This window comes from Streptomyces sp. NPDC051776, from assembly GCF_040681345.1.
Classification (GTDB): Bacteria; Actinomycetota; Actinomycetes; order Streptomycetales; family Streptomycetaceae; genus Streptomyces.
The window spans coordinates 45,954-91,304 of sequence record NZ_JBFAYQ010000032.1; the positions used below are offsets into that span (position 1 = coordinate 45,954).

37 protein-coding genes, 3 tRNA genes and 1 pseudogene are annotated in these 45,351 nt (G+C 71.3%); 22 read left to right on the forward strand and 19 right to left on the reverse strand.

What is annotated here, in order from left to right; all coding sequences use genetic code 11:
* The first annotated feature begins 210 nt into the window (after positions 1 to 210).
* From AB0M26_RS22765 to AB0M26_RS22785, 5 genes are all read left to right on the forward strand, one after another.
* A complete protein-coding gene (locus AB0M26_RS22765; protein WP_365263649.1) occupies positions 211 to 1,770 on the forward strand; it encodes a hypothetical protein in 1,560 nt (519 codons plus the stop codon).
* Positions 1,771 to 1,840: 70 nt separating this feature from the next.
* Positions 1,841 to 3,193: an AAA domain-containing protein gene (locus AB0M26_RS22770; RefSeq protein WP_365263650.1), complete on the forward strand. Its 1,353-nt coding sequence runs from the start codon at positions 1,841 to 1,843 to the stop codon at positions 3,191 to 3,193.
* A 494-nt stretch (positions 3,194 to 3,687) separates the two neighbouring features.
* Positions 3,688 to 4,053, forward strand: a complete 366-nt coding sequence (locus AB0M26_RS22775; RefSeq protein WP_365263651.1) for a hypothetical protein — start codon at positions 3,688 to 3,690, stop codon at positions 4,051 to 4,053.
* Positions 4,054 to 4,667: 614 nt separating this feature from the next.
* Complete coding sequence (locus tag AB0M26_RS22780) at positions 4,668 to 5,192, forward strand: bifunctional DNA primase/polymerase (protein ID WP_365263685.1); 525 nt, start codon at positions 4,668 to 4,670, stop codon at positions 5,190 to 5,192.
* A 149-nt stretch (positions 5,193 to 5,341) separates the two neighbouring features.
* A tRNA-Lys gene (locus AB0M26_RS22785) sits at positions 5,342 to 5,415 on the forward strand.
* 118 nt (positions 5,416 to 5,533) lie between these two features.
* On the opposite strand, the gene AB0M26_RS22790 is transcribed toward AB0M26_RS22785, so the two are convergent.
* Positions 5,534 to 6,778, reverse strand: coding sequence for a M6 family metalloprotease domain-containing protein (locus AB0M26_RS22790; RefSeq protein ID WP_365263652.1), 1,245 nt, complete (start codon positions 6,776 to 6,778; stop codon positions 5,534 to 5,536).
* A gap of 413 nt (positions 6,779 to 7,191) precedes the next feature.
* Complete coding sequence (locus tag AB0M26_RS22795; protein ID WP_365263653.1) at positions 7,192 to 7,446, reverse strand: hypothetical protein; 255 nt, start codon at positions 7,444 to 7,446, stop codon at positions 7,192 to 7,194.
* Between AB0M26_RS22795 and AB0M26_RS22800 the strand changes: the two genes are divergently transcribed.
* A complete protein-coding gene (locus AB0M26_RS22800; RefSeq protein ID WP_365263654.1) occupies positions 7,445 to 9,418 on the forward strand; it encodes an EAL domain-containing protein in 1,974 nt (657 codons plus the stop codon). The genes AB0M26_RS22795 and AB0M26_RS22800 overlap by 2 nt on opposite strands.
* Positions 9,419 to 9,442: 24 nt before the next feature.
* Here the strand turns inward: AB0M26_RS22800 and AB0M26_RS22805 are convergent, their stop codons facing one another.
* From AB0M26_RS22805 to AB0M26_RS22815, 3 genes are all read right to left on the reverse strand, one after another.
* Positions 9,443 to 10,570, reverse strand: a complete 1,128-nt coding sequence (locus AB0M26_RS22805) for an LLM class flavin-dependent oxidoreductase (protein WP_365263655.1) — start codon at positions 10,568 to 10,570, stop codon at positions 9,443 to 9,445.
* A gap of 484 nt (positions 10,571 to 11,054) precedes the next feature.
* Complete coding sequence (locus AB0M26_RS22810) at positions 11,055 to 11,789, reverse strand: decarboxylase (protein ID WP_365263656.1); 735 nt, start codon at positions 11,787 to 11,789, stop codon at positions 11,055 to 11,057.
* 644 nt (positions 11,790 to 12,433) lie between these two features.
* On the reverse strand, positions 12,434 to 13,375 hold the full coding sequence (locus AB0M26_RS22815; protein ID WP_365263657.1) for a decarboxylase: 942 nt from the start codon (positions 13,373 to 13,375) through the stop codon (positions 12,434 to 12,436).
* Between the two features lie 224 nt (positions 13,376 to 13,599).
* Between AB0M26_RS22815 and AB0M26_RS22820 the strand changes: the two genes are divergently transcribed.
* Both AB0M26_RS22820 and AB0M26_RS22825 read left to right on the forward strand, forming a co-directional pair.
* The gene (locus AB0M26_RS22820) at positions 13,600 to 14,565 is read left to right on the forward strand and encodes a D-2-hydroxyacid dehydrogenase (RefSeq protein ID WP_365263658.1); all 966 of its coding nucleotides are present in this window, start codon (positions 13,600 to 13,602) and stop codon (positions 14,563 to 14,565) included.
* A gap of 369 nt (positions 14,566 to 14,934) precedes the next feature.
* Positions 14,935 to 16,341 (forward strand): amidase, encoded by a 1,407-nt coding sequence (locus AB0M26_RS22825; protein ID WP_365263659.1) that lies wholly within the window; start codon positions 14,935 to 14,937, stop codon positions 16,339 to 16,341.
* Here the strand turns inward: AB0M26_RS22825 and AB0M26_RS22830 are convergent.
* Positions 16,319 to 16,822: a DUF3830 family protein gene (locus AB0M26_RS22830; protein ID WP_365263660.1), complete on the reverse strand. Its 504-nt coding sequence runs from the start codon at positions 16,820 to 16,822 to the stop codon at positions 16,319 to 16,321. The genes AB0M26_RS22825 and AB0M26_RS22830 overlap by 23 nt on opposite strands.
* A gap of 118 nt (positions 16,823 to 16,940) precedes the next feature.
* On the opposite strand from AB0M26_RS22830, the gene ehuB reads away from it, so the two are divergent.
* The 6 genes from ehuB (at position 16,941) to AB0M26_RS22860 (ending at position 21,231) form a co-directional block, all read left to right on the forward strand.
* On the forward strand, positions 16,941 to 17,852 hold the full coding sequence (gene ehuB, locus AB0M26_RS22835; RefSeq protein ID WP_365263661.1) for an ectoine/hydroxyectoine ABC transporter substrate-binding protein EhuB: 912 nt from the start codon (positions 16,941 to 16,943) through the stop codon (positions 17,850 to 17,852).
* Positions 17,849 to 18,589 carry an ectoine/hydroxyectoine ABC transporter permease subunit EhuC gene (ehuC, locus tag AB0M26_RS22840; RefSeq protein WP_365263662.1) on the forward strand — a complete coding sequence of 247 codons (741 nt, stop codon included), beginning with the start codon at positions 17,849 to 17,851 and terminating at the stop codon, positions 18,587 to 18,589. Before ehuB ends, ehuC begins: the two co-directional genes overlap by 4 nt.
* Entirely contained in the window at positions 18,586 to 19,236 is a 651-nt protein-coding gene (gene ehuD, locus AB0M26_RS22845) for an ectoine/hydroxyectoine ABC transporter permease subunit EhuD (RefSeq protein WP_365263663.1), read from the forward strand. The genes ehuC and ehuD overlap by 4 nt, the downstream gene beginning before the upstream one ends.
* Positions 19,226 to 20,038, forward strand: coding sequence for an ectoine/hydroxyectoine ABC transporter ATP-binding protein EhuA (gene ehuA / locus AB0M26_RS22850; protein ID WP_365263664.1), 813 nt, complete (start codon positions 19,226 to 19,228; stop codon positions 20,036 to 20,038). Before ehuD ends, ehuA begins: the two co-directional genes overlap by 11 nt.
* A gap of 232 nt (positions 20,039 to 20,270) precedes the next feature.
* Entirely contained in the window at positions 20,271 to 21,029 is a 759-nt protein-coding gene (locus tag AB0M26_RS22855) for an IclR family transcriptional regulator C-terminal domain-containing protein (protein WP_365263665.1), read from the forward strand.
* Positions 21,030 to 21,157: 128 nt separating this feature from the next.
* Positions 21,158 to 21,231: transfer RNA gene (locus AB0M26_RS22860), tRNA-Lys, on the forward strand.
* Positions 21,232 to 21,337: 106 nt separating this feature from the next.
* Here AB0M26_RS22860 and AB0M26_RS22865 read toward each other — a convergent pair.
* Complete coding sequence (locus tag AB0M26_RS22865) at positions 21,338 to 23,014, reverse strand: AMP-binding protein (protein WP_365263686.1); 1,677 nt, start codon at positions 23,012 to 23,014, stop codon at positions 21,338 to 21,340.
* Between the two features lie 120 nt (positions 23,015 to 23,134).
* Positions 23,135 to 23,349, reverse strand: a pseudogene (locus AB0M26_RS22870) (lytic polysaccharide monooxygenase); the annotation flags it as partial.
* 74 nt (positions 23,350 to 23,423) lie between these two features.
* Here AB0M26_RS22870 and AB0M26_RS22875 point away from each other — a divergent pair.
* From AB0M26_RS22875 to AB0M26_RS22890, 4 genes are all read left to right on the forward strand, one after another.
* Positions 23,424 to 23,497, forward strand: a tRNA-Lys gene (locus tag AB0M26_RS22875).
* Positions 23,498 to 23,645: 148 nt separating this feature from the next.
* Positions 23,646 to 24,326 carry a FadR/GntR family transcriptional regulator gene (locus AB0M26_RS22880; protein ID WP_365263666.1) on the forward strand — a complete coding sequence of 227 codons (681 nt, stop codon included), beginning with the start codon at positions 23,646 to 23,648 and terminating at the stop codon, positions 24,324 to 24,326.
* A gap of 348 nt (positions 24,327 to 24,674) precedes the next feature.
* Positions 24,675 to 26,594, forward strand: a complete 1,920-nt coding sequence (locus AB0M26_RS22885) for a cellulose synthase catalytic subunit (protein WP_365263667.1) — start codon at positions 24,675 to 24,677, stop codon at positions 26,592 to 26,594.
* Positions 26,591 to 28,522, forward strand: coding sequence for a galactose oxidase-like domain-containing protein (locus AB0M26_RS22890; protein WP_365263668.1), 1,932 nt, complete (start codon positions 26,591 to 26,593; stop codon positions 28,520 to 28,522). Before AB0M26_RS22885 ends, AB0M26_RS22890 begins: the two co-directional genes overlap by 4 nt.
* Positions 28,523 to 28,669: 147 nt before the next feature.
* Here the strand turns inward: AB0M26_RS22890 and AB0M26_RS22895 are convergent, their stop codons facing one another.
* From AB0M26_RS22895 to AB0M26_RS22935, 9 genes are all read right to left on the reverse strand, one after another.
* Entirely contained in the window at positions 28,670 to 29,707 is a 1,038-nt protein-coding gene (locus AB0M26_RS22895; protein ID WP_365263669.1) for a glycoside hydrolase family 6 protein, read from the reverse strand.
* A 346-nt stretch (positions 29,708 to 30,053) separates the two neighbouring features.
* Positions 30,054 to 30,740, reverse strand: coding sequence for a class F sortase (locus AB0M26_RS22900; RefSeq protein WP_365263670.1), 687 nt, complete (start codon positions 30,738 to 30,740; stop codon positions 30,054 to 30,056).
* 15 nt (positions 30,741 to 30,755) lie between these two features.
* Positions 30,756 to 31,511 carry a hypothetical protein gene (locus tag AB0M26_RS22905; RefSeq protein WP_365263671.1) on the reverse strand — a complete coding sequence of 252 codons (756 nt, stop codon included), beginning with the start codon at positions 31,509 to 31,511 and terminating at the stop codon, positions 30,756 to 30,758.
* Between the two features lie 288 nt (positions 31,512 to 31,799).
* On the reverse strand, positions 31,800 to 32,579 hold the full coding sequence (locus tag AB0M26_RS22910; protein WP_365263672.1) for an HAD-IIA family hydrolase: 780 nt from the start codon (positions 32,577 to 32,579) through the stop codon (positions 31,800 to 31,802).
* 206 nt (positions 32,580 to 32,785) lie between these two features.
* The gene (locus AB0M26_RS22915) at positions 32,786 to 33,553 is read right to left on the reverse strand and encodes a phosphonatase-like hydrolase (protein ID WP_365263673.1); all 768 of its coding nucleotides are present in this window, start codon (positions 33,551 to 33,553) and stop codon (positions 32,786 to 32,788) included.
* 5 nt (positions 33,554 to 33,558) lie between these two features.
* Positions 33,559 to 34,677, reverse strand: a complete 1,119-nt coding sequence (locus tag AB0M26_RS22920; RefSeq protein WP_365263674.1) for a TIGR03364 family FAD-dependent oxidoreductase — start codon at positions 34,675 to 34,677, stop codon at positions 33,559 to 33,561.
* A gap of 204 nt (positions 34,678 to 34,881) precedes the next feature.
* Complete coding sequence (locus AB0M26_RS22925; protein ID WP_365263675.1) at positions 34,882 to 35,670, reverse strand: GntR family transcriptional regulator; 789 nt, start codon at positions 35,668 to 35,670, stop codon at positions 34,882 to 34,884.
* A 381-nt stretch (positions 35,671 to 36,051) separates the two neighbouring features.
* Positions 36,052 to 36,894: a hypothetical protein gene (locus AB0M26_RS22930; protein ID WP_365263676.1), complete on the reverse strand. Its 843-nt coding sequence runs from the start codon at positions 36,892 to 36,894 to the stop codon at positions 36,052 to 36,054.
* 472 nt (positions 36,895 to 37,366) lie between these two features.
* On the reverse strand, positions 37,367 to 38,893 hold the full coding sequence (locus AB0M26_RS22935; RefSeq protein ID WP_365263677.1) for an ROK family transcriptional regulator: 1,527 nt from the start codon (positions 38,891 to 38,893) through the stop codon (positions 37,367 to 37,369).
* Positions 38,894 to 38,948: 55 nt separating this feature from the next.
* Here AB0M26_RS22935 and AB0M26_RS22940 point away from each other — a divergent pair, with 55 nt between their 5' ends.
* Together AB0M26_RS22940 and AB0M26_RS22945 are read left to right on the forward strand one after the other, a co-directional pair.
* Positions 38,949 to 40,130 carry a Gfo/Idh/MocA family oxidoreductase gene (locus AB0M26_RS22940; RefSeq protein ID WP_365263678.1) on the forward strand — a complete coding sequence of 394 codons (1,182 nt, stop codon included), beginning with the start codon at positions 38,949 to 38,951 and terminating at the stop codon, positions 40,128 to 40,130.
* Positions 40,131 to 40,393: 263 nt separating this feature from the next.
* Positions 40,394 to 40,915 (forward strand): heme-degrading domain-containing protein, encoded by a 522-nt coding sequence (locus AB0M26_RS22945; protein WP_365263687.1) that lies wholly within the window; start codon positions 40,394 to 40,396, stop codon positions 40,913 to 40,915.
* A 184-nt stretch (positions 40,916 to 41,099) separates the two neighbouring features.
* Here the strand turns inward: AB0M26_RS22945 and AB0M26_RS22950 are convergent, their stop codons facing one another.
* Together AB0M26_RS22950 and AB0M26_RS22955 are read right to left on the reverse strand one after the other, a co-directional pair.
* On the reverse strand, positions 41,100 to 41,957 hold the full coding sequence (locus AB0M26_RS22950; protein ID WP_365263679.1) for a fumarylacetoacetate hydrolase family protein: 858 nt from the start codon (positions 41,955 to 41,957) through the stop codon (positions 41,100 to 41,102).
* 721 nt (positions 41,958 to 42,678) lie between these two features.
* A complete protein-coding gene (locus tag AB0M26_RS22955; protein ID WP_365263680.1) occupies positions 42,679 to 43,398 on the reverse strand; it encodes a class E sortase in 720 nt (239 codons plus the stop codon).
* Positions 43,399 to 43,677: 279 nt separating this feature from the next.
* Between AB0M26_RS22955 and AB0M26_RS22960 the strand changes: the two genes are divergently transcribed.
* Positions 43,678 to 44,688 (forward strand): SEC-C domain-containing protein, encoded by a 1,011-nt coding sequence (locus AB0M26_RS22960; RefSeq protein WP_365263681.1) that lies wholly within the window; start codon positions 43,678 to 43,680, stop codon positions 44,686 to 44,688.
* A 156-nt stretch (positions 44,689 to 44,844) separates the two neighbouring features.
* Positions 44,845 to 45,225, forward strand: coding sequence for a very short patch repair endonuclease (locus tag AB0M26_RS22965; protein WP_365263688.1), 381 nt, complete (start codon positions 44,845 to 44,847; stop codon positions 45,223 to 45,225).
* Positions 45,226 to 45,351 lie beyond the last annotated feature (126 nt).

A 45,351-nucleotide genomic window follows, 5' to 3' on the forward strand; every position in this document is an offset into this window, starting at 1 on the left:
GCTGACGCCGGTCCGCCGCTGCCGGGCAGGGAGGCACACCATGCCGCTGACGCCGGTCCGCCGCTGCCGGGCAGGGAGGCACACCATGCCGCTGACGCCGGTCCGCCGCTGCCGGGCAGGGAGGCACACCATGCCGCTGACCCGACCGCTCGCACGGCGCCCGCACCCCGACCGGTCCGCCCATGTACGCCGTGGGGGACCGGAGTTCGCATGTCACTGATCACGACCCTGGCCCGGCTGGAGGCCGTTCGGGACGGTCGTGCCCGCCCCAAGGCGACCGTGCGGCACCGTCATCTGTCCGCCCGACCGCTGGCGTTCGTCCCCCTGACCACCGCGGGCGAGTCCGGCGCGCCGCTGGGCGCCCTGGTCGGCACGGACCGCGACGCTCCGCAGCTGCTGGTCGTGCCCCAGCCGCGCGACCGCGACCTGCGGTTCGCGTTCCTCTCCGACCTGGCGGACGCCGTGCTGCCCTACATCGAGGCGTACGCGGACGGCGTCGAGACCGAGGAGCGCAAGGAGACCGACCCGGAGACGGGCAAAAGGGTCCCGGTCGAGGTCGAGTTGTGCACGGACGCCCCGCAACTCCTCGTCCCCAGCGCCGCCACCGTGGAGTTCGTACGGCTCCTGGGCCGGTCGACGCGGTTCCGCCGCACCGCGGAGCAGGACCCGGACACCCCCTACCCGGCGCCGCCGCGCGTGCCACTGCTCGGCCGCTGGCTGACGCACTACGGCGAACGGTCGCGCGTTCCCGGGTCCTCGCTGCTGCTCTCGATGACCGGAGTGCTGTCGCGCCACTGGGCGACCGGCCAGAGCGACCTGGAGGACCAGCACCTGGGCGCGCTCCTGGCCTGGATCGAACCGGAGCAGGGCGAGTCGGGCGCGGAGGCGGCGTTGCGCGCGGAGCTGGAGCGCGGCCCCGACGGGCTGTTGCGGTGCCCGCCCGCAGGACCCGCCACCGACCCCGTGTTCGACAACAAGCTGCTCGCCCCAGCGACGGTCCGCTACGACGCGGCACGCGCCTCGGACGCACCGAAGGCGGTCGCCCGCGCCGAGGAGGAGATCCGCGAACTTCTCCTCTCCCAGCTACGGCCGACGTGGGATGCCTTGTGGCGCGGCGTCGACCTGCTGTGCGCCCTCCCCGAAGGCGGCCATGTCGCCGACCGGTGGAAGCGGGACCGCTGGTCCTACACCGGCCACCGCGACCGCGTACGGGCGGGTGAACCTCCGCAGCCCAAGCGGGACGACGCGGTCACCGCCGCGCAGAAGCTGGCGGCGCGCGAGACGGCCCAGGCGCTGCTCGACGCGCAGGAGGCTCTGGACGACCCGTTGGTGATGGCCGGACGGCGGATGGCGGGCGAGGCGTTCGCCGGTGAGGTGACCGATGTGGTGATGGCGTACAGCGAGACGAAGGTGCCACGGCCGCGCCCGCTCGTCACGATCCGCACCGGTGACCGGCCTCATCTGGCCGAGTCCGTGAAGGTCCATCGCGCGCTGGCGGACGGTAGGACCCAGACCGCCACGTTCGTGGGCCACGAGCCGGACGGCGGCCTGGTGGTGCGTCTGACGGGCGGAATGGGGCGCGGCAAGGCCCCCGAGCCGGGTTCGGTGCCGGAGCCGGGAGACCACGTGTGCTGGACGGTGTTCGAGCACGCGCCGCGCGGGGGCCCGGAGTTGCCCGATCCGGAGAGCACACCGTGGACGCACGGTGGCCCGCCTGCGGCCGCGACGGCCGACAGCCCCGACCCCGTCACCTCGGAGGACTACCTGTGACGAGCACGCCGCCCACGTCCGTGCCTTCCGCCCCGGACCGCGACCACGCCTCCGCCGGGGAGGCGCGGCGGTGACGAATGCCACAGACCGCTCGGTCGACCCGGCTGCCGCCGCTGCCCGCGCCACCGAGGAGATCCTGCACGACACGCTGCACGGCAGGCAGCGCGGCGTGGTCGTGGACTCGCCGCCCGGCGCGGGGAAGTCGACGCTCGTCGTGCGGGCGGCGAGGGAACTGGCCGCCGCCGGGCGCCCGTTGATGATCGTCGCGCAGACGAACGCCCAAGTGGACGACCTCGCCGACCGGCTGGCGACCGCCGAACCGGACCTCCCGGTGGGGAGGCTGCACAGCAGCGAGCCGCACCCGTACGACCCGGTTCTCGACGAACACCCCTCGGTCGTCACGTCCTCGAAGGCCGCCGAGCTGTCGGGGCTGGAGATCGTCATCTCCACCGCGGCCAAGTGGGCGCACACCAAGGGCATCGAGCCGTGGCCGCATGCGATCGTCGACGAGGCGTACCAGATGCGCTCCGACGCACTGCTCGCGGTGGCGAGTCTGTTCGAGCGGGCGCTGTTCGTGGGCGATCCGGGCCAGCTCGACCCGTTCAGCGTGGTGGGCGCCGAGCAGTGGGCGGGCCTGTCGTACGACCCGTCGGCCAGCGCCGTGACCACCCTGCTCGCCCACAACCCGGACCTGCCGCAGCACCGCCTGCCGGTCTCCTGGCGGCTGCCCGCCTCGGCAGCGCCGCTGGTCTCGGCCGCCTTCTATCCGTACACGCCGTTCCGCAGCGGCACGGACCACGGCGACCGGCGGCTGTCGTTCGGCGTCGCATCGGGCGGGTCGGCGGCGGACCTCGTGCTGGACGAGGCGGCCGAGTCGGGATGGGGCCTGCTGGAGCTCCCCGCCCGGCGCACCCCGCGCACGGACCCCGAGGCGGTACGGGCGGTGGCCACGGTGGTGCGGCGTCTGCTGGACCGCGGCGGGGCGGCGGTCAGCGAGCGCGCCGAGGAGCCCGTACCGCTGACCGCGGGCCGGATCGCGGTCGGCACCGCACACCGCGACCAGGCGACGGCCGTACGGGCCGCGCTCGGCGAACTGGGCGTCTCGGGCGTCGCGGTGGACACGGCGAACCGGCTCCAGGGACGGGAGTTCGATGTGACGGTCGTGCTGCATCCGCTCTCGGGACGGCCGGACGCCACGGCCTTCCATCTGGAGACCGGACGGCTGTGCGTGCTGGCCTCGCGCCACCGGCACGCGTGCATCGTGGTGTGCCGGGCCGGGGTGAGCGATCTGCTCGACGAGCACCCGTCCACGGACCCGGTGCAGCTCGGGGTGACGGTGAAGTTCCCGGACGGCTGGGAGGCGAACCACGCGGTGCTCTCGCACCTCGCCGAGCACCGGGTGCCGTGGCGGGGGCCGGGGTGACGGCATCGACGGGGGCAGGGACGGCCGTATCGAGGAACGGCCGTATCGAGGGATGGCCGTATCGAGGGCGAGCCGTATCGAGGGATGGCCGTACCGAGGAATGCCCGTATCGAGGGCGGGCCGTACCGAGGGGTGCCCGTATCGAGGGCGGGCCGTACCGAGGGGTGCCCGTATCGAGGGCGGGCCGTATCGAGGAATGCCGGCATCGAGGAATGCCCGCATCGAGGGATGCCGTATCGAGGGATGGCCGTCGGGGGGCCGCAGTGGCGGTCTCGACCATGCTGGCCAGCGGGCCGTGCGGGCCCGGGCCAGGGGCGTGGCCCGGGCCGCGGCACCCGACCGGACGCCCTCGTTCCGGTGGGGACTTGCCAGGCGCGGGACAATGAAGGCGGACCCGGGCCCGCAGGGCGAGGGCAGAGCAAGCGTGGCAGCGAACGAAGCGATCGGCGCCCCGGCCGGACCGGGCGGCGTCGGAGAACGTCGGAGGTAGGTCCATGTCGGAGCCGCGGCCGGCGCATCATCAGGCGGACGACCCGCAGCGGCGGCTGCGTCCTGCGGCGCTGATCTTCGAACCCCCGGAGTCCCTGGAGGACGAGGAGCACTTCTTCGACCTCGAGTCGATGGAGGATCCCGGGGAGCTGCTGGCCAGGGCCACGGAGCTGGCGGTGGCGTTCCAGGAGGCCGCGGACCGCGCGACGGAGTTCCAGGCCATTGCGGCAGCCCAGCTTGCCGACCCCAAGCGGTTCGACAGCATTTCCCCGGCGGTGATCGCGGAGCGCGCCGACTGGAGCGAGGACTACGCCCGGAAGATGATCGAGTTCGGCCGCGAACTGCTGGAGGGCGGCCCGGCGACCGAGTAGCCCGGCGGACAAGGCTCGTACGGGCCGGAAGCCGTCGCGTCCCGGGTGGCCGTCGCGTCCCGGGTGGGCATGCCCTGGGAGACGGGGTGAAGCGGCCGGGCCGCCTCCCGGATGGGACGCCTCCCTGGCAGGCCGGTCGGGGCCCGCCCCGTGAGGCCGCGCACAGTACGCCATCGGAGCCTGTCGTATCCGGGTTTCCGGTAAATCCGGAAACAGAGCGCGCCTTGCGCGTAGGTGTATATGCCATGAGCGATTGGCAGCGGAACCTCCGGCACGTCGGCACCGACCAGCGCCTCGATGTCTTCGCGGCGGTCCGCGGCGAGTCCAGGGGCCGGGCAGGGGACGGGGTCCACGACCGGGCACAGAGCCGCGACGGAGACGGGGTCCACGACCGGGCACAGAGCCGCGACGGGGACGGGGTCCACGACCGGGCACAGAGCCGCGACGGGGACGGGGTCCACGACCGGGTCCTGGGCCATCGTGTGGCCGGGATCCACGGCGAGGCCGGGGTCCGGTGCGGGGCCGCGACCCACGGCGGGGCCGGGGCCCATGACGAGGCCGGGACGCACGCCGGGAGCGGCGGGACCGCCGGTCCGGAGCCCGCTCCGGATGGCATGGCCGCCCGGGTCACCGCCGCCGGAGCCGAATGGCTCGCTTCGGCGAGTTCGTACCCCCGCAGCACGCTCGCGCTCTGGGCCACCCGGCCCACCGCCCCGGTGGTGTTGCCCTGCGGCTCCGTCTTCGATGTGATCAATGTGCCCGCGGTCTTCGGCCGCCGGATGCTGAGCCGGCTGTGGTCCGACGGCCGCGGCTCCGGGCCGGTGGCGGCTCACCGCGGCCGGATGCTGATGTTCGCCGCGCCGGGCACCGCTCATCGGCTCCCGGCCCTGCTCGGCTGGGTGGGCGATCCGCCGACGAAGCCGGGAGGCGAGTGGGGCGAGACGGTGCCGCCGCTGCTGTGCCACAGCACCGGCGACGCGGTGACCGTACCGCCGCTGAGTCCGCCCTCTTCCACCGAGACGGACGGCTCGCGCTGGCTTGTCGCGCCGGAGGTACGGCACCCGTGGCTGCCGGGCACCGAGGTGCTGCTTTGGGCCTGCGTCCAGGCCGGCCGAAGCGCGGTACTGGTGTCCGGCTGAGGCTCCCCCATCGGGACCGGAGACCCAGGTCAGGCCCGCGCGCGGGCGGGTTTCGGGCCGGGTTCGGACCCCTGCCGCGCCCGGCTCGTGCCCCTGTACTTATCGATTTTCTTTCCGCAGGATCCGGATGCTAGTGTCTTCCCCGTCGGGCGCCGCTAGCTCAGTTGGTTAGAGCAGCTGACTCTTAATCAGCGGGTCCGGGGTTCGAGTCCCTGGCGGCGCACACATACGGTCCTAACCGTTGACCTGGGCTTTCTCCTTCGCGAGAGAGCCCTTCGTCATGTTCTGCGGGAGCCCGCGGGACCGGTCTGCGCGGGACGGCCCGCCGACCGCCCCGGTCCTCACGGCAGGGTGGTCCGCACCGTCCAGCGGCCGGACTCATCGGTGCCGAGCACCTCGACCGCCACCCCGCTGGCGCGGTCGGTCAGCCGCTCCCCCACATGCAGTGGCGCGTCGGCCAGCGGCGGATAGACGGAGGCGGCCGGACAGGCCGAGGAGCCCGGGTGTCCGTCGAGGATTTCCACCGGACCGCCACCGGAGGCGATGGCGCTGCGCACCCGGTAGACGAGTACACCCTCGGTACAGGTCTCGCTGTCGTTGCCCTGCGCCTCGCGGGCCTCCACGGCGATCGCGGTCGAGCTGCCCGTACGGATCACGACCATGCGCTTGCCACCCTCGGCCGCGCCACGGCTCGACGGGGCGGCGAGCGGATCCAGGCTGTGCACATGCGTACCGCCGTGATCGACGCAGCCGATCTGGTCCCGGCTCAGCCACCCCAGCTTCCACTTGTGCCAGCCGATCGGTTCCGGCGCCAGCCCGAACTGGCTGCCCATGAGGTCCCAGTCGCCGACATACGTGTCCCAGTCACTCTTGCCGTCCCTGGGCCGGTGATAGAGATCGGGCAGATCGAATACATGCCCGGTCTCATGGGCGAGGACGTTCCGGTCGGGTGGATGCTCCTCGAAAACGGTGACGACCCGGCGCACATCGGTGCCGTCCGCGCGCAGCGGCTGGTCGAAGTTGACGACCTTGGTGGCGTCGGAGTCCACGCCGGGCGCATCGGGGTCGGCGACGAGATACACAACGTCGTAGCGGCGGAAGTCCACGTGGGGATCGGCGGCGGCGACGGCGTCGCGCAGATAGGCGGAGCGCCGGCCCGGATCCCAGTCGCGCTTTATCCCGTACGAGGTCGACGACCGCGGCATCCGCACCCAGGAGCGCATGGGGTCGGCGTGCAGGCGGAACCGGCCGTAGGAGGCGCGCTCGAAGAAGCGGGAGGTGTCGGGGAAGTAGTCGGCGGCCAGCTCGGCGGGTTCGACCTGGGGCTCCGAGTCCGGGAAGGACAGGAAGACCATGACGGCGTCGAGGCGCCGCACCGGGCGCGGATACGCGGCGTTCCAGGTGTCGGTGCCCTCGGAGTGGTGGTCGTCGGTGCGCTCCAGAGCGCAGGGCCCGGCGGGGCTGACGGCGGAGGCAGGACCCGCGACGAGCGACGTGGCGATGACCGCAGTCAGGGAGGTGAACGCGGCGGCGAGGCTGCGCAATCGCGACCGGTCCACTCGCCCGGGTGTCTGCGGACGCGGCACGTCGACCTCCCGGAACGGAATCGGGACACCTCATCCACCTTGCGGGGATTTGTCCACCGGTGCCCTGTTCCGCTGACCTGGTCGAGTGAGCTGCGCGAGCATGTTCATACATAACAGAAAGTCATCACCGGTCCGGGAGATGCAGAGCCGCTCAGAAGGCGCGCAGAAACGATCGTCCACTCGTCACCGCCGTACGGACCCACGGGCCCGTTACTGGAACGGCCGTTGCGCGAACCTCTATGATCGGCACATTTCCAGCGCGGATTCCTCCATGGGCGGCCGTTCGCCAACGGCCGGACCACAACTGCGAATCTGTACGTGACGAGTGCTCTGCGGGAGCGACCGGTGAGCGAATCCCCCGACGGACCGGGCCCTATGCCCCGCCGCATCCCGCCGACGGTCACCGACCGTAGTCAGGGACGGAGGCCCTCCGGTCCGGTCTCCACGGTGACCGGCAGCGGAGCCGCGACGGGGGCCAGCGGATCGGGGATCGGGACCGGCTCGGCGTTCTTGCCGGCGACCGGGACTGCGGCGGTGACCGGAGCGGGGGTCGGCGTGGTTGCGATGGGGGCGACCGGTGCCAGAGCCGGCCTGGCGGCCGGGATTGCCGACGGCGGCGGCACCGGAGCCGGATGCGCGACGGGTACCGCCCGGACGACGGGAACCATGGCCGCCTTCCTTACCGGGATGACGCGCGAGGCCGGGCCAGGGACAAGCACCGGCACGAGCGCCGCAACGGGTGCCGGTACGGGATTCGTGGCCCGGAGCGGCATCGCCCGCGGATACGGGACCGGGGCGATGGTGGGTGCCGGTACGGACCCGGGGCGAGGGACGTACCCGGGGCGAGGGGCGAACCCCGGGCGAGGAGCGATCGTCGGGAGAGGGGCGACCGGAGCCCGCCGAAGTGCCGCGATCCGTGACGCCGGACCGCGCGACCCACGTGCCCACGACATCCAGGCCGCCTTCAACGCCGCCCGGCTCGCGATGGCCGTGGTCGGCCGTGACGGCCGGGTGATCGCAGCCAACCGCGCGCTCGCGGCTCTTCTCGGCACCGACCCCGCCCGTCTCGCCGACGAGGCCGCCTCGGACCTCGTCGACCTGGGCCACGACTCCCGCGTCTGGACCGCCTACGGCGAGGTCCTGCGCGGTCGCGCCGAACCGCTGCACTGCACCCGGCCACTCAAGGGACCGGACGGCCAGTCGCTGTGGACCGAGGTCACCGTCGCTTCCCTCCCCGACCGCGGCAGGGCCCTACTGTCGGTGGCCGACATCACCGACCGGCGCGACCTTCAGGCGAGGCTGCGCCATCTGCAGATGCACGACCCGGTGACCCGGCTGCCCAACCGGGCCCTCTTCTTCGAGCGGCTGGCGGCGGCCCTGGGCCCCGAGGCGCATGCCCGCGGCGGTACCGGCCGGATCGGTCTCTGCTATCTGGACCTCGACGGCTTCAAGGCGATCAACGACACGCTGGGGCACCGGGTCGGCGACGAGTTGCTGAGGGCGGTGGCCCAGCGGCTCGTCCAGTGCGCGGACCAGGCCGGGTACGGCAGGCGCGGGGGCCACCTGGTCGCACGGCTCGGCGGCGACGAGTTCGCCGTGCTCGTCGAGGACTCCACCGGCACGGAACAGGTGTCGGCGCTCGCGGGTTCCGTCCTGACCACGCTGCAGCAGCCGTTCGACCTGGCCGGTCAGCGGCTGTCGGTGTCGGCCAGCATCGGCGTGGTGGAACGGGTGGTCGCAGGAACGAGTGCGACCGCGCTGATGCAGGCCGCGGACACCACGCTGTACTGGGCGAAGTCCGACGGGAAGGCCCGCTGGACGCTCTTCGACCCCGAGCGCAACGCCCACATGATGACGCGCCAGGCCTTGTCCAGCATGCTGCGGCCGGCCGTGGAGCGGGGGGAGTTCACGCTCGAATACCAGCCACTGGTCGGGCTCGGCGACGGGGCGGTTCGGGGTGTCGAGGCACTGGTCCGGTGGCGGCACCCGCAGTTCGGCACGCTGGCGCCGAATCGGTTCATCGGTCTGGCGGAGGAGGATGGCTCGATCGTCGAACTCGGCCGGTGGGTCCTGGAGACGGCCTGCCGCCAGGCGCGGCGCTGGCAGCTCGAGCACGCGGACGCGCCACCGGTCTTCGTCAGCGTCAACGTGGCCGTACGGCAGGTGTGGGACTCGGACCTCGTCGCGGACGTCGCCGGGATCCTGGAGGAGACCGGGCTGCCGCCGGAGCTCTTGCAACTCGAATTGACCGAATCGGCTGTCATGGGCTCCGCGGGGCGACCCCTGCAGGCCCTCCAGGCACTGAGCGACATGGGTGTCTCGATCGCGATCGACGACTTCGGGACCGGCTACTCGAATCTCGCCTACCTCAGCCGGCTACCGGTGTCCGTACTGAAACTCGACGGCTCCTTCGTTCGCGGCTTCCAGGACGAGGCGCACCCCAACCCGGCGGACGAGACGATCGTCGAAGCGATGGTGCAGCTCGCGCACCGGCTCGGTCTCACCGTGATCGCGGAGTGCGTGGAAAGCGCCGACCAGGCCGAACGCCTGCGGCGCATCGGCTGCGACACCGGCCAGGGCTGGTTCTACTCCCGGCCGGTGCCGCCGGAGTGCATTCCGGCGCTGCTCGGCGGGGCGTGAGTCCGGCCGGGCGGCACCGAACCCTCAGCCCACCGACGAGTCCGGCAACCCGTAGGCCCCGGCTATCAGCTCGTACGAGCGGAGACGGGCCGCCGGGGTGTGCACATTCGTCGTGATCATGAGCTCGTCGGCACCGGTGCGCTTGGCCAGGGCGTCCAGGCCGTAGCGCACCTCCTCCGCCGCGCCGTGGACGACGTTGGCCAGCCAGCCGTCGGCGAACTCCCGCTCCAGCGGGCTCCATTCGTAGGCCTCGGCTTCCTCCGGCGACGGGATCAGCCCCGGGCGCCCGGTCCTCAGCCGCACCATCGACAGGGCACCCGTCAGCGCCTGACGCCGGGCCTCCCTCTCGTCGTCCGCGGCGAGCACGGAGACACCGATGAGTGCATACGGTTCGCTGAGCACCTCCGAGGCCCGGAACGACTCGCGGTACAGGTCGAGGGCCGGAAGCGTGTTGGCAGCGGAGAAGTGGTGGGCGAAGGCGAAGGGCAGGCCGAGCCGACCGGCGAGCTGTGCGCTGAAGCCGCTGGAGCCGAGCAGCCACACCGGCGGCCGCGCGGGCGACTGCACCCCGCCGGGAGCCGTTGCCTGAACGGGCCCAGGCACGGCGTGGATGCGGCGGTAGGGGTGCCCGTCCGGGAAGTCGTCGTCCAGGAACCGGATCAACTCGGCGAGCTGCTGCGGAAACTCATCGGCCCCCTCTCCCCACGCCTCTCCGACCTCGGCCCCGCGCCGGTCCGCGCGGCGAAGCGCGGCCGCCGTGGCCCCGTCCGTGCCGGGGGCCCGGCCCAGCCCGAGGTCGATCCGGCCGGGAGCCAAGGCCTCCAGCGTCCCGAACTGCTCGGCGATCACCAGCGGAGCGTGGTTGGGCAGCATGACTCCGCCGGAGCCCAGCCGGATGCGGTCGGTGTGGGCGGCGAGGTGGGCGAGGATCACGGCCGGAGATGAACTGGCGACACCGGGCATGGAGTGGTGCTCGGCGACCCAGAAGCGGTGGAAGCCGAACAGCTCCGCGGCCCGGGCCAGCTCGACGCTGGTCCGCAGCGCGTCGGTGGCCGTCAGTCCGGTGCCGACAGTCGCCAGGTCGAGTACGGACAGCGGAACCGGGGCGGTGCCGGGGGCCGTGCCTCGGATGGTTGCATGCGGTATGCCCATGCTGCCTGCCCTCTCTGGTCGTTCTGCTGACACCCACCGACAACCGGAGAGCGACTCCGGTTCATTCCCGGGAGTCGTGTGACATGGCTCCGCCGGTCCGGCTCACGCCTCGACTCCTCTGTTCATCCGGGCCCTCCTCCCCGTCCCCCTGGGCACTGCCCCCGTTCGCGTCCGATGCGCTGCCGCCCACACCATTCGCCGGCCCCGCTCCTTCCCTCCCCGGCGGTCAGCCGACGCAGCCACGCGCGGCAGCCCGACGCAGCAGGGTCTCGACCGCCCGACCACTCGGCCCGTCATTCGCCCAAACGCCCGGCCCCTCGTACCGCCCGACCACTCGGCACCTCACCGCCCAACCGTCCGATCGCTCGCCGATGACGGCTCCGGTAGGACACCTGCGGCTTTCGCCCGGCCCAGCCCGGTGCGGGCCTGGCCCAGCCCGGTGCGGGTGAGTGACACCGGGCAGGGCAGGGGATGGTCGCGGCGGTCAGCCCTTGGTGAAGAGCGTGCCGAGGTTCGGGCGGGAGACCGTGCGGTCCAGGAGGCGGAGTCCCTCCCAGACCGTGACCTGGTTGGCGGTCAGCACCGGCTTGCCGAGCTGCGCCTCGAGGTCGACCAGATAGGCAGCGGTGTGCAGGGCCGTGTCCGGGAGCAGAACGACCTGAGCGTCGGGGTGGTCACCCGCGCGGGCAAGCTCCAGCACCTCTTCCTGTCCCCAGGTGCCGACCTCGGCCGCGGTGATGATGCCGCTGCCGCGCATCGCGACCACCTCCGCACCCGCGGCCTTGAGGAAGGCCGTGAAGTGCTCGGCAACGTCCTCCGGATAGGTGGCTGCGATCGCGACCCGTTCGGCCCCCAGCGCCTGGATGGCGTGGGCGAAGGCGAAGGACGTGCTCGAGGCGGGGAGCGCGGCCGTCTCCGACAGCTCGCGCACCTGCTCACGTGCACCCTCCCAGCCGAAGACGAAGCTCGCGCTCGTGCACGCCCAGACCACGGCCTGCGCACCGCGCGACTTCAGCTCCTGGACCCCCGCCGCGAGCCGGGCCGCCGATCCCATCTCGAGGAGAGCGTCGACGCGGTGGGCGTCCTCCCCGATATCCGTGTGGATCAGAGGCAGCCGGACGCCGGCGGCCAGCATCTCCTCGATCCGCGGATAGTCGTCCTCCGCGGAATATCCGGGGTACAGGAATCCCACGGCGGGCCCTGTCGTCGCGTGCGTCATCTCCACCTCCGCGTCGTGCGTGTGTCTGTGATCCGTGTCTGCGAACTGTGTCTGCGAACCGTGTCCGGGTCTGTATCTGTTCATGGTGCGGTCTCTGTCCGACGCTCACCGCGGCGGCACCCCCGCCCCGTCGCGCTGCCCAACTGCTTTCAATACACCGGTCGAGGTCGCGAGGTTCCACCTCCGGCCTCCCCTGACCGAGTGAACCCGACCGTGTCGTCGGCCCTGCCGCCCCGGCCGCCCGCTCCGCGGCTCCCGCGGCTCCCGCAGCTCCCGCGGCTCCCGCGGTCCCGCCGCGCCCGTAAGCCCGTACGCTCGCGGGCACCGGACAGAGGCAGCCACCACCCCGAGCACCCGGCGCCGCACGTTCGTAACGCCTGGCTCGTGGCCCGTGCCCGTGCACCCCAGCGCCATGTGGTGCACGTCACGCGCGCCGACGCGCGCTTCGCGAACCGCCAGGCCGCCTGCCCGTCGACGGCTCCGCCCCGACGACCCGGCCACCCACCCGTCGCCCCGGCCACCCACCCGTCGCCCCGGCCACCCACCCGAGGATCCGGCCACCTGCCCGTCGCCCCGGCCGCCTGCCCGGCCGCCCTGTCGGCCCTGCGCCCTCAGCCCTGCGCCCTTTCGGCACTGCCGGCCCGTCAGGTCGGCGGGATCCCACCGGGCTCGTCCGGGAAGGGATACGGCGGCGGTTCGAGGCCGTCCACCGCCTCCGGTTCCGGAATTCCCGGCGACCCGGCGAAGGCCGCCTCGGGCTCGGGAGGTGCGGGTTCCGGCGGCGGAACGTGCGGCTCCGGAGCCAGCTCCACGGGCGGCGGCGGCGAGGACATCGCCGCGGGCCCGCGCCTGGCCACCGGATCGAGCAGCGCCTGGTACGGGCCGACCGCCCGCTCGCCGATCCGGCGCAGCGCAGCCCATATCGTCACCTGGTTGGCCGAGAGCACCGGCATGCGCAGCTCCGCCTCGAGCTGCGGGATCACGTCGTACGTCGGCAGGTTGGTGCAGCTGATGAACAGAGCGTCCGCCGCGCCGACGACCGCCTGCCGCGCCATGTCGACCACGTCCCGGTACGGCACCTTCCAGATGTGGCGGGTCAGCCCGAGGTAGGCCCGGCCGGTGACGGTGACGCCGCCTTCGGCGAGGTAGTCCTCGAGCGAGGTCGTCACGGACCTCGTATACGGCGTGACCAGGGCGATGCGCCGCGCGCCGATCTCGTGCAGCGCGTCGAGCAGAGCGCCCGAGGTGGTCAGCGCCGGCATCTCCCCGGCCTGTTCCATCGCGGCACACATGCCGCGCTCTCCGGCCACACCCGCGACGAAGCTGCCCGACGTGCAGGCATACGCGACGACCTCCGGCGCGACCGCGCCGAGGGCCCGCACCGCCTCCCGCAGGGTCTCGTGCTCACTGACGAGCCGGGCGAGGTCAAGGCTGACCTCGACCGGTACAAAAGGAGTTCGCGTCAGGTGGAGCGACACGTCGTCCGGAACCCAGCGCCACAGTTCACGGTCGAGCGCGAAGTCGAATGGTGCGACGACGCCCACACCGCGCTGTGGGTGTGGGCCGCCCAGAAAGGAGACGTCCATTTCAAGCCCCAATACGACGGAGGCTGGGCCGATGGCCGCAGAAAACGGCAGATCAAGAGAGCCGGTGCACGCCGGGACGTCGGGACAGGGATGTGGGACAGAAGCCCGTGTTGACGAAGGTAGTTTCCGCTCCCTAGCGTGGTCAATCCTCGCATCTAAGGCCGTTCACCGCTCTCTCTTCGAGAGAGGGAATCCGATCTACGTTTCGAAACGGTGTCCCGCCCATGTCCGAACAGGTCCTTCTCGTTTTCGGCACCGACCCGACGCCCAAGCTGGACCGCGTCGCCGGCCGCGCCCGCGTCGTTTTCGCTGATGAGCAGAGTCTTCCCGACCTGCTGCCGACCGCCGACGCGCTGCTCGTCTGGGACTTCACCTCCGACGCCGTGCGCAACGCTTGGCCGGGCGAGGGCCCGCGCCCGCGCTGGGTCCATACGGCGAGTGCCGGCGTCGACCGCCTCCTCTGCCCCGAGCTGACCGAGTCCGAGACGGTCCTCACCAATGCCCGGGGAGTCTTCGAGCAACCGATCGCCGAGTACGTGGCCGGGCTGGTCATTGCTATGGCCAAAGATTTCAGCGGTACTTGGGAGCTGCAGCGGCAGCGGCGCTGGAAACACCGGGAGACGATGCGGCTGGCCGGCACGAGAGCCGTGGTCGTCGGATCGGGGCCGATCGGGCGGGCCATCGCCCGGACCCTCGCGGCGCTCGGAGTCGAGGCGCGGCTCGTCGGCCGTACGGAGCGCAGCGATGATCCGGAGTTCGGGAGGGTGCACGGCAGCGCTGCGCTGTCCGGGTTGCTGCCGTCGGCCGACTGGGTGGTCTGCGCGGCGCCCCTCACAGAAGACACAAAGGGCATGTTCGACGCATCCGCCTTCGCCCGGATGAGGCCGTCTGCGCGGTTCATCAATGTGGGCCGCGGCCCGCTCGTGGTGGAGAAGGATCTTGTCGACGCGGTCCTGCGGCGGACGATCGGCGGCGCCGCTCTCGACGTGTTCGAGAGCGAACCTCTGGCAGCGGACGACCGGATCTGGGACGTGCCGGGGCTGTTCGTGTCCCCGCACATGAGCGGGGACACGGTGGGCTGGAGGGATGCCCTGTCCGAGCAGTTCCTGGACAACTTCGATCGCTGGGTGGCGGGGGAGCCGCTGCTCAATGTCGTGGACAAGAAGCTGGGTTACGTCCCGGTGACCTGACGCGGATCGGGGCCACGGGGTCCTGGCCCGCCGGACCGACCCGAGCCCCAGCCACACGCACGCGCACGCGCACGCGATCCGGCCTCGTCCCGACCCCCTCCGCACCCGGATCCGAACCCAATCCGAACACTCCTAAAACAGATCCAAACCGGACCCGAACAGGAGCCGAACCAAACCCGAACCAGACCCGAACGGGATCCGGCCGCGCTCCGCCTTCGGCTCCCGACCCCGCCGCGGGCCTCCCGCCCCGGCCTCCCGGCGCCCGGGCCCTCGCGGTACGGGAGCCCCGGCCCCCGCGGCTCCCGTCGCAGGCCCGCCGCACGCCCGCACCACCCACCGGCCCCGCCGGTGCCCACCCATGGAGGGTCGATGACCGATCTCGCCGATCTCACCGCAACCGAGCTTCTGGCCGGGTACGCCTCCGGAGCCTTCTCCCCGGTGGAAGCCACCCGCTCCGCCCTCGCGCGGATCGAGCGGACGGAACCGGCCGTCAACGCCTTCGTACGGGTCGACGCCGAGGACGCGCTCGCCCGGGCCGCCGAGTCGGAGGAGCGGTGGCGCCGCGGCGAGCCGGGTGGACTGGTGGACGGCGTACCGGTGTCGGTGAAGGACATCCTGCTGCAGCGCGGCGGTCCGACCTTCCGCGGCTCCCGCACCGTCCGCGCGGAGGGCCGGGCCTGGGACGAGGACTCGCCCTCGGTCGCCCGGCTGCGCGAGAACGGCGCGGTCTTCCTGGGCAAGACGACGACGCCGGAGTTCGGGTGGAAGGGCGTGACGGACAGCCCGCGGGACGGGGTGACCGGCAACCCGTACGACCCGCAGCGCACGGCGGGCGGCTCCAGCGGCGGGAGCGCCGCGGCCGTCGCGCTCGGCGAGGGGCCGCTGAGCCTGGGGACGGACGGCGGCGGCTCGGTCCGCATCCCCGCGTCCTTCTGCGGGGTCTTCGCGCTCAAGCCCACTTATGGAAGGGTGCCGCTCTACCCGGCGAGCCCGTTCGGCACGCTGGCGCACGTCGGCCCGATGACCCGCGACGCGCTCGACGCGGCGCTGCTCATGGATGTGATCTCGGGGCCGGACCACCGGGACTGGTCGCAGCTCGACGCGGTGACGGCGAGCTTCCGCGACGGCATCGACGGCGGCGTCGAGGGACTGCGCATCGCGTACTCGCCGTCCTTCGGAGGTCGCGTCCCGGTGGATCCTCAGGTCGCAGAATCCGTGGGGCGCGCGGTGGAGCGGCTGGCCGAGCTGGGCGCCCGCGTGGAGGAGGCGGACCCGGACTTCGAGGATCCCGTGGAGGCGTTCCACACGCTGTGGTTCAGCGGCGCGGCCCGGGTGGTGGAGCACCTGACCCCGGATCAGCTGGAGCTGCTCGACCCCGGGCTCCAGGAGATCGTGGCCCAGGGCGGTCAGTACAGCGCGCTGGACTACCTGGCGGCGGTGGACGTACGGATGGCACTCGGCCAGCGGATGGGCCGCTTCCACAACGACTACGACCTGCTGGTGACCCCGACGTTGCCGATCACCGCATTCGAGGCGGGGGCGGAGGTTCCGAAGGGTTCCGGCCATCATCGGTGGACGGGCTGGACGCCCTACACGTATCCGTTCAACCTGACGCAGCAGCCCGCCGCGAGCGTGCCATGCGGTACGGATCGCGACGGGCTGCCGATCGGTGTGCAGCTGGTGGGCGCGCGCCACTCGGACACGCTGGTCCTGCGCGCGGCGCACGCGCTCTACACCAGTGGGGCGGCCGACATCAGCCCGCCCGGCGGAAGTTGAGCGTCTCGCCCAGCGCTCCCGCGCGCCACAGGTCCTGGCAGGCGTCGGCCATGCGGTCCAGGCCTTCGACGATCGTGCCCCAGACGATGCCCGGGACCCAGCCCGCATCACCGTTGATCAGCAGGTTGTTCCGCTCGTAGAAGAGCGCGAGGTCGACGACCTGAGCGCGGCCCTGATGTTTTGCGTCGACCTCGTAGCCGTACGACTTCGTGCCCAACTGGGTGTCGGTGAAGGTGAAATAGCACAGGTCGCCCGGAATCGGAGTGATGGTGGGGTTCTCCAGGGGTGGTTCCTCCGGTGCGAAAGGTGGCAGGAGGGCATAGATCTCGTTCCGCGCATACTTCGCGTGGTAGACGTCGCCGCCCAGCGGCAGCGCGTTCCACACCGCCTCACACGTGATGGGCGCGCGGTCGTCGAGGAGCTTTGCCATACAGGTGACACCGCGCTTGTCGAGCGAGACTTCGATGAAGCGGTCGGCCATCGTGGGTCCTCTCGGTCGGATACGGGATCAATTGTGGCCCAACGGTCAATAGCTGCGCTCGCATCGAGGGCTGAAAACAGCCTGCATGAATCGCGCCGTCTCGGGTAGCCGCGCGGCCATGGCTCCACCACAGGGGAACGACATGATCGGTAGAAGTGTCGGCCGCCGCTCCGTGCTCGCGGGAATGGCTGCCATCGGCGCTGCGGCCGCGGTCGGCTGCAGCCGGGTTTCCACCGCGGACACAACGGAGGGCGGGAATCTGCTGGAGCGCCTGCGCGCTCAGGGCACGGTCCGGCTGGGGATCGCGGGCGAGATCCCCTTCGGCTACATCAGCAAGAAGGCTGAGATCACCGGGGAGGCTCCTGAGCTCGCCAAAGTCATCTTCAAACGTCTGGGAGTACCGAACGTCCAGGCCGTCCCGACAGAATTCGGTTCACTGATTCCGGGCCTCAATTCACAGCAGTTCGATGTGATCGCCGCGGGAATGTTCGTCAATCCGGAACGCTGCGCACAGGTCCTCTTCGCGGATCCGGACTACGAGGTGCTCGACGCGTTCATCGTCCGCAAGGGGAACCCGAAGAACATCCACAACTACGCCGACATCAAGAAGTCGGGCGCCAAACTGGCCAGCGGCACCGCGTACGCCGAGATCGACTACGCGGTCGACGCCGGAATCGCGAGAGGCGAAATCCAGATCTATCCGGACCAATTGGCGGGCCTGCTCGCCGTCGCACAGGGCCGGGCCGACGCATTTGCGGGCACCAGCCTCACCGTCCGAAATGTGATCAATCAGACGAAGAATCCCAAGGTGGAGGGAACCAAGCCCTTCCTGCCGGAACTGGATGGAAAGCCCGCGTACGGCGCGGGCGCCTTCGCGTTCCGCCGCGGCGAGACAAAACTCCGGGACGCCTTCAATGCCGAGCTGCACAAGATGAAGAAGAACGGCGACGTCAAGCGCATCCTCAAGCCTTTCGGATTCACCGACACGGAGATGACGGAACTGACCGCAGAGGAGCTGTGCAAGAAATGACAGCACAACTCTGGGAACTCATTTTCAAGGGGATCTGGGTCACGGTCCAGCTCACCGTCTACAGCGCGGCGCTCGGCCTGGTCGTCGCCTTCGCGGTCGGCATCGCCCGCACCTCACGCTTCTGGATCCTCCGGTTCATCTCCGGCTTCTACGTGGCGGTCTTCCGGGGCACCTCGGCCCTGGTGCTGATGTTCTGGCTGTTCTTCGTGGTGCCATTGGCGTTCGAGTGGCAGTTGGTGCCGATGTGGGCGGCCACCCTCGCGCTCGGCCTCTCCTACGGCGCGTACGGCGCGGAGATCGTCCGTGGCGGCATCGCCGCGGTGGCCCCGGCCCAGCGTGAGGCCGGCATCGCGCTGAGCTTCACGCCCATGCAGCGCCTGCGCCGGATCATCCTGCCGCAGGCCGTCCCCGAGATGATGCCGCCCTTCAACAACCTGCTCATCGAGCTGCTCAAGGGCACGGCGCTGGTTTCACTGCTCGGCGTCGGCGACATCTCGTTCGCCGCGCAGCTCGCCCGGCTCGCGACCGGTGAGAGCGGCAGCATCTACTTCACCATCCTGGTCATGTACTTCGTCCTCGCCTTCCTCCTCACCCGGGTGATGCGGTTGATGGAGCGCCGGGCCAAGGCCGGCATCGGACAGAAGCCGGAGAAGGGCGGAGGGATCATCCGCAAGCTCGCCATCCGTGAGGAGACCGAGCAGGCCTCCAACATCAACATGACGGGCGGTGCGCGATGAACTGGAGCTGGTCCGTAGTCGGCGACTTCATGCCGATGTTCTGGGACGGCGTGAAGGTCACGCTCGAGGCGACCGTCCTGGGCTCCCTGCTCTCCTTCGTGCTCGGCCTCGTCTGGGCGCTGCTGCTGCGCACGCCGACCCGGTTCGTGCGCTGGCCGGTGGGGATCTTCACGGAGTTCATCCGCAACACCCCGTTGCTGGTGCAGCTCTTCTTCTTCTTTTTCGTGCTGCCGGAGTGGGGTATCCAGACCACCGCCCTGGCCACCGGGGTGATCGGCCTCGGCCTGCACTACTCGACGTACACCGCCGAGGTCTACCGGGCCGGTATCGAGGGCGTCCCGGTCGGGCAGTGGGAGGCGGCCACCGCGCTGAGCCTGCCGCGCGCCCGCACCTGGGGTTCGGTGATCCTGCCGCAGGCGATCCGCCGCGTCGTCCCGGCCCTCGGCAACTACGTGATCGCGATGCTCAAGGACACGCCGATGCTGCTGGGCATCGGGGTGCTGGAAATGCTGCAGCAGGCCCGCCTGTTCGGGGCCGAGACCTTCCAGTACATCGAGCCGTACACGGTCGTCGGCGTCGCCTTCATCCTGATCTCCTACCCGGCTTCCCTTCTCATGCGATTCCTGGAGCGTCGTCTTGTCCACTGACAGCACCCAGACCCCGCCCGTCCCGGGAAGCAAGGACGGCACAGAGCTGATCCGGTTCGACCACGTGACCAAGCGCTTCGGCGACACCACCGTCCTGGACAACCTGGACTTCACCGTGGCGCCCGGCAAGCACGTGACGCTGATCGGCCCGTCGGGCTCCGGCAAGACGACGATCCTGCGCCTGCTGATGACCCTGCTGAAGCCCGAAGAGGGGACCATCAAGGTCGCCGGCGACTACCTCACCCACGAGGACCGGAACGGCAAACTCGTCCCGGCGACCGACAAGCACCAGCGGGAGATCCGCAAGAAGATCGGCATGGTCTTCCAGCAGTTCAACCTCTTCCCCAACATGAAGGTGCTGCGGAACATCACCGAGGCGCCCGTGCACGTCCTCGGTCTGTCCAAGGACGAGGCGGAGCAGCGGGCCCGCGAGCTGCTCGAACTCGTCGGCCTGACCGAGCACATCGACAAGTACCCCACCCAGCTCTCCGGCGGACAGCAGCAGCGTGTCGCCATCGCCCGCGCGCTCGCGATGCGGCCGCAGGTGCTGCTGCTGGACGAGGTCACCTCCGCGCTCGACCCCGAACTGGTCGCGGGCGTCCTGGATCTGCTGCGGGACATCGCGCGCACCACGGACATCACCATGCTCTGTGTGACCCACGAGATGAACTTCGCCCGGGACATCTCGGACGACGTCCTGATGTTCGACGCAGGCCGGGTCATCGAATCGGGTCCGCCGGAGAAGATCTTCAGCGAACCGGAACACGAGCGCACGCGCGAATTCCTCAGCGCCGTGCTGTGAATTCCGCAGCTCCGGCTTCCGCGGAATGACTGTGGCATATGCCATTGTGGCGCGCCCCTGCTTACGAGCGTGGGGCGCGCCATTCAAACTCGTCAACACCTGCTCCATTCAGGGCTCTTGACGGCTATCGTGGTATCAAGCCCGCCTGCCGGGAGCGGTGAGGAGTGCCTGCGAGCCGTGACCTGCAGCGACGGGACTGACGCAAGCGGTCACAACCTGGTAGGGGGAAACCGTGGCGCTCAAACCCGAGCCGACCGCGCCGTTCCATTCGGTGCAGTACGCACTGCGTGTACTGGAATGCGTCGCCAAGCACACCGGCGGCGTCACCGATGTCCAGATCGCGCGCGAGACCGGTCTGCCCACAGGCCACCTCTCCCACCTACTGCGCATGCTGCGGCGCGAGGGATATGTGGAGCAGGTCACCGGCGGCGCCCATGTCGTCGGTGAATCCTTGGTGTTGCTGGGCTCCGCGGGGAACCGCCAACAGGCCCTCTACGACAAGCTGCAGCGCACTCTCTCCGAGATCCGTGACTCGGTCGGTGCGGCCGTCTACATAAGCCGCTACATCGACGGTGAGATCAAGATCACGCAGTACGCGGACGGACCGCGCGCCCCGAAGGTCAACGAGTGGGTCGACTTCCGCTCCGCCGGGCACGCGAGCGCGGTCGGCAAGTGCCTGCTGACGCAGCTCGACCACAATGGGCGGCGCGACCACCTCGCCCGCCACAAGACCGCCCGCCTCACCTCGCGGACGATCACCAGCGAGAAGGTCCTCTTCTCCCGGCTGGACAACCAGCCGCCCACGGTCCCCGTGCTGGACCTCCAGGAGTACGCGGTCGGTACCGTCTGCGCCGCAGTGCCGATCACCGCGGGCAAGTCGGTCGGATGTCTCGCCCTGTCGATGCCGATCGAGAACGCGCACCGGCTGCGGCAGGCGGCGGACACCCTCAACCGCAGTGCCGCACCGGTCCTGTTGTCCCTGACCCTCTGAGACGCACCGGCCCGACCGGCTTCGGCCCGACGAGCCTCGCCCGGGCCGTACGTCGGCCCGTCGCCGGCCCCGTGCGACCGTGGTCCGGAGTACCCCTGCGGACCAGGTACGATGTTCGACGTCAGCGAGCGCCGCTAGCTCAGTTGGTTAGAGCAGCTGACTCTTAATCAGCGGGTCCGGGGTTCGAGTCCCTGGCGGCGCACACGGCATTCCGGGTCTCCTCGCCATCGGCGGGGAGACCCGGAGCTGTTTCCCGCCACCACGGTGAACGCCCCACCCCGCCCGGGCCGCCACCCCACCCGGGGGGCTCACCGTCCGAGCAACTCCTCGCGCCCCTGTGCCCGGTAGCGCCCGAGAAGCGCCTCCAGATCCTCCTGCCCGAACGTTCGGTAGGCGCTGCCGCACGGTCCCGCGTCCATCGGTGACCACCACACCGGATCGTCGCAGCGGAACCCCTCGCGGCGCAGCATCGCCCGGTGGATCTTGTTCGTCGCGGTGACCGGCATGGCGGCCGGGAGCCGTACGAACCTGGGCGCCATCTTCGTCCCCAGGTCCGGCTGGGCCGCCAGGAACGCGGCGAAGTCCCCGGGGTCGAAGGAGCCCGGGCCGTCGCGCAGCACCAGGACCGCAATGACCTGGTCTCCCGCGACCGGATCGGGCACCGCGCAGACCGCGGCGGAGTCGGCCGGGGCATAGCGGGCGAGGATGTTCTCGATCATCGCGGCGCCGAGGTTCTCGCTGTCGACGCGGAGACGGTCGTCGGCTCGGCCGGCGAAGTGGAAGAAGCCCTCGGTGTCGCGGATGAAGAGATCGCCGGTCCAGTACCAGCCGTTACGGGTACGGGCCGCGGCCGCCTCCTCGTTCCGCCAGTAGCCCTCGAAGGGGTTCGGGCCGCGGTTGACGAGTTCGCCGATCGCCTCGTGGCCGCCCAGGAGCCGTCCGTCCGCATCCAGGTGCGCCCGCGGCCGTTCCACCCCCGTCTCCGGGTCGACCACCGCGAGGTCGTCGCCGGGGGCGGCCCTGCCGATGGCGCCGGGCGGGGCGTCCGGGCTGTGCTGGATGGCGGCGCCGCCCTCCGAGGAGCCATAGCCCTCGACGAGCCTGACGCCGAACCGGGCGGTGAAGCGGGCCGCGTCGACGGCTCCCGCCTCGGTGCCGAATCCGATGCGCAGCGGATGATCGCGGTCGTCGGGGCGCTCGGGGGTCGCGAGCAGGTATTGGACGGCGCGGCCGACGTAGGTGAAGTACGTGGCGCCGAAGGCCCTGACGTCGGGCAGGAAGCCGGAGGCCGAGAACGTGCGGCGCAGGGCGACCGCCGCACCCCCGGCCAACGCCGGCGCCCAGTCGGCCACGACGGCGTTGCCGTGGAACATCGGCATGCAGATGTAGTGCACGTCCTTCGGGCCGACGCGGAAGTGGCGGACGAGCGAGTGTGCGGCCGTGGCGAGCCTGCCCTGGGAACAGATCGCGGCCTTGGGCGCCCCGGTCGAGCCCGAGGTGAACGAGAGCAGCATCCGGGTGCCGGGCCCGACCGGGCCGACCGTCGCGTCACCGGGTTCGGCACCCGCGTACGGTGCGAGCAGCGCCCCGTAGGACGGTGCGTCGACGACGAGGACCCGGTCGCGGGGGACGGCGGTGTCCAGGCCATCGAGGAGCGGAAGGCGGGACCGCTCGGTGATGAGCACCGAGCACTCGGTGTGGCGTATGTCACGCGCGAGTTCAGGGCCGCGCCGCGTGGTGTTGATGCCGACGACGGTCGCCCCGGCGAGTGCGGCGGCGGCGAGCCACATCGGGTAGTCGGGCACGTTGTCCAGCAGGACGCCGATGTGCGGCCGCGCGCCCGGCGGCAGCAGATCGGACAGCAGGGCCGCCCGCGCGGCGGCGGCGGCCGCGACCTGGTGGTGCGTGAGGACCTCGTCCTTGAACATCAGGCCGGTCCCGTGGTCGCCCCAGCGGTCGCGTACGAGTTCCGCGACGGTCTCCATCCCCATGGCGCACGACCGTAACTGACGCTACGTCAGATGTGGAGACCGCGTCCCGGGACCATGCCCGTTGGGGCGATACGGATCCGGGACGCGGCCACGGTCCGGTGAACGGCCGGACCGTCAGAACTGGACGTCCGAGCACGCGTAGAAGGCGTTACCCGTGTCGGCGATCGTCCAGACGGCGAGGATGATGTGCCGCCCCGACTTGCCCGACGGGATCGTGCCATTGTGGACAGCGTGGACGGCAGGCGCTGACCGCTGTAAGGGACGGTGAGGAACGGAGTGGCCTCCAGCGCGGCGCGGGTCAGCGGCCGGCTCGCATCCCAGCCGTTCCTCGGGCTCCATGGGACGGCATCTCCCGCGTTCGGGAGCACTCCGGCGCATCGGGTAGGATCTTCGGTGTCAGCACGCGCCGCTAGCTCAGTTGGTTAGAGCAGCTGACTCTTAATCAGCGGGTCCGGGGTTCGAGTCCCTGGCGGCGCACGTGACAGTCCGGGCCTCCTCGCCGCAGCGGGGAGGTCCGGAGTCGTTTTTCCGGCCCGCAGTCGTCCGGGTCCTGCGGCGTAACGCGTCCGGGTCCTGCGGCGTCACGCGGCTGGTCAAAACGGAGGTTGCGGTGCACAGTCGCGGAATGGCGAGCGACATCCAGGAGCGCATCAAGAAGCTGATCATCGACCAGCGGCTGCCGTCCGGTGCCCCGCTGCCCACCGAGACCGAGCTCATGGAACTGCTCGGGGTCAGCAGGAACTCGGTCCGTGAAGCCCTCAAGGCGCTGCAGGCCATGGGCATCGTCGAGATCCGGCACGGCTTCGGGACGTATGTGGGGCCGATGTCGATGGCCCCGATGATCGAGGGCCTGACCTTCCGCACCGTCGCCGGCCACTACCGCGGCGAGGACAGCCTGCTCCAGCTTCTGGAGCTGCGCGAAGCGATCGAGACGGGCCTGATAGCGCGACTGGCCGGCCGCCTGCCCGACGCCGATCTGGCCCAACTCGACGTGCTCGTGGCCCGCATGGAGGAGGAGGCGGCGGGCGGAGCGGTCCGCGCGGACACCGACCGGGTCTTCCACGCCACCCTCTACCGCGGATTCGACAACCTTCTGCTGAGCGAGGTTCTGGAGGCGTTCTGGGACGCATTCCACCGCGTCCGCACCGACCTCGTGGACACGCATTCCGACCCGAGGACCACCTGCCGCCAGCACCGGGAGATCCTCGAATCGGTGCGCTCGGGGGACGTCGTACGGGCCGAGATCGCCGTACGCGACCACTTCACGGACATCCGGAAGCGCCTGCGCCGCTCCCATCGCCTTTGATCACTTCAGCAAACGCGAGGGCCGGCAGGCGTACGGGTTTGCCGAAGTCCACCCCCAAAACACCCCAGTGAAGCGGGAACAGGGAGTTTGCGCGACTGGCCACCTAGGCGATCCAGCACCGTTTGCGGGAGTTGAGACGGAATCACTCGGTCGCGCTCCGTGATAAGTCGGGGGCCCTGTTCACGCGCTGAGACGGGTGTGGGCATCATGCAACCGAAAGGTGTTCGTTCCCCGTCCTACGGAACGGCCACCCGCACACGTTTTCGGCCCGGGTCGGTCAAAGGGGACCACTGGCCCGGACCAGACGAAGCAACCGACCACAGCACCCGCGTGCGGGGGGAATGACTCATGACGTCGACGCCTCACGGCGCCCGGCACCCCTACGACTCCGAGCGGACGACGCGCCTGCGCCTGCCCCGGCAACTGCGCTCCGGGTCCCCGCACCACGGTTCGCGGCGCAACCGCAGACCACTGCCGCGCTACGACTACGAGCACTACAGCCGGCTCGCGGGCCCCCTCACCCAGCCCGACCCCGGCAAGCCGTACCGGGTGCGCTACCGCAGCCTGATCGCGGACGAACCACACCGAATACGGGCCGCGTTGCTACTCGGCGCGGCACCGCTGGTCTCACTGGGCCTGCTGGTGTGGCTGATGCAGCCCGCCCATTGGACGAAGCGGGACAACGCCTCGGACACGCTCCTGGTGCTCGACGTCGTCATGCTGGTGTCGATCGGGCTGATCGAGCTGTTCCGCACGCTCAACGTCCTCTCGAACGCGCACGCCACGCTGGTGGCCCGCGATCCCGTCCCCGTGGTGCCCGAGCACGGCACCCGGGTCGCGTTCCTCACCTCCTTCGTCCCCGGCAAGGAACCACTCGAGATGGTCACCAGGACCCTCGAGGCCGCCGTCCGCATACGCCACCGCGGGGTCCTGCACGTCTGGCTGCTCGACGAGGGCGACGACCCCGCGGTCAAGGAGGTCTGCGCACGGCTCGGTGTCCACCACTTCACCCGCAAGGGCGTCGCCAAGTGGAACCGGCCCAAGGGCCCGCACCGCGCCAGGACCAAGCACGGCAACTACAACGCCTGGCTCGACGCCCACGGTGACGCCTACGACTACTTCGCGTCCGTGGACACCGACCACGTCCCGCTCCCCAACTACCTGGAGCGGATGCTCGGCTTCTTCCGCGACCCCGACATCGCGTTCGTCATCGGCCCCCAGGTCTACGGCAACTACGACACCGCGGTCACCAAGGCCGCCGAGAGCCAGCAGTTCCTCTTCCACGCCCTCATCCAACGCGCGGGCAACCGCTACGGCGCCCCCATGTTCGTCGGCACCAGCAACGCCGTACGGATCAAGGCCATCCGGGGCATCGGCGGTCTGTACGACTCCATCACCGAGGACATGGCCACCGGCTTCGAACTGCACCGGCACCGCAATCCGGAGACGGGACGCAAGTGGCGCTCGGTCTACACCCCCGACGTGCTGGCCGTCGGTGAAGGCCCCACCGCCTGGACCGACTTCTTCACCCAGCAGCTCCGCTGGTCCCGCGGCACCTACGAGACGATCCTCAAGCAGTTCTGGAAGGCGCCGTTCACGCTGCCCCCAGGCAAGCTGTTCAACTACACGCTGATGGTGATCTTCTACCCCATTTCGGCGATGAACTGGATTCTGGCGGCGCTCAGTTGTGCGCTGTTCCTGGGCTTCGGCGCCTCGGGTGTCCAGATCGACCCCGCGATGTGGATGATGCTCTACGGCAACGCCTCCGCCCTCCAGATCGGCCTCTACATCTGGAACCGGCGGCACAACGTCTCCCCGCACGAACCCGAGGGGTCCGGCGGTGTGGCGGGCATGGTGATGTCCGCGCTGTCCGCCCCGATCTACGCGCGCTCCCTCATGGACGCGGTCCTGCGCCGCAAGAGCAAGTTCGTGGTGACCCCGAAGGGCGACTCATCCAGCCCCGACACCCTCTTCGGGACGTTCCGGATCCATCTGTTCTTCCTGCTGGTCTTCGGCGGATCGCTCGCATCCTCCTTCTACTTCGGCCACAGCCACCCCGCGATGACCCTCTGGGCCTCCCTCGCCCTGGCCATCACGGCTGCGCCGATCCTCGCCTGGCGGTGGACCCTCCGCCGGGACAAGCGGAACAAGGCCCGCGGAGGACCTCCGCCCGGCGGCGGGCCCGCTCCCACGGCCCACCGGCATGAGAGCGGCCGGCCCGCGAACGACCAGACCCTGCAGATCGCCCTTGGGGGACGCAAGACATGAAATACCGTCCAAGCCGCCGTACGCGCCGGATGGCGATCGGTACGGCGGCGGTGCTCGTGCTGGCCGGAATGAACGGGCCCGCCCTGTTCCGCTTCGGCTCGGAGAAGTACCACGCGTACAAGATCAACCGGCCGGAGTACAAGGCGGAGAACGGCCACTGGGATCTCCTCGACGTCCCAGAGGAGTTCCGGATCAACACCATTCACGCCGCTCTGCTGCACACCGGCAAGGTGCTGCTGATCGCGGGCTCCGGCAACAACGCGAAGATGTTCAAGGCGAAGACCTTCCGCACGGTGCTGTGGGACCCCGAGACGAACACGTACAAGAACATTCCGACGCCCAAGGACATGTTCTGCGCCGGGCACACCCAGCTCCCGGACGGCAAGTTGCTGGTGGCGGGCGGCACCCAGCGGTACGAGAAGCTCGAGGGCGACGTCGAGAAGGCCGGCGGCCTCATGATCGTCAAGAACGAGGACCCCGACGAACCCAAGACCCTGCGCGCGGGCACCCTCTTCACCGGCAAGTCCAACGGCAAGACCTTCGAGTCCAAGGACAACCTGCTGGTCCCCCGGGCGAAGAAGAACACGGACCCGGTCACCGGCGAGGTCAACGTCACCGCCAGCGAGGCCCGTGTCTATGTCGAGGCCCGCCGCAAGGGCCAGAAGTACAGCACCGGCGACACGGAGAACTACCGGATACGCGGCCTGAGCGGCACCGACGCCCGGAACCTCTACGGCATCGCCAACAAACTCTCCTTCGACAAGAAGGACTTCCAGGGCATCAAGGACTCCTTCGAGTTCGACCCGGTCGCCGAGAAGTACATCCGCGTCGACCCGATGCACGAGGCCCGCTGGTACCCGACCCTCACGACTCTGGAGGACGGCAGGGTGCTGTCCGTCTCCGGGCTGGACGACATCGGCCAGGTCGTGCCGGGCAAGAACGAGGTCTACGACCCGGACACCAAGAAGTGGACGTACCTGCCCACGAAGCGGTTCTTCCCGACCTACCCGGCACTGTTCCTGACCGACGGCGGCAAGATCTTCTACACCGGTTCCAACGCCGGTTACGGACCGGCCGACAAGGGCCGCACGCCCGGCCTCTGGGACGTGGACACGAACGAGTTCGACCCCGTGCCCGGCATGAGCGACCCGAACGTCCTCGAGACCTCGATGTCGGTGATGCTGCCGCCCGCCCAGGACCAGAAGTTCATGGTGATCGGCGGCGGGGGCGTCGGGGAGTCCCAGAAGTCCAGCGAGAAGACCCGGGTCGTCGACCTCAAGGACCAGGCCCCGCGCTTCAAGGACGGCGCACCGCTCTCCGAGGGGACGCGCTACCCGGGCGGCTCGATCCTCCCCGACGACACGGTCTTCGTCTCGGGCGGCTCCGGCGACTACCGCGGTCGCGGCGGCAGCAACATCCTCAAGGCGCAGATCTACGACGCCAAGAACGGCACCTTCCGTCGGGTCGCCGACCCGACGGTCGGCCGCAACTACCACTCCGGCACGCTCCTGCTGCCCGACGGCCGGATCATGATCTTCGGTTCTGACTCGCTCTACTCCGACGACGCCAACACCAAGCCCGGCGTCTTCGAGAAGCGCATCGAGATCTACACCCCGCCCTACCTCTACCGTGACGAGAAGCCCGAACTCGGCCCGGGCCCGAAACGGATCGCACGAGGCGGCAGCGCCACGTTCGAGACGGCGGACCCGGCGGACATCAAGAACGCCCGGCTGATGCGGCCCAGCGCTGTCACGCACGTGACGGACGTCGACCAGCGGTCGATCGCGCTGGACGTGAAGAAGACGGGCAAGGGCGTACAGGTGGCGGTGCCGGACGACCGGTCCCTGGTGCCCTCCGGCTGGTACATGCTCTTCGTCACGGACAAGAAGGGAACGCCCTCGAAGGCCCGTTGGGTCGAGGTGCCCTGAGGCCGCAGGCGCCGTGGCCATCGAGTCCGCGCCCGCTCCCTGCTCGTAGGTGCCGAGTCGAGCCCCCGGGTGGGGGCGGACACGAGCGGGTCCCGGGTGTGGGCGCGGACACGAGGAACCGGCTGGCTCCCTGTTCCGGGAGTTGCGTCAGGTCTTGGCGTTGCGGGCCAGCTCCAGCGCGTACTCGGGCCACCACTCGCCCGCCGCCGGACCGCCCTTGCAGTCGCCGTCCGACTCCCCCGGCCGCTTGATCCACAGATACGCGTCGACCAGCTTGTCACCGGTCCGCGTGGTCGGCGGCTCGCCCAGCGCCCGGCCGGGCGGGTTGCACCACGCCTCGGGGTCGTCCTTCCCCGGGGCCGGGCCGTTGCCGTTCCGGCTGGTGTCGATCACGAACGGCTTGTTGCCGACCATCGCCGACAGCTTCTTGCCGTACGCCGTGTTCTCTTCCGTGGTCTGGTAGTTGGAGGTGTTGAGCGCGAAGCCGTCGGCCTTGCCGATGCCGGCCCGCTTCAGGGGCTCGGCCATCCGGCCCGGGTCGGTGATCCAGTGCGGATTGCCCGCGTCCAGATAGACCTTGGTGTTCGGCAGGGCCTTGAGCTTGGTCACGGCCTCGGACAGCAGGGCGTACCGCTCCTCGTGGAACTGCTGCGGGGTGCAGCCGTCCTCCACGTGCGGCAGCGCGTCCGGCTCCAGGACGACCGTGGTCTTCCGCTCGCCGATACCACTGATCGCCTTGCCGAGCCAGTCGCGGTACGCGTTCCCGTCCGCGGCGCCGCCCTTGGAGTACTGGCCGCAGTCGCGGTGCGGGATGTTGTAGAGCACCAGCAGCGCTTCGCGGTCGGCCTCCGTCGCCGCCTCGGTGAAGCCGCGTGCCTGCCCCTCCGGGTCCTCGACGCCGATCCACTCGGCGGCGGGCTGCCGGGAGATCTTCTCGATCAGCTCGGCGTCCGCGTCGTGCCCGTCCTTGCGGAAGGCCGTCGCCTGCTCGGCGGCGCTGCCATCCGGATTGACCCAGTACGGGGCCCGCGACTTGGGCTGCTGGGCGCCGGCGGCGCCTCCGTCACCGTCCGAACCGTCGGAACAGGACGAGAGGAGAAGCAGGGCTCCCGCCGCTGCCACGGCCCCCGTCCTGAGCCGGGCGCGCGCGCTCCCCTGCGCGCGGCCCGTGCAACTGCCGTACATCCGCTCCCCCTTGGCTCCATTTCTCCGGGACGGCGGTGCTCCGGCGACGGATGCCGCGGGCCCCGGCCCCCGTGGTCAGACCGGTCGGCCCCCATGCTGACACACGGGGCGGCGAGCCCAGCGGACCGGACGCACTTCGTCGAACGGCTGTGACGGCCTTCTCATCCGCACCGGACGCGGGCCGTCGCCGTCCCGCGACTTCCCCTCACGCGGCCATCACCCGAACCCCACCCGCTCCAGCGGAGAGGTCGCGGAAAGTGGACGTAGAGGTGCGGCGCGGTCGCCCGTGCCCGCGCCATCGCCTCGGCCCAGCGCTGTCCGCCGCCGAGTCTTGGCGGGGGCGGCACTAGACACCGGTGGCGACGTGCCCTCGTACGGCTGTCAGATACGCCGAGACGACGACGTTCGCGGAGTATGTGTGCCGCTTCGGGTCATAGGTGCCTCCGCAGGTGATCAGCCGGAGTTCGGCGCGGTGGCTCTTGCGCGGCCCGTACACCCGTCGCGGGTCGAAGCGGTTCTTGGTGAAGATGTCGACCGACTCCACCGTGAATTCCGCGATCGACCCGTCCGCCCGGGCGACGCTCACCCGCGCGCCCGGCTTGACCGAGCCAAGGCGGTGGAAGACGGCGGGCGAGGTGTGGGTGTCGACATGGCCCACGAGGAGGGCGGTGCCGACGGCGCCCGGGGTGGGGCCCCCGCCGTACCAGCCGACCTGACCGGGGGTGCTGAACGGCGGTGGATCGACGGCGCCCTGCGCGTCCAGGCCCCGCTCGACGACAGGGGCAAGCACACCCGCGGTACGGATCACCAGACGCTCGGGGCGGGCGGGGGTCAGGGGCGCGTACGCCGCGGGGAGCTGCGGGCCGCCGGGGCGGTCCACCGCTGCCGCGTTCCCGGTCCCGGGGACCGGGATGTCCGGACCGTCGGTGATGCCCCGTCCCCAGAACCAGAAGCCGAGCAGAACCACGGCCCAGGTCAGGCCGGTGATCAGGCGCCCGGCTCCGGCGCGGCCGACACGGCCACGGTCGGACACCGTGGGCCGCCGACCTCAGTCGCCCGCCGTGTCCGCCCGGCGGCGGCGCACCGCGATCCCGGCGAAGGCGAGGGCGGCACCGCCGGCGAGTCCGGCCGCCACGACGAAGTGGGCGAGGCCCGGCCCGTCCTCCTTCTCCGCGGCCGCGGGAGCCAGCACGGCCGTGCCGCCGCCGCCGGCTCGTACGGGCGCGGTGGGACTCTCGTGCGGGCCGCCGGTACCACCGTGCGACGCGACGATGGTGATCGTGGCCTTGACGCCGCAGTCGCACGTGACGGTGTACCGGCCGGGGGACGCGCTCGACTTGACCTTCGCCTCTCCGAAGAGGCCGCCGCGGGAGTCCGCGGCGAGCCGGGCTTCGGTGACGAAGACCTCCGACCGCACCACGACCTTGGTGGCCTTGGTCTCCTTGAGCCCCTGGATGCGGATCTCGACCTCGGCGCCGGGCGCGACGACGGACGGGGTGATCTTGAGGTTTTCCGAGGAGGAGGGGGCGGAGCTGCTCGCAACGTCGCCCGTCTCGTCGCCGAACTCGTCGGACAGGGACTCCGTCAGCGGATCGGAGAGGGGGTCGGACCCAGGATCGGAGAGGGGATCGTCGGTCGTGGTGCCGGCGCTGCTGCTGGCGGGTGTCTCCTCGACCGGGTCCTCGTCGACGGCGTACGCGGGAAGAGCGACCGCCGAGCAGAGGGCAGCCGCGGCGACGACGACGGCCGCGCGCCGGGGCATGCGGAACGGACGGGAGAGCCGGATGCGCGGTTCAGAGCCCATCGTTGAACCTCCTCACATTCAAGTAGGTTCACCTGCCGCCGTCCTCGACGCACCCGCAGAGTGCCCGGATTGCTCCGTTCGGTGACCACACCCACCGGCTGCCGTACGTGCGCACGGCTCGGGTGCGCATGCGCTCAGGTGCGAACTCGCTCAGGTCGCCCAGCTCGGGTGCGCACGGGCACGGTGCGCTCGGCTCAGGTGCACTCGGGCTCAGGTGCGCCTGGGCTCAGGTGCGCCTGGGCTCAGGTGCGCCTGGGCTCAGGAGCGCTCGGCGCGGATGCACACGGCTCAGACGCGCTCGACGAGATCGGCGATCGAGTCCACGACGGTCGAGGGGCGGAACGGGAAGCGCTCGACCTCCTCCGGCTTGGTCAGCCCGGTGAGCACGAGGAAGGTCTCCATGCCCGCCTCCAGACCGGCCAGCACATCGGTGTCCATCCGGTCGCCGATCATCGCGCTGGTCTCGGAGTGCGCGCCGATCGCGTTCAGCCCGGCCCGCATCATCAGCGGGTTCGGCTTCCCGACGAAGTACGGCTCGCGGCCGGTCGCCTTGGTGATCAGGGCCGCTACGGACCCGGTGGCGGGCAGCGCCCCCTCGGCGGAGGGTCCGGTCTCGTCGGGGTTGGTGGCGATGAACCGGGCACCGTCGTTGATCAGCCGGATGGCGCGGGTCAGCGCCTCGAAGCTGTAGGTACGGGTCTCGCCGAGCACGACGTAGTCCGGGTCGGCATCGGTGAGGACGTAGCCGATGTCGTGCAGCGCCGTGGTCAGCCCGGCCTCGCCGATGACGTACGCAGTGCCGCCCGGCCGCTGGTCGTCCAGGAACTGCGCGGTGGCCAGGGCCGAGGTCCAGATGTGGGCGACGGGCACGTCGAGCCCCATGCGGGAGAGCCGGGCGTGCAGGTCGCGTGCGGTGTAGATGGAGTTGTTGGTCAGCACCAGGAACGGCTTGCCCGACTCGCGGAGCCGCTTGACGAACGCGTCGGCCCCGGGGATCGGGATGCCTTCGTGTATCAGGACGCCGTCCATGTCGGTGAGCCAGGATTCGATCGGCTTGCGCTCCGCCACTGAATTGCTCTCCGCTCTCGGTGACCGGTGGTCCGGAGTTCAGCGTAGCGGCGCCGGGCCGAGGGCGGCCCCGGCGTCCACGCCCCGGACGGCCGCCCCCGTACCCGGGCACCGTACGGGCTCGTACGGGCTTCGTACGGGGCTCCGGTAGGGCCGCCGCGGTCGGTTCCCGTCGAAGCGGATCCCCGCGACCGGCGCGGCGGCGGTCATCTCACACCGCCCCCGGTCCCCGTACCCGCCGCCGGCACCGCGCCGACGACCGCGGGCAACTCCGCCACGGAGCCCAGGACATGGGTCGCGCCCGCGCCGGCCAGCTGCTCGCGTGTGTGCGCCCCGGTGAGGACTCCGGCGACGACGGACGCACCGGCACGGCGGCCCGTCAGCATGTCGTACGAGGTGTCGCCGCAGACCGCGACCTGCCGAACGTCGTCGGTGGCCGTGCGCAGCAGCGCCGTGAGCACCATGTCCGGATACGGGCGGCCACGGCCCGCGTCGGCCGGGCAGAGGGTGAGATCGGCGACGTCGTGCCAGCCGAGCGCCTCGAGGATGCGGTGCTGGGTGGCACGGGAGAAGCCGGTCGTGAGCGCGACCCTGATCCCGGACTCGCGCAGCGTCCCGATGGCCTCGGCCGCGCCGGGCAGTGGAGCGCAGTGCCCGTCGTCGACGAGGTCGTGGTACGCCTGCTCGAAGGCCGCGTTGGCCCGCCGGGCGCGCTCCTCGTCGCCGAAGAGACAGCGGAACACCGAGATCTTGGATTCGCCCATCGTGGCGCGGACGTAATCGAGTTGGGCGGCGTGCTCGGCCGAGCCGGGCTCGACACCGAGCCGTTCGGCGGCGGCGCCGAAGGCTCGCTCCACGAGCCCGCCGTCGGCGACGGTGGTGCCCGCCATGTCGAGGACGGCGAGCCGGACGCGAGTGGCGGCTTCGGTCGTGTCGGCGGCTGAGGTCGTCCTGGTGACGCGGTTCTCGGTCATCTCTCCTACCAGCCCAGTTCGTCGGCGGTGGTCTCGGCGATCGCGGGGGCACAGGTCATGCCGCGGCCGCCCGGCCCGGTGACCAGCCACACCCCGTCCCGCACCTGCTGCCGGTGCACGACCCGCGCCGTATCGGTGCACTGCGCGTACACCCCGGCCCAGCGGCGGCGGATCCTCGGCAACGGCCGCCCGAGGATGCCCTCGACGACCCCGGCAAGGTGCTCGTACGGGTCCTCGACGACGTCGAAGCCGAACGGGTCCTCGTACTCGTGTGTGTCGCCGATGGTCAGGCCGCCGTCGCGGCGCTGCACCATCAGCAGTTGCATCCGGTGCACTTCGGCGACCGGTGGTTGGGCCTGTGCGGCGGCCATGGCGGCGAGGGCCTCGCCGTCGTAGGCCGGGTAGTAGCGGAAGCTGTCGGCGTCGGCTACCGAGGTGGTCAGCTCCTCGCCCAACGGATCGGTCTGCATCATCTGCAGGCGGACGCGGCGGACGGGCAGTTCGGGGGCGAGTTCGCGCACGAGGCCGCCCAGCCAGGCGCCGGTGCACAGGATCACCGTGTCGCCGGTGTGCACCTCGCCGTGGTCGTCATGTACGGCGGACGAGCCCACCTCCCGTACCTCGCGGCCGCCGAGAAAGGTGTAGCGGCCGGACGTCAGCAGCTCCGCCTTCAACGCCCGCTGCGCGGTGCGGGGTTCAACAGCGGCATCCCGCTCGCACCACAGAGCGGCCAGCATCCGGCCGCGCAGGGCCGGGTTGAGGGCGCGCGCCTCTTCGGGGCCGAGCAGCTTGTAACCGCGGGCGGTGGCGTCGGGGCGCTGGAGTACGGCTTGGGCGACGGCGAGTTCGGCCTCGCCTGTGACCACGGTGAGGGAGCCGTTGGGCCGGAAGCCGAGCTCGGGAACCCGCGTGCCGATGCCCTCCCAGAGGGCGCGGGCACGCAGTGCCGTCTCCAACTCCTCCCCTCCGGCGCGACCGCTGACCCAGACGAGGCCGAAGTTGCGGAGGGAGGCACCGCGCGCCTCGGCCTCGCGCTCGATGTGGAGGACCTCGTGGCCTCGCTCCACTGCGTGCCAGGCGTGCATGGTTCCCACCACACCGGCTCCGACGACTATCACGCGCATGCCGTTGACGCTCCTTGATCGGGTGCCCCGGGAGGATCCGGTGGCAAGGCCATGGTGAACATGCGGGGCCCTGTCTGGCCTAGACCCGTTATCTATTTGTGATAGGACGCGAATCTCTATGCGAGATATGCCCTATTTCGGAAGCGGACGGTGAGAGTTCCCACCCTCGGGCTCGGCTTCGAGGGGTTCGCCCGGGACGTTGCGTCAGTCCGGCGCACCGGGCCGGTCCGTGCCCGGCCCTTCGAGGCGGGTCGTGAAGCTGAAGCGGTCGCCCCGGTAGAGGGAGCGGACCCGCTCCAGCGGGCGGTGGTCCGTGTCCCGCGACACCCGGTGGATCAGCAGCATCGGCAGCGCGGGCGGCGTCCCGATCAGCAGCGCCTCACGCGGCGCGGCCAGAACCGTCTCCAGCCGCTCGTCCGCATCGCCGAAGCCGATGCCGAGCCGGTCGTGGAGATGGACGTAGAAGGAGGAGTCGGGGTCGAAGTCCGTGTCGAGCCGTGGCACCCGCCCCACGGTGACGTAGGTGCTCTCAAGCCCGACGCGCTCGTCGTCCGCCAGCAGCACACGCTCCAAGTGCCATACGGGCTCGCCCTGTTCGAACCCGGCCTCCGCAGCAAGCCGGTCGGGACAGGGGAAGCGGTCGAGGCTGATGAGCGTACGGCCGGGGCGCCGGCCCTGACGGCGCACCCCCTCGGTGTAACTGGCCAGGGACAGCGGCTGCTCCAGCTTGGGCCCGGCGACGACGGTGCCCCGCCCGGCCCGCCGCAGCCGCCCCTCCAGCAGCAGCTCGCGCAGCGCCTGCCGTACGGTCTCGCGCGAGACCTCGTAGCGGACCGAGAGGTCGCGCTCCGTGGGGAGTGGTTCGCCTTCGCCCAACTCGTCGAGGAGGCGGGCCAGCCGGGTCTTGACGGCGTAGTACTTGGGCACGCGCCCGTGCTCGGGGATTCCGGAGCGGACGGGTGCGCCGGGCGCCTGGTCGTTGGGGTAGTCCACGGGGGGATCGTCGCAGACGGGCGGCGCCGGGCCGGACACGGTCCGGGTCAGCGGCCCGGACACGGTCCCGGCCGCACGGCCCTTTGGTGTCCACCGGGCTCGTCCGGCACCGGTCGTGGCTGCGGGCGCGCGAGGAAACGGTCACCCCTGGGGCGGCGGAAGTCCGGCGTGCCGGCAAATACCACGCTCCGCTTCGGTGGGGCGACCGCATCCGTTGCGGAAATCACCTCAGCGCCAGGCACCGAGCGGCAGCGCGCGTTGCATGAAGCAACTCCACGCCCCCAGGAGCCTTCCACCGCTTCGGCTCATCCGTCTCCTGCGTCTCAGTTCAGAGACCAAGGTCCCCATGAGACCGATCCGAACAGCGAAAGAAGTCCCCGGTCAGCGGGCGCGGCGGCGGGCGAGGGCCACGACGACCGCACCGCCCAGCAGGCACACGGCCGCCACGACCCCGAGCCAGGTCAGCGCCGTGCGGCCGGTCTTGGCGAGGACGTCGGCCTCGCCGTGGGTCTGCGGACGCGGCGCGTTCGGCTCCTGCGCCCCCAGGCCGTCGGAGCGCCGGGCCTCCTGCGGCACACGTGCGCTCTCGGACCTGCCGTGGATGTCGAACTCGTAGTCGTTGGACTCGCCGACCCAGTCGCCGTCGTCGTCCCGGCGCTGCACGGCCGCGACGTTCAGACGGACACGGTCACTCTTCGTGCCCTCGCTGAAGCCCATCCGTACCTTCACGGTGAGCTTCTTGTGCGGCTTCACGGCGAAGCCGTCGAAATCGTCTTCCTCGAAGACACCGATGTGCTCGCTCTCCTCGGTGGTCTCGAAACTGACGGCCCGCCACCGGCCCGCCTCGACGTCGTAGAACTCCAGCCCGATCCGCTCCTTGTCGAGAGCGCGCTTGCGGTCGACGAGGACGGCGATGGGGTGGATGTTGCGGCACTCGGCGTTCGTCTTGTTGCGCAGATCGAGCTTCCAGGCCGCTCTGTCCGCACCCGCCTTGTATGCCGTGCGGCCGCCGCGGATGCGGGTCGCGAGGGGGAATTCCTCGCTGTTCGGATCACCGCAGTACGGCTCGGCGGACCTGTCGCGCGCCGCGGGCGGCGCCGTGGGGTCCGCGACGGCCGTGGCGGCCGTGGCGGCCGTGGCGGCCGTGGCGGCCGGGAGGAGGATCAGGGCGGCAGGGGCGATCGCGGCCAGGGCGGCCGCGGTTGCGTGTGTGCGCAGACGCATGAGGGACCTTCGTGGGGCGCGGCGATCGGCTGCGCACCGGCGAGCATTCAGGCCGGTGCCTGCAGGACGTTGCCACGCGGGCCCGCGTGACAGGGGGGCGGCGGGCCGCACGGGTGGCCGAATCCCCCTCGATCAGCCGAGGTTGGGCTGATCCGATGGAGGGGGGAGGCGCGCGCCACGGCCTTCCCAACCCCTCGCCCTCCGGGGAGCGACGCACGGGGAGGGAGGCGCCGGGGAGCGGGAGGCGCCCGGGGAGGGACGCGCCGGGCCGGGGAACGCGCGTGGGGGCCGGCGCAGCAGCCGCCGAGGGCGGTACCGGAGCCGCGCCCGGCGGGGACAGCTCCGTTGGATCCTCGCCGCCGTGGAGGCGGGGATCAGCACGACAGGGGCAGACACATCGTGTGCGTACCCGAGTTCGCCAAGCTGGGCCTGCTCGGGGACATGAAGACGCTGCTCCCCGACTTCGACAAGCTCAGGTTGAAGGGGCGCCGACCGGAGCATGCCCAGCGGCCCAAGGCGGCTCGGCCCGGCCGAACAGTGGCGCCAGGACGAGTTGAGCCGCCCCGAGGACGACCGCCCGCTCTCCGTCGGGAGCGACCGATACCGGCACCGTACGCCCGGCTCCCGCTCCCTCCCGTTCGGCACGCTCGGCAACGACGGCTGCCATGCCTCGTACGAACACCTCGGCGTCGGCCACGGCGATACGTCCGCCGAGCAGCACCCGGTCGATGTCGAGCAGACCGACGAGGTCGGCCGCCCCCGTGCCGAGTACCCGCGCCGCATGCTCGGTGTCGCCGCGCGCCACGGCCGCCAGGCACAGCGCCTCGATGCAGCCACGGCCGCCGCACTCGCACGGCGGGCCGTCGAGCTGGATCACCTGGTGCCCGAACTCCCCTGCTGCGGTGCGGCTCCCCCGGTACAGCCCGCCGCCGAGGACGAGCCCGGCTCCGAGGCCCGTCCCGACGTGGAGGTACGCGAACGACTCGTGTGCGCGGCGGCCGCCCTCGCCGCTTTCTTCCGAGCCGCCGAGGTGGCCGCCCTCGCCGCCTTCACCGGAGTCGCCTCCCTCGGCAAGGTCTCCATCGGCGGATCGGTCACGACGCTTGCCGCCGTGGGCCCCGGGCTCGGCACGGCGCAGCGCCACGCCGAGGGCGGCCGCATTGGTGTCCTTGTCGAGGACGACCGGAAGACCGAGTCGCGCGGCGAGCGCATCGCGCAGTGGAAAGCCCTCCCACTGCGGCAGGCCCGTGACACGGCCGAGCACACCGCTGCGGTGGTCGAGCGGCCCGGGGCATGCGACGCCGACGCCGATGACCGGCCCCAGTGCGGAGGCGGAGGACGGACCGGTCGCGGACTCGGGGGATGCGCCCGCCGCGGCCTCATACGACCCACCGGCATCAGGCCCGTACGACCCACCGGCCTCAGGCCCGTACAACTCACCGGCATCAGACCCGTACAACCCACCGGCATCAGACCCGTACAACCCATCGGCCTCTGGCCCGTGCGACGCAGCGGCCCCGCCCTCGTCCGGGGTGTCCGTCTCCCGATCGTACGACCTGCCGGAAGCCGCGACCGAACCGTCCCGCAGCAGTTCCCGCACCTCGGTCACGGCCCGCCGCAGCACCGCCTCCTCGCCCGCCCCGAAGTCGAAGGGCACGCGCCGCACCGCGACGGGCTGGCCGGTCACATCCGTGAGGGCCGCCGTCAGCTCGTCCCGGTCCAGGTGCAGCCCGACCGCGCTGCGCGCGCCGCGCACCAGCCGCAGCACCGTGCGCGGCTTGCCGCCCGTCGAGGCGCGGCGGCCCGCCTCGGCCGCCAGGCCCGACTGCCGTAGCCGCGCCGTGATCTTGCTGACGGCCTGAGGGGTCAGTCCGGTCCGTTCCGCCAGCTCCAGGCGGCTGATGCCGCCCTCTCCGGCGGCGCGCAGCAGATCGAGCACAAGCGCGGCGTTGTGGCTGCGCAGTGCGGGCAGATTGGCTCCGGAGTCACCCCTGTTCACGCCGCCATTCTCCCTCCCGCTTGCAGTTTGGCAACACCGTTGCTTAAGTTGCTCCATGACAGGCAACCCGGCAGGCACCCCCGCCACCAGCAGTTCCCCGGGCACCGGCGCGTCCTCCGGCCGCGGCGCGAGCGGTCCGTTCCGCGTGGGACTCGTCGGCTACGGCCTTGCGGGCTCCGTCTTCCACGCCCCGCTCATCGCCGCGACCGACGGCCTCGCCCTCGACACGGTCGTCACCTCGGACCCGAAGCGCCGGGAGCAGGCGCGCGCAGACCACCCGGACGTGAGGTTCGCCGACTCGGCCGACGAGCTGTGGCCGCGCGCCGCCGGGGACGGGGCGGGCCGTACGCGCCGGGACGACGCCCTCGACCTGGTCGTGATCGCCTCCCCCAACCGCACCCACATGCCGATCGCCACGGCCGCGCTGGAAGCCGGCCTTCCGGTCGTCGTGGACAAACCGGTCGCCGGGACGGCGAGTGAGGGGCGTTCCCTGGCGGCGCTCGCCGACGAACGCGGTCTGCTGCTGTCCGTCTTCCAGAACCGTCGCTGGGACGCCGACTTCCTCACCCTCCGCAAGCTCCACGCGGACGGCGACCTGGGCACCGTCCAGCGTTTCGAGTCCCGGTTCGAGCGATGGCGGCCGCAGCTCAAGGGCGGCTGGCGCGAGTCCGGCGATCCGGCCGAGATCGGCGGGCTCCTCTACGACCTCGGGAGCCACCTCGTGGACCAGGCGCTGGTCCTCTTCGGCCCGGCCGTACGGGTCCACGCCGAGTCGGACGTCCGCCGCCCCGGCGCCGAGGCCGACGACGACACGTTCATCGCGATCACGCACGAGAACGGGGTCCGTTCGCACCTGTGGGCCAGCGCCACCGCCGCCCAACTCGGCCCCCGCTTCCGTGTCCTGGGCAGTGCGGCGGGCTATGTGAAGTACGGGCTCGACCCCCAGGAAGCCGCCCTCCGCGAGGGCCTGCGCCCCGCGCCCGGCTGGGGCGCGGAGCCCGAGTCGCTGTGGGGGCGGCTTGGCGCGGGCGAGTCTCCCCTGACCGGCGGCGGCACACCGGTGCCCACGGTCCCGGGCGACTACCCTGCCTATTACGCGGGCGTCGCCGCGGCCCTCCGCGACGGCACCCCGCCGCCGGTGACGGCATACGAGGCAGCGGCGGCCCTGGACGTGCTCCAGGCAGCCCGCGTCTCGGCGCGGGAAGGCCGCACGGTCACGATCGGAGGTGACGCCTGATGGCTCAGGCACCGTCGGATCGAGAGAGTGACGCGGCCCCGGGCGATGCGCCGCACACCGCGGGCACGGACGCCACCGCGGGTACGGACGCCACCGCGGGTACGGCAAGCACCGGGGGCACGGCAAGCACCGCGGGCACGGGCGGACCGACTGGGGACAGTCGACCGGCCACAGGCACGGCCGGACCGGCGGGGGGCGGTGGACCGGCCGCGGGCAGTGGACGGGCCGAGAACGGGCCACCCCCCGGCGGACCGAGCGCCCCGCTGGAGCCCGAGGCCTCCGCCGATCCGCGCGAAGCGGCGGCCAAGCTGATCCCGGAACTCGAAGCGCAGGAGCGGCGGCTCGTCCTGCAGTCCTTCACCCACGAGCACGCCTGGCACCTCGGCTCGATGCTGGTCGAGCTGGCGCGGCTGCGTCACGCCCCCGTCGTGGTGGACATCCGGCGTGGCAGGCAGCAGCTCTTCCACTGCGCGCTGCCGCGCTCCTCGGCGGACAACGACGCGTGGATCGACCGCAAGCGGCGCGTGGTGGAGCGCTACGACGAGAGCTCGTACCTCGTCGGCACCCGGTTCCGCGCCAAGGGCACGACGTTCGAGGCGTCCTCGCGACTGGACCCCGACCGTTACGCGGCACACGGCGGTGCCTTCCCGATCACCGTCGAGGGCGCGGGCGTCATCGGCACCGTGACGGTCTCGGGCCTGCCGCAGGCCGAGGACCATGCGCTCGTGGTGGAGGCGCTGGAGCGCTTCATCGCCGCGGGCCGCATCGAGGGCGTCACCCACTGAGGCGTTCGTACGGGTGCCCGCCCGTACGCCCGTCGTGACGGTCACGACGTTCGTACGGGCGCAGAGCCCGTCGCACCGGGCACGCACAGGCGCACCGGGCTTCCGCAGGCGCACCGGGCTCGTGCAGGCGCAACCCGGCGCCTGCGGAAGCCCGACCACATCACCTGGACGCGGTACGGCTTCGCTAGGCCGCCTTCAACTCCTGCCGCTGGCAGCCCAGTCCGTCGATCTCGAGCTCGACCACATCGCCCGGCCGCAGGTACGGCTTCGGGTCCGGGTGGCCGAGAGCCACGCCCGCGGGTGTGCCGGTGTTGATGACGTCGCCCGGGTAGAGCGTCATGAACCGGCTGAGGTAGCACACCACTTCGCCCACCGGGAAGATCTGGTCGGCGGTCGTGCCGTCCTGCATGACCTCCCCGTTCACGGTCAGCCGCAGCCGCAGCGCCTGCGGGTCGGCGATCTCGTCGGCGGTCACGAGCCAGGGCCCCAGCGGATTGAACGTCTCGCAGTTCTTTCCCTTGTCCCACTGGCCGCCGCGCTCGATCTGGAACTCCCGCTCGGAGACGTCGTGCGCGATCGTGTAGCCCGCGACGTGTGCCTGGGCGGCCTCGGGGGACTCCAGATACCGGGCCGTCCGGCCGATGACGACGGCAAGTTCGACCTCCCAGTCGGTCTTCACGCTGCCGCGCGGCACGAGCACCGGGTCGTCCGGGCCGACGACGGTGTCCGGCGCCTTCATGAAGACGATCGGCTCGGTGGGAATCCGCGCGCCTGTTTCCCGCGCGTGGTCGTGGTAGTTCAGCCCGATGCACACGATCTTGCCGATCCGGCCGACCGGCGGGCCGACCCGCAGCCCGTCGCCGTCCAGTACCGGCAGCTCTCCACTCGCGGCGGCGGACCGGAGGCGTGCGAGCGCCGCCTCGTCCGCGAGCAGCTCGCCGTCGATGTCCCGCACCTGATCCGACAGATCCCGCAGGCTGCCGTTACGGTCCTGCAGCGCCGGGCGTTCCGCTCCGGCCATTCCGACACGCAGCAGCTTCACCGTCACACTCCCGTGGTCGTGTGCCGCCCCGGCGAGCCGCGCTCGCCGGAACGGCCCGGACGATGGGTGCGGCCACCGGCCGAGGATGGTGCGATCCTCCAAGGCCGGTGTTCGCTCCGCAAGACCCGGTTCACGTACTGGACCACTTGACCGACCGGGCCACTGATCGGCTGGACCGCCTGGGCCACTGGACGGGCGGGGCTGACTGGACCGGCTGGACCGGCTGGACCACCAAACCGGGCTGGGCCGTCACCTCGGGGCTACGGCTCCGTCAGCGCGGCTCGTCGCGGCTCCGTCAGCGCGGCTCGTCGCGGTTCCGGCAGCGGGGCTCGTCGCGGCCCGGTCCCCGCGGTGCAGCCAGGCCCTCTCCGCGGCCGACCAGGCCGTGGTCAAGGGGCGGAGAGGAACGCGCGGCAGAGCAGCAGAACCGCGGCGGTCGTGTCGGCCGCGGTCAGCGCCGACGCGACGCCGCTCTCGGCGAGGAGCACCCCCGAGAATGAGGAAGGACAGCAGGCCGACGTACGCACGCCAGCCGCGCACACCACCGAACATCGGGCTCCTCTCCCCCGGACCCCTCTCCATCACCGGGAAACGATCCTGACTGCCGCCCCTGACAACGGAAGTGGCCGCCCGTTCCGCAAGCGCCTCCTGAGGCCGACGTGAGAGCACGCCGCCCGACCCTACTCACCTCCGGCTGAGGCGCGGGACCGGCCTCGGCGCCTCACTGACCACGCACCTCCGCGCGCTGCAGCCGCCCCCAGACGACGAGACGGTACCTGGACGTGTACTCGGGAGTGCAGGTGGTGAGCGTGATGTAGTACCCGCGCTCGTCGAACCCGTACCGCGGACGCACCGAGCTGCGCGGCACCGCGTCGATCACGCTGCCGTCGGCGGCGGAGGTCTGCGGCAGGGTCTTCGCGACGCGGTAGGTGAAGCGGCCCTCGCCCGTATCGACGCGTACGACGTCGCCGGGGCGCAGGCGGCTTATGTACCGGAACGGCTCGCCGTGAGTGTTCCGGTGCCCGGCAAGGGCGAAGTTCCCGGGCTGCCCGGGCTGGGCGGTCTCCGGGTAGTGGCCGACGTAACCGCGGTCGAGGACTCCGGACTTGCTGATGCCCTGGGCGATGGGCGCGGTGACGCCGATCCGCGGAATGCGGAGGACGGCGTAGGCCTGGTCCCAGCGGGGCGGCGCGGACCGTGCCCTGCCGGGGCCAGGCTCCGGAGCCGCCTGGGCCGCCCGTCCCACCGGGGGCACTGAGGACTCGGTACCCGGGCCGGGCCCCCGGCCCCACTCCTCCTCCAGCGCGTGCACCTGGCGCTCGGCACCGGCGCGAGCCTCGCGATTGGTCCACCAGAGCTGGTGGACGACGAGGAGCAGGACGACGAGACCGAAGGTAATGGCGGCCTCGGCGGATCCCCACAGGACGCGGGCGAGCAGCATTCGGGAACCGAACTCCCCCTGCAGTAACCGCTGTTGGGCCCTGCGTTCCGTACGACGGCCGGCGTCCTCGTTCGCGTACGCGCCGACGTACGCCCGCGCAACCGCGTCGGCTCACGCACCCGCACCACCTCCGCCCTCCCGGCGGGCGCACGATAAGCCCTCCCCCTTGAGGCCGCCAGGGATGCCGCGGCTGCTGTCGGAGCGCGGCCGCACGAAGCGCCGGTCCGCTCACCTGCACCACCGGGGACGGCTGCGTGCCCGTCGCAGTACGGTGTGCGCATGCCGCAGGAGACCACCCCCGCCCACCACGCGTCCGAAGCCGAGCGCCTGGAGCGCATCGCGCTGAAGTTCCCGCAGGACGGCGAGCAGTTGCTGCTACAGGCAGCGGCCCACTGGGAACTCGCCGACGAACGCCCCCGGGCCAGTACCCTCTACGACCGGCTGCTCGCCGACAGCCCAAGGAACCCGCTCCTGATCAAGGCGCTCAACGCCGCGAACCTTTGGGAGCACGGCCACGAAGCGGAAGCGCGCGTCCTCATCGACGGCATCCGGGCCGCCGCGCCACGGGACCCGGCACCGTGGGAGATCATCGCCGAGACCCTGGAGGCCCACGACGAGCTCCAGGCCGCCCACGACTGCTTCACGGCCGGAGCGTCCCATCTGATCGACGGCGACGAGGTCCCGTACGAAGCGGGCCTGCTGCTGACCGGCCGCCACCGCGTCCGCCGCCTGCTCGGCAATCCCCACGACGCATGGGACGCCCTCGCCGACGCCCAGCACTCGGGGGACATCCCGCTGGACGAACTCCACGACCCCAAGCGCCTGTGGGCACTCGGCTCGGAAGACCCGGCCGAACTCCGGGCCGAGATCGACCGCCTCCGCGCGGAACTGGGCGAACGCCGCGCCGCACTGTCCCGCCCGTACCCGGTGGCGGTCCTCCACTGGCCGGAGGCGGAACTCACGGAACTCCTCGCGGCCTACCCGACGTTGGCGTCCGAATACCCCTCGCACGAGGAACACCTGACCCGCATAGAGTCCGGGCTCCGCGACCTCTCGTCGACGATGTCGAACCAGACGTTCGGCATCGTCACGGGCACGGTCCCCTCGTACGAGGCCTTCGCGGCCGCGGAACAGACGACCCCGGACGCCGCGGCCCTGCTCCCGGAATACGCCACCAACCTCGCGGCCCGCGGCCGCGCGACCCCGTGGCCTCCGGCCCGGAACGCCCCGTGCTGGTGCGGCTCTGGGCACGCGTACAGGGCATGCCACGGCACGCCGCCGACGGCCTGAGAGGCGCGCCCGGCCGCCACGTACCGTGCGGGGGACAGCTCGCGACGATCCCGTGCCGTCCCCGCGATCCAGAGGAGCCGCCGGCACCTGCGGGGCCCCACGCCTCACAATGGTCGTGTGCAAGCGATCCCCTCCTCACCGTCCGTTTCGGCCCGCATGAGCCGCCAGGCCAGTAGAAACACCACGCCTGAGCTGGCCGTACGTCGACTGCTGTACGCCGCGGGCCACCGCTACCGCCTGCATCGCCCCGTTCCCGGATTCCGCCGTCGCACCATCGACATCGCCTTCCCCGGGCCCAAGATCGCCGTCTTCCTCGACGGCTGCTTCTGGCACGGCTGCCCAGAGCACGCCACCCACCCCAAGGCGAATGCCGAATGGTGGCGGCAGAAGCTGGACCGCAACATGGCCCGGGATCTCGAGACGACGCACAGCCTGACGGCGGTGGGCTGGACCGTCCTGAGATTCTGGGAGCACGAGGATCCCGTCGTGATCGCCCACCGCATTGCAGCTGTTGTGGCCACTGCCCGACGGGCTTGAGGCCGCTCCGATCCCGGCCACTGCCAAGGGTGTCCCCATTACCTTCTTCGTGGCCCCGCAATGGGGCTCCCGGCCTCTGGAGCTGGCATGACTGGGTCCCCCTGTCGAGTGCATGGCCTGGGGGGT

What these genes read in the sequence shown, in the direction of transcription:
- ehuD (WP_365263663.1), top strand. Translation starts at nt 18,586, where the DNA reads ATGAACTGGAGCTGGTCCGTAGTCGGCGACTTCATGCCGATGTTCTGG.
- ehuB (WP_365263661.1), top strand. Translation starts at nt 16,941, where the DNA reads ATGGCTCCACCACAGGGGAACGACATGATCGGTAGAAGTGTCGGCCGC.
- AB0M26_RS22880 (WP_365263666.1), top strand. Translation starts at nt 23,646, where the DNA reads ATGGCGAGCGACATCCAGGAGCGCATCAAGAAGCTGATCATCGACCAG.
- AB0M26_RS22895 (WP_365263669.1), bottom strand. Translation starts at nt 29,707, where the DNA reads ATGTACGGCAGTTGCACGGGCCGCGCGCAGGGGAGCGCGCGCGCCCGG.
- AB0M26_RS22810 (WP_365263656.1), bottom strand. Translation starts at nt 11,789, where the DNA reads ATGACGCACGCGACGACAGGGCCCGCCGTGGGATTCCTGTACCCCGGA.
- AB0M26_RS22795 (WP_365263653.1), bottom strand. Translation starts at nt 7,446, where the DNA reads ATGGTTCCCGTCGTCCGGGCGGTACCCGTCGCGCATCCGGCTCCGGTG.
- AB0M26_RS22915 (WP_365263673.1), bottom strand. Translation starts at nt 33,553, where the DNA reads ATGACCGAGAACCGCGTCACCAGGACGACCTCAGCCGCCGACACGACC.
- AB0M26_RS22955 (WP_365263680.1), bottom strand. Translation starts at nt 43,398, where the DNA reads ATGCTGCTCGCCCGCGTCCTGTGGGGATCCGCCGAGGCCGCCATTACC.
- AB0M26_RS22820 (WP_365263658.1), top strand. Translation starts at nt 13,600, where the DNA reads ATGTCCGAACAGGTCCTTCTCGTTTTCGGCACCGACCCGACGCCCAAG.
- AB0M26_RS22800 (WP_365263654.1), top strand. Translation starts at nt 7,445, where the DNA reads ATGGCCGCCTTCCTTACCGGGATGACGCGCGAGGCCGGGCCAGGGACA.
- AB0M26_RS22890 (WP_365263668.1), top strand. Translation starts at nt 26,591, where the DNA reads ATGAAATACCGTCCAAGCCGCCGTACGCGCCGGATGGCGATCGGTACG.
- AB0M26_RS22940 (WP_365263678.1), top strand. Translation starts at nt 38,949, where the DNA reads ATGACAGGCAACCCGGCAGGCACCCCCGCCACCAGCAGTTCCCCGGGC.
- AB0M26_RS22885 (WP_365263667.1), top strand. Translation starts at nt 24,675, where the DNA reads ATGACGTCGACGCCTCACGGCGCCCGGCACCCCTACGACTCCGAGCGG.
- AB0M26_RS22960 (WP_365263681.1), top strand. Translation starts at nt 43,678, where the DNA reads ATGCCGCAGGAGACCACCCCCGCCCACCACGCGTCCGAAGCCGAGCGC.
- AB0M26_RS22805 (WP_365263655.1), bottom strand. Translation starts at nt 10,570, where the DNA reads ATGGGCATACCGCATGCAACCATCCGAGGCACGGCCCCCGGCACCGCC.
- AB0M26_RS22815 (WP_365263657.1), bottom strand. Translation starts at nt 13,375, where the DNA reads ATGGACGTCTCCTTTCTGGGCGGCCCACACCCACAGCGCGGTGTGGGC.
- AB0M26_RS22765 (WP_365263649.1), top strand. Translation starts at nt 211, where the DNA reads ATGTCACTGATCACGACCCTGGCCCGGCTGGAGGCCGTTCGGGACGGT.
- AB0M26_RS22905 (WP_365263671.1), bottom strand. Translation starts at nt 31,511, where the DNA reads ATGGGCTCTGAACCGCGCATCCGGCTCTCCCGTCCGTTCCGCATGCCC.
- AB0M26_RS22825 (WP_365263659.1), top strand. Translation starts at nt 14,935, where the DNA reads ATGACCGATCTCGCCGATCTCACCGCAACCGAGCTTCTGGCCGGGTAC.
- AB0M26_RS22930 (WP_365263676.1), bottom strand. Translation starts at nt 36,894, where the DNA reads ATGCGTCTGCGCACACACGCAACCGCGGCCGCCCTGGCCGCGATCGCC.
- AB0M26_RS22920 (WP_365263674.1), bottom strand. Translation starts at nt 34,677, where the DNA reads ATGCGCGTGATAGTCGTCGGAGCCGGTGTGGTGGGAACCATGCACGCC.
- AB0M26_RS22965 (WP_365263688.1), top strand. Translation starts at nt 44,845, where the DNA reads ATGAGCCGCCAGGCCAGTAGAAACACCACGCCTGAGCTGGCCGTACGT.
- AB0M26_RS22830 (WP_365263660.1), bottom strand. Translation starts at nt 16,822, where the DNA reads ATGGCCGACCGCTTCATCGAAGTCTCGCTCGACAAGCGCGGTGTCACC.
- AB0M26_RS22775 (WP_365263651.1), top strand. Translation starts at nt 3,688, where the DNA reads ATGTCGGAGCCGCGGCCGGCGCATCATCAGGCGGACGACCCGCAGCGG.
- ehuC (WP_365263662.1), top strand. Translation starts at nt 17,849, where the DNA reads ATGACAGCACAACTCTGGGAACTCATTTTCAAGGGGATCTGGGTCACG.
- AB0M26_RS22865 (WP_365263686.1), bottom strand. Translation starts at nt 23,014, where the DNA reads ATGGAGACCGTCGCGGAACTCGTACGCGACCGCTGGGGCGACCACGGG.
- AB0M26_RS22780 (WP_365263685.1), top strand. Translation starts at nt 4,668, where the DNA reads ATGGCCGCCCGGGTCACCGCCGCCGGAGCCGAATGGCTCGCTTCGGCG.